At 75.7% G+C, this 56690-nt stretch carries 53 protein-coding genes, 2 tRNA genes and 1 other RNA gene (2 of these 56 only partly in view); 19 read left to right on the forward strand and 37 right to left on the reverse strand.

Features of this window, described 5'->3' with window-relative positions; genetic code table 11:
- Positions 1-660: the 5' portion of a sensor histidine kinase gene (locus tag ACI789_RS04150; protein ID WP_457006860.1), read on the reverse strand. Its footprint begins 531 nt before the window's first position; only the first 660 of its 1191 coding nucleotides appear in the window; it begins with the start codon at positions 658-660; the stop codon falls past the left edge of the window.
- Positions 661-845: 185 nt separating this feature from the next.
- Between ACI789_RS04150 and ACI789_RS04155 the strand changes: the two genes are divergently transcribed.
- Positions 846-1544 carry a hypothetical protein gene (locus tag ACI789_RS04155; protein WP_457006861.1) on the forward strand — a complete coding sequence of 233 codons (699 nt, stop codon included), beginning with the start codon at positions 846-848 and terminating at the stop codon, positions 1542-1544.
- A 219-nt stretch (positions 1545-1763) separates the two neighbouring features.
- On the opposite strand, the gene ACI789_RS04160 is transcribed toward ACI789_RS04155, so the two are convergent.
- Entirely contained in the window at positions 1764-3581 is a 1818-nt protein-coding gene (locus ACI789_RS04160) for an ABC-F family ATP-binding cassette domain-containing protein (protein ID WP_457006862.1), read from the reverse strand.
- Positions 3582-3777: 196 nt separating this feature from the next.
- On the opposite strand from ACI789_RS04160, the gene ACI789_RS04165 reads away from it, so the two are divergent.
- Positions 3778-4572, forward strand: a complete 795-nt coding sequence (locus tag ACI789_RS04165) for a hypothetical protein (protein ID WP_457006863.1) — start codon at positions 3778-3780, stop codon at positions 4570-4572.
- On the opposite strand, the gene ACI789_RS04170 is transcribed toward ACI789_RS04165, so the two are convergent.
- The 5 genes from ACI789_RS04170 to ACI789_RS04190 all read right to left on the reverse strand — a co-directional run bounded on the left by ACI789_RS04170 (position 4556) and on the right by ACI789_RS04190 (position 9925).
- Positions 4556-5506 (reverse strand): transglutaminase family protein, encoded by a 951-nt coding sequence (locus ACI789_RS04170; protein ID WP_457006864.1) that lies wholly within the window; start codon positions 5504-5506, stop codon positions 4556-4558. The genes ACI789_RS04165 and ACI789_RS04170 overlap by 17 nt on opposite strands.
- Positions 5503-6453, reverse strand: coding sequence for an alpha-E domain-containing protein (locus tag ACI789_RS04175; protein ID WP_457006865.1), 951 nt, complete (start codon positions 6451-6453; stop codon positions 5503-5505). Before ACI789_RS04175 ends, ACI789_RS04170 begins: the two co-directional genes overlap by 4 nt.
- Positions 6447-8072, reverse strand: a complete 1626-nt coding sequence (locus ACI789_RS04180) for a circularly permuted type 2 ATP-grasp protein (protein WP_457006866.1) — start codon at positions 8070-8072, stop codon at positions 6447-6449. Before ACI789_RS04180 ends, ACI789_RS04175 begins: the two co-directional genes overlap by 7 nt.
- Before the next feature lie 69 nt (positions 8073-8141).
- Positions 8142-8906 (reverse strand): class I SAM-dependent methyltransferase, encoded by a 765-nt coding sequence (locus ACI789_RS04185; protein ID WP_457006867.1) that lies wholly within the window; start codon positions 8904-8906, stop codon positions 8142-8144.
- The gene (locus ACI789_RS04190) at positions 8903-9925 is read right to left on the reverse strand and encodes a methylenetetrahydrofolate reductase C-terminal domain-containing protein (protein ID WP_457006868.1); all 1023 of its coding nucleotides are present in this window, start codon (positions 9923-9925) and stop codon (positions 8903-8905) included. Before ACI789_RS04190 ends, ACI789_RS04185 begins: the two co-directional genes overlap by 4 nt.
- Before the next feature lie 297 nt (positions 9926-10222).
- Between ACI789_RS04190 and ACI789_RS04195 the strand changes: the two genes are divergently transcribed.
- The 3 genes from ACI789_RS04195 (at position 10223) to ACI789_RS04205 (ending at position 13222) form a co-directional block, all read left to right on the forward strand.
- Positions 10223-11212 (forward strand): pirin family protein, encoded by a 990-nt coding sequence (locus ACI789_RS04195; RefSeq protein ID WP_457006869.1) that lies wholly within the window; start codon positions 10223-10225, stop codon positions 11210-11212.
- Between the two features lie 92 nt (positions 11213-11304).
- Positions 11305-12216, forward strand: a complete 912-nt coding sequence (locus tag ACI789_RS04200; RefSeq protein ID WP_457006870.1) for a DUF5996 family protein — start codon at positions 11305-11307, stop codon at positions 12214-12216.
- Positions 12217-12253: 37 nt separating this feature from the next.
- Positions 12254-13222 (forward strand): pirin family protein, encoded by a 969-nt coding sequence (locus tag ACI789_RS04205; RefSeq protein WP_457006871.1) that lies wholly within the window; start codon positions 12254-12256, stop codon positions 13220-13222.
- On the opposite strand, the gene ACI789_RS04210 is transcribed toward ACI789_RS04205, so the two are convergent.
- Positions 13219-13404, reverse strand: coding sequence for a hypothetical protein (locus ACI789_RS04210; RefSeq protein WP_457006872.1), 186 nt, complete (start codon positions 13402-13404; stop codon positions 13219-13221). The genes ACI789_RS04205 and ACI789_RS04210 overlap by 4 nt on opposite strands.
- Positions 13405-13472: 68 nt before the next feature.
- On the opposite strand from ACI789_RS04210, the gene ACI789_RS04215 reads away from it, so the two are divergent.
- Entirely contained in the window at positions 13473-13907 is a 435-nt protein-coding gene (locus tag ACI789_RS04215) for a PPOX class F420-dependent oxidoreductase (RefSeq protein ID WP_457006873.1), read from the forward strand.
- 55 nt (positions 13908-13962) lie between these two features.
- On the opposite strand, the gene ACI789_RS04220 is transcribed toward ACI789_RS04215, so the two are convergent.
- From ACI789_RS04220 to ACI789_RS04230, 3 genes are all read right to left on the reverse strand, one after another.
- Complete coding sequence (locus ACI789_RS04220) at positions 13963-14730, reverse strand: VOC family protein (RefSeq protein ID WP_457006874.1); 768 nt, start codon at positions 14728-14730, stop codon at positions 13963-13965.
- A gap of 76 nt (positions 14731-14806) precedes the next feature.
- Complete coding sequence (locus ACI789_RS04225) at positions 14807-16846, reverse strand: TPM domain-containing protein (RefSeq protein WP_457006875.1); 2040 nt, start codon at positions 16844-16846, stop codon at positions 14807-14809.
- A gap of 85 nt (positions 16847-16931) precedes the next feature.
- Entirely contained in the window at positions 16932-18971 is a 2040-nt protein-coding gene (locus ACI789_RS04230) for a TPM domain-containing protein (protein WP_457006876.1), read from the reverse strand.
- 111 nt (positions 18972-19082) lie between these two features.
- Between ACI789_RS04230 and ACI789_RS04235 the strand changes: the two genes are divergently transcribed.
- Positions 19083-19442, forward strand: a complete 360-nt coding sequence (locus ACI789_RS04235) for a Rieske (2Fe-2S) protein (RefSeq protein ID WP_457006877.1) — start codon at positions 19083-19085, stop codon at positions 19440-19442.
- Positions 19443-19492: 50 nt separating this feature from the next.
- Here the strand turns inward: ACI789_RS04235 and ACI789_RS04240 are convergent, their stop codons facing one another.
- The 6 genes from ACI789_RS04240 to ACI789_RS04265 all read right to left on the reverse strand — a co-directional run bounded on the left by ACI789_RS04240 (position 19493) and on the right by ACI789_RS04265 (position 26422).
- Entirely contained in the window at positions 19493-21184 is a 1692-nt protein-coding gene (locus ACI789_RS04240; RefSeq protein WP_457006878.1) for an ABC transporter ATP-binding protein, read from the reverse strand.
- Entirely contained in the window at positions 21181-22245 is a 1065-nt protein-coding gene (locus ACI789_RS04245; protein WP_457006879.1) for an ABC transporter permease, read from the reverse strand. Before ACI789_RS04245 ends, ACI789_RS04240 begins: the two co-directional genes overlap by 4 nt.
- A complete protein-coding gene (locus tag ACI789_RS04250) occupies positions 22245-23348 on the reverse strand; it encodes an ABC transporter permease (RefSeq protein WP_457006880.1) in 1104 nt (367 codons plus the stop codon). The genes ACI789_RS04245 and ACI789_RS04250 overlap by 1 nt, the downstream gene beginning before the upstream one ends.
- 109 nt (positions 23349-23457) lie before the next feature.
- Positions 23458-25101 carry an ABC transporter substrate-binding protein gene (locus ACI789_RS04255; RefSeq protein ID WP_457006881.1) on the reverse strand — a complete coding sequence of 548 codons (1644 nt, stop codon included), beginning with the start codon at positions 25099-25101 and terminating at the stop codon, positions 23458-23460.
- Positions 25102-25453: 352 nt separating this feature from the next.
- Positions 25454-26053, reverse strand: coding sequence for a recombination mediator RecR (recR, locus tag ACI789_RS04260; protein WP_456920499.1), 600 nt, complete (start codon positions 26051-26053; stop codon positions 25454-25456).
- Between the two features lie 33 nt (positions 26054-26086).
- Positions 26087-26422, reverse strand: a complete 336-nt coding sequence (locus ACI789_RS04265; RefSeq protein WP_457006882.1) for a YbaB/EbfC family nucleoid-associated protein — start codon at positions 26420-26422, stop codon at positions 26087-26089.
- A 139-nt stretch (positions 26423-26561) separates the two neighbouring features.
- On the opposite strand from ACI789_RS04265, the gene ACI789_RS04270 reads away from it, so the two are divergent.
- Both ACI789_RS04270 and ACI789_RS04275 read left to right on the forward strand, forming a co-directional pair.
- Positions 26562-26939: a metalloregulator ArsR/SmtB family transcription factor gene (locus ACI789_RS04270; protein ID WP_457006883.1), complete on the forward strand. Its 378-nt coding sequence runs from the start codon at positions 26562-26564 to the stop codon at positions 26937-26939.
- On the forward strand, positions 26936-27418 hold the full coding sequence (locus ACI789_RS04275; RefSeq protein WP_457006884.1) for an SRPBCC family protein: 483 nt from the start codon (positions 26936-26938) through the stop codon (positions 27416-27418). The genes ACI789_RS04270 and ACI789_RS04275 overlap by 4 nt, the downstream gene beginning before the upstream one ends.
- Before the next feature lie 54 nt (positions 27419-27472).
- On the opposite strand, the gene ACI789_RS04280 is transcribed toward ACI789_RS04275, so the two are convergent.
- Together ACI789_RS04280 and ffs are read right to left on the reverse strand one after the other, a co-directional pair.
- Positions 27473-29803: a DNA polymerase III subunit gamma and tau gene (locus tag ACI789_RS04280; RefSeq protein WP_457006885.1), complete on the reverse strand. Its 2331-nt coding sequence runs from the start codon at positions 29801-29803 to the stop codon at positions 27473-27475.
- Between the two features lie 75 nt (positions 29804-29878).
- Positions 29879-29974: signal recognition particle sRNA small type (ffs, locus tag ACI789_RS04285), an RNA gene on the reverse strand.
- Positions 29975-30172: 198 nt separating this feature from the next.
- Here ffs and ACI789_RS04290 point away from each other — a divergent pair.
- A complete protein-coding gene (locus tag ACI789_RS04290) occupies positions 30173-31114 on the forward strand; it encodes a DMT family transporter (protein ID WP_457006886.1) in 942 nt (313 codons plus the stop codon).
- 65 nt (positions 31115-31179) lie between these two features.
- Here the strand turns inward: ACI789_RS04290 and ACI789_RS04295 are convergent.
- A tRNA-Ser gene (locus ACI789_RS04295) sits at positions 31180-31267 on the reverse strand.
- Between the two features lie 157 nt (positions 31268-31424).
- Between ACI789_RS04295 and ACI789_RS04300 the strand changes: the two genes are divergently transcribed.
- Positions 31425-31772 (forward strand): hypothetical protein, encoded by a 348-nt coding sequence (locus tag ACI789_RS04300; protein WP_456920493.1) that lies wholly within the window; start codon positions 31425-31427, stop codon positions 31770-31772.
- Positions 31773-31808: 36 nt separating this feature from the next.
- Positions 31809-33425: a serine/threonine-protein kinase gene (locus tag ACI789_RS04305; RefSeq protein ID WP_457006887.1), complete on the forward strand. Its 1617-nt coding sequence runs from the start codon at positions 31809-31811 to the stop codon at positions 33423-33425.
- A gap of 51 nt (positions 33426-33476) precedes the next feature.
- Here the strand turns inward: ACI789_RS04305 and ACI789_RS04310 are convergent.
- From ACI789_RS04310 to ACI789_RS04330, 5 genes are all read right to left on the reverse strand, one after another.
- Positions 33477-33564, reverse strand: a tRNA-Ser gene (locus tag ACI789_RS04310).
- Positions 33565-33574: 10 nt separating this feature from the next.
- Positions 33575-34039, reverse strand: coding sequence for a nucleoside deaminase (locus ACI789_RS04315; protein ID WP_457006888.1), 465 nt, complete (start codon positions 34037-34039; stop codon positions 33575-33577).
- Positions 34040-34190: 151 nt separating this feature from the next.
- Positions 34191-34850, reverse strand: coding sequence for an HAD-IA family hydrolase (locus ACI789_RS04320; RefSeq protein ID WP_456920748.1), 660 nt, complete (start codon positions 34848-34850; stop codon positions 34191-34193).
- Positions 34847-35341: a tRNA adenosine deaminase-associated protein gene (locus ACI789_RS04325; RefSeq protein ID WP_456920749.1), complete on the reverse strand. Its 495-nt coding sequence runs from the start codon at positions 35339-35341 to the stop codon at positions 34847-34849. Before ACI789_RS04325 ends, ACI789_RS04320 begins: the two co-directional genes overlap by 4 nt.
- Positions 35338-36000: an O-methyltransferase gene (locus ACI789_RS04330; protein WP_456920750.1), complete on the reverse strand. Its 663-nt coding sequence runs from the start codon at positions 35998-36000 to the stop codon at positions 35338-35340. The genes ACI789_RS04325 and ACI789_RS04330 overlap by 4 nt, the downstream gene beginning before the upstream one ends.
- 43 nt (positions 36001-36043) lie before the next feature.
- Here ACI789_RS04330 and ACI789_RS04335 point away from each other — a divergent pair, with 43 nt between their 5' ends.
- The 5 genes from ACI789_RS04335 to ACI789_RS04355 all read left to right on the forward strand — a co-directional run bounded on the left by ACI789_RS04335 (position 36044) and on the right by ACI789_RS04355 (position 40609).
- Positions 36044-36484, forward strand: coding sequence for a PaaI family thioesterase (locus tag ACI789_RS04335; RefSeq protein ID WP_457006889.1), 441 nt, complete (start codon positions 36044-36046; stop codon positions 36482-36484).
- Positions 36481-37404: a prephenate dehydrogenase/arogenate dehydrogenase family protein gene (locus ACI789_RS04340; protein WP_457006890.1), complete on the forward strand. Its 924-nt coding sequence runs from the start codon at positions 36481-36483 to the stop codon at positions 37402-37404. The genes ACI789_RS04335 and ACI789_RS04340 overlap by 4 nt, the downstream gene beginning before the upstream one ends.
- Positions 37405-37443: 39 nt before the next feature.
- Entirely contained in the window at positions 37444-37677 is a 234-nt protein-coding gene (locus ACI789_RS04345) for a DUF2630 family protein (protein ID WP_456920755.1), read from the forward strand.
- A gap of 199 nt (positions 37678-37876) precedes the next feature.
- Positions 37877-38854 carry a UDP-glucuronic acid decarboxylase family protein gene (locus ACI789_RS04350; RefSeq protein ID WP_457006891.1) on the forward strand — a complete coding sequence of 326 codons (978 nt, stop codon included), beginning with the start codon at positions 37877-37879 and terminating at the stop codon, positions 38852-38854.
- A gap of 111 nt (positions 38855-38965) precedes the next feature.
- A complete protein-coding gene (locus tag ACI789_RS04355) occupies positions 38966-40609 on the forward strand; it encodes a VWA domain-containing protein (RefSeq protein WP_457006892.1) in 1644 nt (547 codons plus the stop codon).
- Positions 40610-40853: 244 nt separating this feature from the next.
- Here ACI789_RS04355 and ACI789_RS04360 read toward each other — a convergent pair whose 3' ends face one another.
- The 9 genes from ACI789_RS04360 to ACI789_RS04400 form a co-directional block, all read right to left on the reverse strand.
- Complete coding sequence (locus ACI789_RS04360; RefSeq protein WP_457006893.1) at positions 40854-41846, reverse strand: glycosyltransferase family 9 protein; 993 nt, start codon at positions 41844-41846, stop codon at positions 40854-40856.
- Between the two features lie 8 nt (positions 41847-41854).
- Entirely contained in the window at positions 41855-43225 is a 1371-nt protein-coding gene (rfaE2, locus tag ACI789_RS04365) for a D-glycero-beta-D-manno-heptose 1-phosphate adenylyltransferase (RefSeq protein ID WP_457006894.1), read from the reverse strand.
- Entirely contained in the window at positions 43222-43887 is a 666-nt protein-coding gene (locus ACI789_RS04370; RefSeq protein WP_456920761.1) for a D-sedoheptulose-7-phosphate isomerase, read from the reverse strand. The genes rfaE2 and ACI789_RS04370 overlap by 4 nt, the downstream gene beginning before the upstream one ends.
- Positions 43884-45125 carry a glycosyltransferase gene (locus tag ACI789_RS04375; protein ID WP_457006895.1) on the reverse strand — a complete coding sequence of 414 codons (1242 nt, stop codon included), beginning with the start codon at positions 45123-45125 and terminating at the stop codon, positions 43884-43886. Before ACI789_RS04375 ends, ACI789_RS04370 begins: the two co-directional genes overlap by 4 nt.
- The gene (locus ACI789_RS04380; RefSeq protein WP_457006896.1) at positions 45122-46102 is read right to left on the reverse strand and encodes a glycosyltransferase; all 981 of its coding nucleotides are present in this window, start codon (positions 46100-46102) and stop codon (positions 45122-45124) included. The genes ACI789_RS04375 and ACI789_RS04380 overlap by 4 nt, the downstream gene beginning before the upstream one ends.
- On the reverse strand, positions 46099-47130 hold the full coding sequence (locus ACI789_RS04385) for a glycosyltransferase family 9 protein (protein WP_457006897.1): 1032 nt from the start codon (positions 47128-47130) through the stop codon (positions 46099-46101). The genes ACI789_RS04380 and ACI789_RS04385 overlap by 4 nt, the downstream gene beginning before the upstream one ends.
- A complete protein-coding gene (locus ACI789_RS04390) occupies positions 47127-48626 on the reverse strand; it encodes an HAD-IIIA family hydrolase (RefSeq protein WP_457006898.1) in 1500 nt (499 codons plus the stop codon). The genes ACI789_RS04385 and ACI789_RS04390 overlap by 4 nt, the downstream gene beginning before the upstream one ends.
- Positions 48627-48757: 131 nt before the next feature.
- Positions 48758-49273 (reverse strand): MarR family winged helix-turn-helix transcriptional regulator, encoded by a 516-nt coding sequence (locus ACI789_RS04395; protein WP_457006899.1) that lies wholly within the window; start codon positions 49271-49273, stop codon positions 48758-48760.
- Positions 49274-49298: 25 nt separating this feature from the next.
- Positions 49299-49943, reverse strand: a complete 645-nt coding sequence (locus ACI789_RS04400; protein WP_457006900.1) for a hypothetical protein — start codon at positions 49941-49943, stop codon at positions 49299-49301.
- A gap of 273 nt (positions 49944-50216) precedes the next feature.
- Between ACI789_RS04400 and ACI789_RS04405 the strand changes: the two genes are divergently transcribed.
- Both ACI789_RS04405 and ACI789_RS04410 read left to right on the forward strand, forming a co-directional pair.
- A complete protein-coding gene (locus ACI789_RS04405; RefSeq protein WP_457006901.1) occupies positions 50217-51524 on the forward strand; it encodes an alpha-hydroxy-acid oxidizing protein in 1308 nt (435 codons plus the stop codon).
- A 223-nt stretch (positions 51525-51747) separates the two neighbouring features.
- Positions 51748-53229, forward strand: coding sequence for a CHASE3 domain-containing protein (locus ACI789_RS04410; protein WP_457006902.1), 1482 nt, complete (start codon positions 51748-51750; stop codon positions 53227-53229).
- Positions 53230-53287: 58 nt separating this feature from the next.
- Here the strand turns inward: ACI789_RS04410 and ACI789_RS04415 are convergent, their stop codons facing one another.
- The 3 genes from ACI789_RS04415 to ACI789_RS04425 all read right to left on the reverse strand — a co-directional run.
- Complete coding sequence (locus ACI789_RS04415; RefSeq protein ID WP_457006903.1) at positions 53288-54574, reverse strand: glycosyltransferase family 4 protein; 1287 nt, start codon at positions 54572-54574, stop codon at positions 53288-53290.
- Entirely contained in the window at positions 54534-55667 is a 1134-nt protein-coding gene (locus tag ACI789_RS04420) for a glycoside hydrolase family 5 protein (RefSeq protein WP_457006904.1), read from the reverse strand. The genes ACI789_RS04415 and ACI789_RS04420 overlap by 41 nt, the downstream gene beginning before the upstream one ends.
- A gap of 220 nt (positions 55668-55887) precedes the next feature.
- Positions 55888-56690: the 3' portion of a hypothetical protein gene (locus ACI789_RS04425; RefSeq protein WP_457006906.1), read on the reverse strand. 643 nt of this gene lie beyond the right edge of the window; only the last 803 of its 1446 coding nucleotides appear in the window; its start codon lies off the right edge, out of view — the gene reads right to left on this strand; its stop codon occupies positions 55888-55890.

Below are 56690 nucleotides of genomic sequence, written 5' to 3' on the forward strand. Positions count from 1 at the left end.
CAGCACCTCCTGCGCCTCGGGGTGGTCGGGCAGCAGCCGGCGCAGCCCGCCCATCTGGAGCACCATCACGCTCACCGCGTGGGCGACCGAGTCGTGCACCTCGCGGGCGATGCGGGCGCGCTCGGCGGTGGTGGCCGCCGCGGCGACCGTCTCCTGCTGCTCGGCCAGCCGGGCGGCGAGCACCTGCAGCTCGTGCGCGCGCCGCCGGGACTGGGCCACCAGCGCGCCGACGGACGCCGCCGCCCCCAGCACGAGCAGGTAGAAGACCGACTCCCACGGGTTGGGCGCGAACACCGACCCGAGCCCGGTCGCCAGGACGACGGCCGACCCCGCCGCCGCGACGGCCCGGCGCGACGGGAGGACGGCCACCGCGTGGCCGACCAGCAGCCCCATGCCGACCAGCTGGGAGCCGCCCGGCCCGGGTGCGCCGCCCAGGAGGTTCAGCAGGACGGTGAGGGCACCCAGGACCGGGGCGACCGCCGGCCACCGGGGACAGACGGCGAGCAGCGCGCCGACCAGGATGCCCGGTGCAGCCAGCGCGAACTGGTTGCGGTCGAAGCCCTCGACGAACCACTCGAACACCGACAGCGCCCCCAGCAGGGCGCCCACGGCCGGCCAGAACAGACGGCGGGCGCGCGGGTGGACCGACCAACGGGGCATGCGCTGCACGCTAGGGGCCGTCGGGTGCCGCGGGGATCCCCCGCGCGGCCGAACGCGGGTGTGCCGGGGTCCGCCTTCCGACGGAGGCAGGTCGGCGCGCCACGGCGGACGCGCAGGTCAGGGCCGGGTTCCTAGCTTTCTCGCCGACACCGCACCGAGGCGGTGCACCGACCTGACGAGGAACGATGACCACCGACGTCCGCACCACCCCCGCCCCCACGACCCCCGCCGAGACCCGCAGCGCCGGCTCGCTGCTGCTGCCCATCGCCGGCGGCGCGCTGGTCGTCGGCTCGCTGCTCTACACCGCCGGCATGGTGACCTCACCGCCGCAGGACTCCATGGCCGACGCCGACTACATCGCCGCGCTGGCCCGCGACGAGGGCCGGACCGCCCTCTCGGCGATGCTGCTCCACTACGGCAACCTGGTGATGGCCCTGGCGTGGCTGGCCGCACCCGCCCTGGTCCGCGGCGTCCGCGGCCGGATCGCCACCGTCGTCGGCGCGCTGCTGTCGGCGCTCGGCCTGGTCACCGTCGCCGGCCTGGTGCTGTCCGACTTCTGGACCGGCGGCGTCGGCCGGCTGCTCGATGCCGACACGGCGCTCGGGGTGTTCACCCACGTGTCGAGCTCGGCGGGCATGGCGGTGGTCGGCACGGTCACCCTGTTCGGCCTGCTCGGGCCGCTGGTCGTCTACGTCGGCCTGGCCCGCGCCGGCGTGACCGGCTGGTGGCTGCTCGCGCCGGCGGTCGCCAGCCTCGCCGCTTCGGCCGCGGTGCCCTTCTCGCCGCTGGCCCACGGGGCGTTCGCGCTCGTCGGCGCCGTCCCGGTGGTCGTCGTCGGCCTGCGGATGATCGCCCGCCGCCGCGCCGAGCAGTCCGCCGCCTGACCCCCGGCACCTGCACTCCCGGAGGACCTCGTGCTCTGCCTGCCGTCGGTGCGCAGAGCACGAGGTCCTCGGCGTCCCGCGCCCCGGCCGGACACCTCCCTCCCGGGAGGTTGTGCTCTGCCCACCTCCGTGGGCAGAGCACGAGGATTCCTTCGTGCTCTGCCCAGCGGGGTGGGCAGAGCACGACTGTGCGGGGAGAGGGACATGCCCGGCCGGCGGTCAGCCCTCGGCGACCTCGGCGGCCTCCAGCCAGTCGAGCTCCACCTGCTCCTTCTCGGCCAGCACCGCCCGCAGCCGCTCGTCGAGCTCCAGGACCCGCGCGTGGTCGGTCGCGGCGGCGGCGAGCTCGCCGTGCAGCCGCTCCTCCTCGGCGGTCAGCTTCTCCAGCCGCCGCTCCAGGCGGGCGGCCTCCTTGCGCGCCGCCCGCACCTCACCGGCCGAGCGGGTCGGCGCGGCGTCGGCGGCCACGGGCGCGATCGGCGCCGTCCGGGCGCCCGCGGCGGGCAGCTGCGCCTCCCCCGCCGCCCGGCGGGCCAGGTACTCCTCGACCCCGCCGGGCAGCGCGGCCAGGGAGCCGTCGCCCATGAGGGCCACCACCGAGTCGCACACCCGGTCGACGAAGTACCGGTCGTGGCTGACCACCAGCACGGTGCCGGCGAAGCCGTCGAGCAGGTCCTCGAGCGCGGTGAGCGTGTCGATGTCGAGGTCGTTGGTGGGCTCGTCGAGCAGCAGCACGTTCGGCTCGCCCATGAGCAGCCGCAGCAGCTGCAGCCGCCGCCGCTCGCCGCCGGAGAGGTCACCCACCGGCGTCCACTGCCGGGACGCCGGGAACCCGAAGCGCTCGGCCAGCGAGGACGCGGAGATCTCCTGGTTCCCGATGCGGGCGATCCGGGCGACCTCCTGCACCGCCTCCAGCACCCGCAGCCGGCCGTCGAGCTCGGTGACGTGCTGGGACAGGTAGGCCGGGGCGACCGTCTGGCCGCGCACCACCCGGCCGCGGTCGGGCTCGGTCTCGCCGACCAGCAGCCGCAGCAGCGAGGTCTTGCCCGCGCCGTTGACGCCGACCACGCCGATCCGGTCGCCCGGGCCGACGTGCCAGGTCAGGTGGTCGAACAGGGTGCGCGGACCGTCGTCGGTCGGCACCGCGTAGTCGACGTCCTCCACGTCGTAGACGGTCCTGCCGAGCCGGCGCGTGGCGAACCCCTTGAGCGCCATCGACTCGCGCGGCGGCGGGACGTCCTCGATCAGCGCCTCGGCCGCCTCGATGCGGAACCGCGGCTTGCTGGTGCGCGCCGGCGCGCCGCGGCGCAGCCAGGCCAGCTCCTTGCGCACCAGGTTCTGCCGGCGCTCCTCGGTGACCGCCGCGATCCGCGCCCGCTCGGCCCGGGCCAGCGTGTACGCCGCGTAGCCGCCGTCGTAGGCGTGCACCTTCCCGTCGGCGACCTCCCAGGTCTGGGTGCAGACCTCGTCGAGGAACCACCGGTCGTGGGTGACGACGACCAGCGCACCGACCCGGCTCTTCACGTACTCGGCCAGCCAGGCCACGCCTTCGACGTCGAGGTGGTTGGTCGGCTCGTCGAGCACCAGCAGGTCCAGGGGCCGGATCAGCTGGGCGGCCAGCGCCACCCGCCGGCGCTCGCCGCCGGACATCGGGGCGACCGGCGAGTCCAGGCCCAGCCGGTCGAGCTCCAGCCCGGTGAGCACGCTGCGCACGGCCGGGTCGGCGGCCCACTCGTGCTCGGCGGCGAACAGGTCCGCCGGCAGGACGACGTCGCGCACGGTGGCGCCCGGCGGCAGGGTGCCGGACTGGTCGAGCACGCCGAGGGCGAGGTCGGCGCGGCGGGTGACCCGGCCGGCGTCGGGCTCCTCCCGGCCGGTGAGGACGCCGAGCAGCGTGGACTTGCCGCTGCCGTTGCGCCCCACCACGCCGATCCGCTCGCCGGCGGCGATGCCGAGGGAGACGTCGTCGAGCAGGACGGTCGTGCCGTGGGCCTTCTGCACCCGCTCGAGGTTGACCAGGTTGACGGGTGCGCTCATGGGAGCCCCAGTATCCGCCCGCTCCGGGCGAGGTTCCCGACCGCCCCGGGACAGCGGCCCCTGGCTCCCGGGACGCCGCCGGCCGGAGGCTCGCTGCGCCCAGCTCCGGGCGGCGCAAGTCCCCCGCAAGGGGCTCGCAAGCAGCCCGGCCGAGAGTCGGGCCCCTCGATCCCGCAGCACCCCCAGGAGGTAGACGATGACCGCGGCGGTTGTTCTCGCCGGAGGGACCGCGCACCCGGTCCGCGGTGCGCAGCAGGCGGCCCGGGCGACGCTGGTCGCCGTCCGCCGGGCGTCCCGGGACGCGGCGGCCGCTCCGGCCTCGGTCTGGTGGGCCCGGTTGGCGGAGCGGGGCCCGGCCTCGGTCGAGCACGCGCTGGTCGCGGTGCGCTCCGAGCGGTTCCCCGACGGGACGCCGGTGGACCTCACCGCCCTGCACTCACGGGGACGGCGCCCGGCCGGCTGGCTGGTCGACCTGCGCTACCGGGTCGGCGACGGCGCGGTGGTGCGGGTGGAGCTGGGCGAGGCGCTCGCCGGCCGGTGCCCGCCGCTGTGGTTCGCGGAGGTCCACCACGCCGCCGGCGGGATGCCCGCGGTGTCGCTGCTGGCCTTCCGCGGCGGCGGGTTCCGCCCCGGGTCGCTGGTGGGGCCGCACCAGGTCGCCGCCCGTGGGCTGCGGATGGCCGACCGGGTCGGCGAGGTGCGCTGGTGGACCCGCTCCGGTGTCGTCGACACCGTCACCGTCGCCCCCGACGTCCGCCGGCGCGGCGTCGGGCAGGCGCTGGTCACCGTCGCCGAGGCGCTGCGGGCGCTGCGCGGCTGGGCGCCGCTGCGCTCCGACGGCCGGCTGACCGACGCCGGCGCGGCCTGGCTGGACGGCGTCCCCGCGCACTGGGCGCCGCGGCTGGGCCCGCGCACCGAGCGGCTGCCCGACGAGGCGGACCCCGACCGGCCCACCGGCGTCGCCGCCTGCTGCGTCAGGCCAGGCGGGTGACCTCGACGGTGACGGTGTGCCCCTCGCTGCCCGGGCCGGAGAAGATGCCCTTGAACGGCGGGACGTCACCGTAGTCGCGGCCCCGGCCCAGGGTCACGTGGCGGGTGCCCACCTCGGTGGCGTTGGTCGGGTCGAAGGCGCACCAGCCGCCGTCCCACCACTCCACCCAGGCGTGGCTCTCGCCGGTGACCGTGTGCCCCACCCCGGCCTCCCGCTTGGGGTGCAGGTAGCCGGAGACGTACCGCGCCGGGAGCCCGAGGGCGCGCAGCAGCCCGACGGTGACGTGCGAGATGTCCTGGCACACGCCCTTGCCGGAGTCCCACGCCTGCATGGCGTTGGTCTTCACGTTGGTCGCACCGGACAGGTACGCCATCCGGTCGCGCACCAGCCGGCACACCGCGGCCCCGGCCTCGTGCGGCGGGACGTCGCCCACCGCCGCACGGACCTCGGCGACGACGTCGTCGTCCATCGCGGTGAGCGCGGTGGGGGCGAGCAGCTCGCCGAAGCGGTCGAGCACCTGGCGGTCGCGCAGCTCGGCCCAGCCGACGTGCTGGTGCTGCTCCGGCTCCGGGCCGGCCTCGACGATCGACGTCCCGGTGACCACCAGCTCGGTGTGCGGGGTGTGCAGGTCGAAGGCGGTGACCGTGGCGCCCCAGTAGTCGCGGTAGGCGAACGCGGTGGCGGCCGGCTCGATCTCGACCCGGGAGCGCAGCGTCGTCTGCCGGCTGCTGTTCTCCGGGGTCAGCCGCGCCTCGTTGTACGAGGAGCGGACCGGGCCGGCGTAGCGGAACCGGGTGCGGTGCACCACCTGCAGCCGCCACCGGTCGCCCGGAGGCCGGGGACCGGACCGCTGCACCTGGGTCTGCCCGCCCTGCGACTGGGTCTGCCCGCCGAGTGACTGGGTCTGCCCGGCCGGGCTCTGCGACTGGCTCACGCCACCCCCTCCGGAACCCACACCTGCGGCGCCTGCTCGGTGAAGAAGCGGTTGGTGATCGCCGCGCTGGCCAGGGAGCAGGTGCGCTGCAGCTCCTCCAGCCGGGTGGGCAGCTGGGCGAGCAGGTCGGGGGTGGCCATGAACTCGAGCATGGTCCGCGCCCGGCCGACGATCCGGTGCGCCTCGCCGGCGACGCCGATGCGGGTGGCGTCGCGCAGCGGGGATCGCTCCAGCTCGGCCAGGCAGGCCTCGGCCTGCTCCAGCGAGGCGAACACCGACCGCGGGAACAGCCGGTCGAGCAGGAGGAACTCCGAGGCGCGACTGGAGTCGACCACGCCGCGGTAGGTGCGCAGGTAGGGCTCGTAGGCGCCGGTGGAGCGCAGCACCAGCGTCCAGGACGGCGCGGCGTCCCCGGCCAGCACCCGGGTGGAGATGATCCGCGCGGTCATGTCCACCCGCTCCAGCGACCGGCCCAGGACGAGGAACAGCCAGCTCTCGTCCCGGCTCATCGTGGAGTCGGCCAGCCCGAACACCATCGCCGAGCGCTCCCGGACGAACCGGAACAGCGAGTGCGGGCCGTACCGGCGGGCCATCGTCCGCTGCTGGGGCAGCGCGTTGTGCGTGACGTTGAGCGACTCCCAGATCTCCGCGGAGAGCACCTCGCGGGCGCCGCGGGCGTTCTCGCGGGCCGCCGACAGCGCGCCGACGATCGAGCTCGGGCTGCCCCGCTCAAAGGCGAGGGTGGCCAGCACCCGCTCGGTGTCGGCCTCCTCCTCGGGCACCGGGGAGCCCATGAGCGACAGGAGGTTGGCGCAGGCGCGGCGCTCGTCGATCCACGGGTCCTCGACCAGCCGCTGGGTGTGCACGTCGAGGATGCGGGCGGTGTCGTCGGCGCGCTCCACGTAGCGGCCGATCCAGAACAGCGACTCAGCGATCCGGCTCAGCACGACGCCTCCCCGGGGGCAGAGATGGCCATCTCTGCCCCTGATTGCTGCTGTTGCTGGGACTGGTCGACGAGCAGCTCGCTCGCCGGGCCGGGGTCGGGCGCCGCGGACTCGCCGGCCAGGTCGGCGGCGGTGAACTCGATGCGGGTGAGGTCCGCGGACGGCTCCTCCTCGGGCTCGGTGGCCGGGCGGGGCGGACTGAGCACCCAGGTGTCCTTCGACCCGCCGCCCTGGCTGGAGTTGACCACCAGCTCGCCCTCCGGCAGCGCCACCCGGGTCAGCCCGCCGGGCAGCACCCACACCCGGTCGCCGTCGTTGACCGCGAACGGCCGCAGGTCCACGTGCCGCGGCGCGATCCGCCCGCCGACCAGCGTGGGGCAGGTGGACAGCCCGATCGGCCGCTGCGCGATCCAGTCCCGCGGCCGGGCCCGCACCTTGACCGCCAGCTCCTCCAGGGTCCGCTCGTCGGCCCGCGGCCCGATCACGATCCCCTTGCCGCCCGAGCCGTCGACCGGCTTGAGCACCAGCTGGTCCAGCGAGTCCAGCACCCACTCGACGACGTCGGGCTCGTCCAGCCGGTGCGTCTCGGCGTTGGCCAGCAGCGGCTCCTCGGCCAGGTAGTAGCGGACCAGGTCGGGCACCCAGGTGTAGAGCAGCTTGTCGTCGGCCACGCCGTTGCCGACGGCGTTGGCGATGGTGACCCGGCCGGCGCGCGCGGCGTTGAGCAGGCCGGCGCAGCCGATCACCGAGTCGGGCCGGAAGTGCACCGGGTCGAGGAACTCGTCGTCGATGCGGCGGTAGATGACGTCGACGCGGCGCTGGCCGTCCGTCGTCCGCATGCTGACCTGGTTGCCGGCGCAGACCAGGTCGCGGCCCTCCACCAGCTCCACGCCCATCTGGCGGGCCAGCAGCGCGTGCTCGAAGTAGGCGGAGTTGTAGACGCCGGGGGTGAGGACGACGACCGTCGGGTCGGACACGTTGGGCGGCGCGGAGGCCTTGAGGGCGGCCAGCAGGCGGGTCGGGTAGTCGGCGACCGGCTGGATGCGGTGGTCGGCGAACAGCTCGGGCAGCACCTGGCTCATCGCTGCGCGGTTGGTGATCACGTAGCTGACCCCGGACGGCGAGCGCAGGTTGTCCTCGAGGACGCGGAAGTCGCCGGCCTCGTCGCGGACCAGGTCGATGCCGGCCACGTGGATGCGCACCCCGCCCGGCGGCTCGAGCCCGTGCGCCTGGCGGTGGAAGTGGGCGCTGGTCGTGACGACGCTGCGCGGCACGACGCCGTCGGCGAAGACCTGCCCGGCGCCGTAGACGTCGGCGAGGAAGGCCTCCAGCGCCAGCACCCGCTGGGCCACGCCCCGCTCGATGAGCGACCACTCCTCGGCCCCGATCACCCGCGGCACGATGTCGAGCGGGAAGGGCTGCTCCTCGCCGGCGTGGGCGAACGTGACCCCGGCGTCCCGGTAGGTCTGGGAGAGCAGGTCGGCGCGGGCCGACAGCTCCTCGCCGGCCATCGGCTGCAGGGAGGTGTGCAGCCCGGTGTAGGCCGGCCGCGGTGCGCCCACCTCGCCGAACATCTCGTCCCACTGCTCCCCGAGGGGGTAACCGTCGAAGAGGTCCGCCATGACGGGGAACCTAGTTCGGGCGTGTGTCCCGCGCGTTTCGACGCCGTGATCCGCGGACCGTGGCGTCCGCTACACCGCCTCGACGACCCCCAGCCAGGCGCGCAGCGCGCCCTGCGACAGCAGCCGGCCGACCCGGCGGGACTGCTCCTGCGCCTCCCGCCAGCGCGGGTCGTCCCCGTGCCGGCGGGCCACCTCGGCGTCCACGGCGTCGGCCCGCTCGGACCACTCCGGCGGACTGTCGCCGAGGTCGGCGTCCGCGGTCTCCAGCAGCCGCAGCCCCGCGGCGTCGAGTGCGTCGGCCAGCTCGCCGGGGTTCGGGAACTCGTTGCCCTCCGGCAGCGGTGGTGGCAGCGGGCGGTCGGCGACGAAGACCAGCAGCCCCGCCCGCCCGCCGGGGCGCAGCACCCGGCGCAGCTCGGCCAGCGCGCCGGCCTTGTCCGACGTCGTGCACAGCACCCCCAGGCACCAGGCGGCGTCGAACGCGGCATCCGGGAAGGGCAGCGCCTGGGCCACCGCGGCCACCGACGGCAGGCCGAACAGCCGGGAGGCGGCCCGCGCCGCCGCGGACATCGGCTCGGCGCAGACCGGGCGCACCCCGCGCTCGGCGGCCAGCCAGCCCGCGGGCCCGCCGACCCCGGCGCCGTCGTCCAGCACCCGGCTGCCGTCGGCGAGCGCGAGCCGGTCGGCCAGCCAGCGCAGCGCGCCCTCGCTGCCGCTGCCGCGGCACCCGGCCGGGACGGCGTGCTCCCGGCCCAGCGCCCGCACCGCCTCCTCGGTCCAGCCGGCGACGGTGCCGAACTCCGACTCCATCGCGGCGCTCTCGAGCTCGGTCATGCGGCGCTCTCCCTGATCGCGGTGGCCACCTCGGCCTTGACCCGGGCGCCGTCGTCCTCCCCGGCCGCCGAGGCCAGGCCGGAGAGGTTGACGCCGACGACGCCGGGGACGGCCAGCAACGCCCGCGCCTCCGCCACCGCGGCGGCGATGCCGGCCGCCCGCGGGTCGGGGGCGGCGAGGACGGACTCGACCGTCGCGTCGTCGACGCGCAGGCCGGGGAACCGCTGCAGCACCCGCGCCGAGCGCTCGTCGGTGTAGACGGCGACCGCGGCGACGAACGGCAGGGTCGCGCCGGCGGCCCGGGCGGAAGTGACGAACGCCGCCACCTCCGCCGGCGTGCGGACGTGGTTGAGCACGCACACCTGGGCCCCGGCCCGCTGCTTGACGGCCACCCGTCCGGGGCGGTCGGCGACCGGCGGGGCGGCCGGGGACTCCGGCACGGCCACCGGCAGACCGGCCGCGGCGGCCAGCGCGGCCAGCCGCGGTCCGTCGAGGTCGAAGACCTGGGTGGCGCCGGGCCGGACGCCGGGGCCGCGGGCGTCGCCGGTCACGCACAGGACCGCGTCGACACCGACCGCGGCCAGCCCGGCCAGTTCCTGCTCGAGCACCACGCGGTTGCGGTCGCGGCAGGCCAGCGTCGTCCACGGCCGGCCGCCGGCGTCGCGCACCTCCGCCGCGAGCAGGGTGGGCGGCAGGTCGGGGCGGTTGGCGTGCTCGCCGGCGAGCAGGCCGTCGGACACCGGCGCGAGGACGCCGACGACGCGGCGCAGCGCGACCGGGTCGAACGGCGGGACGGACAGGTCGGTGAGGACGACGGGGCCCCGGCGCGCCCTGTCGAGGAGGCTGCCCGGCGGGGGCGGCGCCGGCTCGGGGTGCACGGGGTCCCACGGGGGCGCCGGCTCGGCCACGAAGACGCAGCGGTGCTCGGCGACCTCGCAGCGCTCGTCGTCCCGGACGCCGCCGCACGGGCCGAAGACCATCCGCTTCGGGCACCCCGGCCGGCGGGCGTCGTCGTCCACGGTCGGAGCCTGACCGCCGCCGTCGCCGTCCAAACCCGGCCCCACGGCCGACCTCGCCGCCGTTCGGCCCTCGCCCCTCCCGTTCGGCCCTCGCCCTCTCCCGTTCGGCCCTCGCCCCCTCCCGTTGATCATGGGGTTGTTGCCGGGCGACACGCCGGGAGCCGGCGTGTCCTCGGGCAACGAGCCCATGATCAACGCCACGGAGGGCCACGGCGGGCCGCGGGGCAGGTGGGAAGACAACTGCCCCCTCCGGCGCTACAGTCGCCACTAGTTGAGCCCTCAACCAAGGAGGCCGGCATGCCTGCCGTGACCGTCGAGGACACCACCACCCTGCCCCGCGTCCCCGTGCCCGCGCCCCGCACGGTGCGCCGGCGGGTCCGCTCGGTGACGACTGCGCCGTCGGGCTTCGAGGGCGAGGGCTTCCCGGTGCGCCGCGCCTTCGCCGGGGTCGACCTGCGCGACCTGGACCCGTTCCTCCACATGGACCAGATGGGCGAGGTCGAGTACGCGCCGGGCGAGCCCAAGGGCACCTCCTGGCACCCGCACCGCGGCTTCGAGACCGTCACCTACATCATCGACGGCACCTTCGAGCACGCCGATTCCCACGGGGGCGGCGGCACGATCAGCAACGGCGACACCCAGTGGATGACCGCCGGCGGCGGCGTGCTGCACATCGAGCGGCCGCCGGAGCACCTGGTCGTCAGCGGCGGGCTGTTCCACGGCCTGCAGCTGTGGGTGAACCTGCCCCGCGCGCAGAAGTGGGTCGAGCCGCGTTACCAGGACCTGCGGGCCCACGAGTCGGTGCTGCTGGCAAGCCCCGACGCCGGTGCCCTCCTGCGGGTCATCGCCGGGGACGTCGGTGGCCACCGGGGGCCGGGGTCCACGTACACGCCCATGGCGATGGTGCACGCCACCGTCTCCCCCGGCGCCACCCTGGACCTGCCCTGGCGGCCGGACTTCAACGCGCTGGTGTACGTCCTCTCCGGCGCCGGCTCGGTGGGCATCGACCGGGCTCCGGTCCGCACCGGTCAGCTGGCCGTCCTCGGCCCCGGCGACACCGTCACCGTGCACGGCGCGGTGCACCAGGAGTCGCGGACCCCGGCGCTGGACGTCGTGGTCCTCGGCGGCGCGCCGATCCGCGAGCCGATCGCCATGTACGGGCCGTTCGTCATGAACACCCGCCAGGAGGTCGTGGACGCCTTCACCGACTTCCAGGCCGGCCGGCTCGGCACGATCCCCGCGCAGCGGGTCCCGCACGCGGGAGTGCGCGGGGAGACCGGCCAGTGACGACGCCCTGACCGACCGTCGGCGGCGGCTACCGCGCCGCCGCCGACGGCTGCATGCTGACCGTCACCGGTACCGCGAGGGAGGAGCCCTTCGTGTCCGTCTTCCCACCCATGCCACTGGCCGGCTGGTCCGACACCAAGGAGACCGTGCACCGGTTCCTGCAGGTGGTCGGCAAGCTCCGGCTGGCCAACGCGCCACGGCGCAACCACTGGTGGCACATCCCGTTCCACCTCACCGGCCGGGGTCTCACCACGCGGCCGATGGGCTTCGACCCGGTCTTCGCCGTCGACCTGGACCTGGTCGACCACCGGCTGGAGGTGAGCGTCGCCGACGGACGGCGGGCGTCGTTCCCGCTGCCGGGGCTGAGCGTGGCGGCCTTCTACCGCCGGCTGCTGGACACCCTGTCGGGGCTGGGCCTGCCCGCCACGGTGGACCTCCCGGTCCCGTACGACCTGGCCGACCGCACCCCGTTCGCCGAGGACGAGCACCACGCGGCCTACGACCGCGACCTCGTGACCCGCTACTGGCTGGTGCTGGGCCAGGTGGCGCAGGTGCTGGAGGAGTTCGCCGGGCGCAGCTACGCCAAGACCAGCCCGGTGCACCACTTCTGGCACACCTTCGACATCGCGGTGACCCGGTTCTCCGACCGGCGGGTGGAGCAGCCGGCGGACGTCGACCCCGTCACCCGCGAGGCCTACTCCCACGAGGTGATCAGCGCCGGCTTCTGGTTCGGCGACGACAACGTGCCCGAGCCGGCCTTCTACTCCTACACCGCGCCCGAGCCGGCCGGACTGGTCGAGGAGCCGCTGCGGCCGGCCGCGGCGCGGTGGATCGACAGCCGCGGCGCGCACCTGGCGCTGCTGCCCTACGAGGACGTGCGGACCGCGGCCGACCCTCGGGCCGTCGTCCTGGAGTTCCTGGAGAGCGCCTACCTCGCCGGCGCGCGGCGGGCCGGCTGGGACCTCGACGCGCTGCGCTGCCCGACCGCGCCGGAACCCTCGTGACCCCGCCGATCCCACCCGCAGTCCGGAGGTCCGCACCATGAGCAACCTGGACCGTCGTCCGCCCGCCCGTGAGCTGGGCGGACTGGCCGACACCCCCGCCGGCCCGGTGCTGGACCTGCTGCCCGGCAAGGAGGTGCAGCTCGGGGAGAGCACCCGCGTCCGCCGGCTGCTGCCCACGCTGGGCCGCCGGCTGGTCGGCGCCTGGGCGTTCGTCGACCACTACGGCCCGGACGACGTCAGCTCCTCGCCGGGCATGCAGGTGGCGCCGCACCCGCACACCGGCCTGCAGACCGTCTCGTGGCTGCTCGAGGGCGAGGTCCACCACCGCGACTCGCTGGGCAGCGACGCCCGCATCCACCCCGGCGAGCTGGCGCTGATGACCGCCGGCCACGGCATCGCGCACTCCGAGCAGTCCCCGGCCCCGCACCCCCGGTTCCTGCACGGCGCCCAGCTGTGGGTGGCGCTGCCCGACGCCGCCCGCGAGGTGGCACCGGCCTTCGACCACCACACCGCGCTGCCCGGGTTCACCTCCGACGGGGCCTCCGCGACCGTGCTCATGGGTTCGCTCGGCGGGGCCACCTCCCCCGGCACCGCCTACACCCCGCTGGTCGGCGCCGACCTCGACCTCACCGCCGGCGCCGACGTCGAGCTGCCGCTCGAGCCGGACTTCGAGTACGCGGTGCTGGCCAACTCCGGCTCCGTCGAGGTCGAGGGCGCACCCCTGGGGCACGGGGCGATGCTCTACCTCGGCACCGGGCGGCGCACGGTGCGGCTGCGGGCGGCCGAGGCGGCCCGGCTCCTGCTGCTCGGCGGTGAGCCGTTCGAGGAGCGCATCGTCATGTGGTGGAACTTCGTCGGCCGGAGCGGCGAGGAGGTCACCGAGTACGCGCAGCGGTGGAACGAGGAGGACGAGCGGTTCGGCGTGGTCGTCGGCTACGACGGCGACCGGCTGCCGGCCCCGCCGCTGCCGCCGGTGCCGCTCAAGGCGCGCGGCCGCGAACGCTAGGAGGGCCCCAGCGGCGGGATGACCCGCTCGGCGGCGAGCCGGTCGATCAGCTCCAGGAAGCGGTCCTCGGTGTCCAGGCAGTCGGCGAAGCCGGCCTGGCGCAGCTCGACCGTGGAGCTGACGTTGTCGGAGCCGGACCGGGAGATGACCTCGCCGAACTCCCAGCGCACCTCCGCGGGCACCGGTCCCACACCGGGACAGGGGTCTCCCGCCCGGGCACAACCGGCGGCGGGACGGTGTTGGTGCGGGCATGGCCGAGACCGTGGACCCCCGCCTGCTGGACTTCCTCGCCGAGCACCGGTGGGGGGTGCTGGCCACCGTCAAGCGCGACGGCCGGCCGCAGCTGTCCAACGTCGGCTACGCCTACGACCCCGAGGCCCGGCTGTTCCGGGTGTCGGTGACCGACGACCGCGCCAAGACCCGCAACCTGCGGGCCGACCCGCGGGTCACCCTGCACGTGTCGTCGCAGGACTTCTGGTCGTGGGCTGCCGTCGAGGGCGCCGCGGAGCTGACGCCGGTCGCCACCGATCCGGACGACGCCACGGTCGACGAGCTGGTCGCCTACTACCGCGGCATCTCCGGCGAGCACGAGGACTGGGCCGAGTACCGCGCGGCCATGGTGGCCGACCGCCGGCTGGTGGTCCGCTTCCGCCCCGAGCACACCTACGGCCAGCTGCGCGCCTGACGGCCCCGACCCGGTGGCGGGCGCGCCCTCCGCGCACCCGCCACCGAGGTCTTCGTCAGCTCTCCGGCGACGCCTGCATCACCGAGAAGGGCGCACCCCAGGGGTCCTCGAGCACGGCGAAGCGGCCGAACTCGGTGTCCGTCGCGGCCATGGTGACCTTGCCGCCCGCGGCCTCGACGGCCGCGACGGCGTCATCGGTGGAGGCCACCGAGAAGCACGTCGTCCAGCCCTTGGGCGAGCCCGGCTGGTGGCCGCCCAGGCCGCCCAGCGGGTCCCCGCCGGCGGCGAAGGTCGTGTAGTCCATCTCGCCGTCCATGGGGACCGCGTCGAAGGTGAACCCGAAGACGGCGGAGTAGAACCGCCGTGCCGCGTCCGGGTCGTCCACCGCCACCTCGTTCCACACCAGGGACCCGGGCTCGTTGTAGATCCGGCAGCCGGTGTGGGTGCCGGACTGCCACAGGCCGAACCCGTTGCCCTGCGGGTCGACCGCGATGGTCATCGTGCCCATCGGCCCGACCTCCATCGGCTCGACGACCACCGTGCCGCCGGCCTCGCGGATGCGGGCGGCCGTCGCCTGGGAGTCGTCGGTGGCGAAGTACGTCGTCCAGCTCGGCGAGTCGCCGGGGTTCATCAGCGGGCCCATGCCGGCGGCCGGCTGCCCGTTCCGGTGGGCGTTCAGGTAGCCGCCGTACTCCGGGTCCCCGCCCTCGTACTCCCAGCCGAACAACCGGCCGTAGAAGTCCTTGGCGGCGTCGATGTCCGAGGCGCCGTAGTCGACCCAGCATGGGGTGCCGGCCGGCCAGGGGGTGTTCCGAGTGGGCATGTGTCCTCCTCGTCCGTGGGGGAGGACACCGTTCCACCCGGGTCCGACAGTTCCCAGACCCCGGCGAGCGCTTCCCTCAGAATTCACCGCCGCCGAAGTCGCCACCGAAGTCGCCACCGCCGAAGTCCCCGGCCGCCCAGTCCCCGCCGCCGAGGTCGCCGCCGTCGTGGTCACCGAAGATCAGGCCGCCGAGCAGCAGACCGCCCAGCCCCGCGCCGAGCGGGCTGATGCCCCCGCCGCGCCGGTAGCCGCCGCCACCCCAGCCACCCCCGTAGCCGCCCCAGTTGCCGCCGTGTCCCCCGTAGCCGGCGTACCCGGTCTGCTGCGACCACCGCCGGACGTCGGCCTCGGCCTCGGCCAGCGCCTGCTGGGCGAGCCGGTCGGCGGTCTGCGCCGACCGGAGCGCGGACGCGGGGTCCTGACCACCCTGCCGCTCCGCCGAGGCCAGGTACCGCTCGGCCTCCGCCAGCCGGGTGCGGGCCGTGCTGCCGACCGCGCCGCGGCGGGTGCCGATGAAGTCCCCGGCCGCGGCCACCGCCGAGCGGGCGGTGAGCAGCGCCTGGTCGAGCGCCTCCGCGGCGCGGCGGGCGCGGGTCCGCTCGTCGCGGGCGGTCTGCAGCGCCTGCTCGAGGGCGATGTCGGCCTCCTCCAGCCGGCGCAGCGCGGCGAGCGGGTCCGGCAGCGCGCCGTCCGCGCGGGAGAGCGCGCCCTCGGCGGAGGCCAGCGCGGCCTCGGCGCGGGCCACCTGCGGGCGCAGGTCGCTGCGGCTGCCGGCGGCGAGCATCGCCCGGGCCTCGGCGAGGTCCTCCTCGATGTCGGCCCGAGCGGCCGGCACCCGCTGCTCGGCGGCGGCGAGGTCGCCGGCGAGCCGGGCGATCGCGTCGAGCAGCGTGCCGCTCTGCCCCACCGCGTTCTCCGCGCCGCGCAGCCGCCCCACCGAGCGGCCGGCCTGACCGGACTCCTGGTCCTGCCGGGCCAGCTCGACCTCCCGGGTGGCGGCCGCCAGCCGCACCCCGGCCTCCGCGACGTTCTCCGCCACCGACGCCACGGCCGACGCGGCGTAGCGGCCCTGCAGGTCGGCCAGTCGCCGCTCCTCCTCGGGCAGCCGCTGCTGCAGCTGCTCGATCCGGCGGCCGAGCTCCTCGGCGGCCTGCCCGGCGGTGCGCTCGCGCTCGCGGAGCTCCTCGAGCGCCGCGGCCTGCTCGCGCAGCCGCTGCCCCGCCGCGTCGGTGAGCGACAGGAGCTCGGTCAGCATGCGGCGCTGGGTCGGCTCGTCCTCGGGGATCTCGTCGTCGAGCTCCTGCCGGATGGTGAACGCCCGGGCCAGCTCGGCCCGCGAGCGGTCCAGGGCCTCGGCCAGCCCCGGCACGGCGTCCTCGCCGAAGTGCGTCCGGGCGTAGTCGAGGTCCACCTGTGCCCCGCGCACCTGCTCGTCGAGCTCCAGCAGGGCGGTGCTGCCCCGGTAGTTGAGCTGCTCGGTGGGGACGCCGGCGTGCGGGTCGCGCTGCGGCAGCCGCGTCGGCGCCGCGGCGAGCTCCCGCTGCGGAGCCCGCCGCCGACGGCGAGAGAAGAGGTACAGCCCGCCGCCGACGAGCAGCAGGCCGAGCACGACGGCCAGGGTCAGCGCCCCGGAACCGCTCGAACCGCCCGAGGACGCCGGGGTCGAGGTGCCCCCGCCGGCCAGCCCGTCGGCGAGCGCGGTGACCGCGCCGGCCCAGTCCCCCTGGGACAGCCGCGGCTCGACGTCGTCGTCCAGCACGGCCTGCAGCTGCGCCGCGTCGATGGAGTCGCCGTAGTGCACGCCGTACCGCCGGTCGTCGACGGCCACGGCCAGCAGGACGTCGTCGGCGCCCAGCCCGGACCGCTGCGCGGTCTCGCGGGCCCACGTGGCGCGGTCGACGCCGTCGAAGCTGTCGACGAACACCGCGAACAGCCGGGTGCCGGTCTCCTGCTCCAGGTCGTCCACGGCGCTCTCGACGGCTGCCGCGTCCCCGCCCAGGACGCCCGCCTCGTCGCTGACCTGCTCGGCGAGCCCGGTCGGCGGTGAGGCCAGCGCCGGCGACCCGGCGAGCAACAGGGCGGTGAGGAGAGCCATGACGATCGTCAGGCGGCGCACGTGGGACCTCCGGTGTACTGGGACGCCCGTCAGGACGTCCGGACTCTAGGCACGGACGGCGGTTCCCCGCGGTTCCCGGACGGGGTCAGAAGCGCCCGCCGCCCCCGCGCCGGCCGCCACCGGACCGCCGTCCCCCGCCGCTGGACCGGCGGGTCCCGCCCCCGGAGCGGCGGCCGCCCCCGCCGAAGCCGCTGCTGCGGTAGCCGCCACGCGACCCGCCGCCCCCGCCGAAGCCGCCCCCGCCGCCGCCGCCGCCGAAGAGGATGCCGCCGAGCACCAGGCTGCCCAGGTCCACGCCGCCCCCCACGGGACGCCCGCCCCCGAAGCCGCCCGGCGAGTACCCGCCGAAGCCCCCGCCGCCGCTGCCCCACGAGGAGACGTCGCCCTGCGCGGCGGCGAGTGCCTGCTGGGCCAGCGCGCTCGCCTGCTGCGCCTCCCGGAGCGCGCCGACGGGGTCGCTCTGCCCCGAGGCGACGGCGGCGTCGAGGTGCCGCTGGGCCTCGGCCAGCCGGGTGCGCGCCTCCGGCCCGACCGCGCCGCGGCGGGTGCTGATGAAGTCGCTCGCCGCGGTGATCCCCGAGCGCGCCGCGAGCAGCGCCTGGTCGAGGGCGGCCGCGGCCCGCCGGGCCTGCGCCTGGGCGTCGCGCGCCGTCCGCAGCGCCTCCTCCAGCGCGGCGTCGGCCTCCTCCAGCCCGCGGAGGGCGGCCAGCGGGTCGGGTCGGCCGTCCGGCGGCGACAGCGCGGTCCCGACCGCCGTCAGCGCCGCCTCCGCGCGGGCGATCTGCGGCTCCAGGCCGGTGCGCTCCCCGGCGGTGACCAGCGCCCGCGCCTCGGCCAGGTCCTCCTCGGTCTCGGTCCGGGCCGCGGCCACCCGCGCGGCGGCGGCGTCGAGGTCGGCGGCCAGCCGCCCGATCGCGTCGAGCAGGGTCTGCGTCTGCGCGACGGCGTCCTCGGCGGCACGGACGTCGCTCACCGCGGCGCCGGGCTGCCCGGCGGCCAGGTCCGCGCGGGCCTCCGCGACCTCGGCCGACGCGGCGGTCAGCCGGTCCTGCGCCTGCGCCAGGTTGTCCGCGACCGGGGCCAGTGCCGCCGCGGCGTACCGCTGCTGCAGGTCCCGCAGCCGCTGCTCGTCGGCGGGCAGCCGCCCGCGCAGCTCGGCGATCCGCGGCTCGAGGGCGTCGAGCACCTGCGGCGCGGTGCGCTCCAGGTCGCGCAGCTGCGCGAAGGCCTCGGCCTGGGCGTCCAGCCGGGCGTCGGCGGCCTCGACCAGGGCCAGGATCTCGGTCAGCAGCCGCCGCTTCGCCGGCTCGTCCGTGCCGGTCCCCCGCCCACCCACCTCGTCGTCCAGCTGCTGCCGCAGGGTGAACGCCCGCGCCAGCTCGGCCCGGGACTGCGCCAGCGCCTCGTCGAAGCCGGTCACCGCCTCGGGGCCGTACTGGGTGCGGGCGAAGTCCAGGTCGAGCTGCGAGGCCTGCACCTGCTCGTCGAGCTCCAGGAGCGCGGTGCTCGCGCGGAACTGCAGCTGCTCGGTGGGGACGCCGGCGTGCGGGTCCGCCGGGCCGGGGCCCGGTGCCGCCGTCCGGCGCTTCCGGCGGGAGCGGGCCACCAGCAGCGCGCCGCCGCCCACGACGACCACCCCGCCGGCGACCAGCAGCCCCGTGGGGACCCCGCCGCCGGACCCGCCCAGGCCGTCGGCGAGCGCGACGACCGCACCGGTCCAGTCCCCGTCGGACAGCGCCGGCTCGACGTCGGTGGCCAGCAGGTCGTCGATCTCGTCGTCCGACAGCCGGAAGCCCTCGTCCACCGACAGGCCGTACGCGCGGTCGTCCACGGCGACGGCGAACAGCACGTCGGTGCTGCCCAGCTGGGACGCGACCGCGGCGTCGTCGGCCCACTGCTGCCCGGAGGCGCCGTCGAAGGAGTCGACGAAGGCGACCCACAGCTGGGTGCCGTCCTCGGCCCGCAGCCGGTCCAGCGCGTCCTCGACCCGCGACTCGTCGCCGTCGAGCGCGCCGACCTGGTCGACGACCGGCTGGTCGAGCCGGAACGGGGGGACGGCGAGCGCCGGGCCGCCCGCGAGCAGCAGCAGCGTCAGCACCCCCAGGACGACGACGAGCCGCCGCACGGGCACCTCCGGGGGACGACGACGAGCGGGCTCCGCGACCCTATCGACGCGGCAGGGGTCCGGGCGCGCCCGACGGGGTAGCAGCAGGTGCCCCGAGACCGTGGAGGACCGATGAGCACCGAGCCCGACCGCATCCCCGCCGCCGACCTGCCGCCGGGGACCGTGCGCCGCGTGGGCGACTGGGCGGTGGGCAACCACGGCGGGGACTACTTCGCCGTCTCGCGGCACTGCCGGCACCAGCTCGCCGACCTGTCGAAGGGGTCCGTCGACGCCGACGGGTGCCTGGTCTGCCCCTGGCACCAGAGCCGCTACGACGTCCGCACCGGGGAGATGGTGTCCGGCCCGCGCGGCTTCCTCGGCTACCACGGGCCCACGCCGGGCTACACGCAGTTCGTCCGGGCCTACGGCCGCGTGCTGCGGCTGCGCGTGCGCCGGGCGCTGCGCCGCGGCGAGGACGTCGTCGTGGAGTGAGCGGAGTGGGAGGGCGCGGAGAACGCGCCCCTCCCACTCCGCTCGCACGCTCACGCCAGCTGCTCCCAGAGCGCCCGGCGGCGGGCCTGCTCCTCGGGGTCGGGCACCGGCAGCGAGGCCAGCAGCCGCTGGGTGTAGGCGTGCTGAGGCGCGCCGAGCACCTCCGCGCCCGTGCCCTCCTCGACCAGCCGGCCGCGGTAGAGCACCGCGATCCGGTCGGCGAGCAGGTCCACGACGGCGAGGTCGTGGCTGATGAACAGGCAGGCGAAGCCCAGCTCCCGTTGGAGCTCGGCGAACAGCTCCAGCACCCGCGCCTGCACCGAGACGTCGAGCGCCGAGGTCGGCTCGTCGGCGATGAGCAGCTCGGGGTCGAGGGCGAGCGACCGGGCCAGGCTGGCCCGCTGCCGCTGCCCGCCGGAGAGCTCGTGGGGGAAGCGGTCGCCGAAGGTCTTCGGCAGCTGCACCGCCTCCAGCAGCTCGTCGACCCGGCCGCGGGCGGCGCGCGGGTCGTCGGCCCGGCCGTTGACCACCAGCGGCTCGGCGACCGCCTCGGCGATGGTGAGCAGCGGGTTGAAGCTCGAGGCGGGGTCCTGGAAGACGAAGCCGATCCGCCGGCGCACCGGCCGGAACGCCTTCTCCTTCACGCCCCGCATCTCGGTGCCCAGCACCTGCAGCGAGCCGTCGGTGACCTTGGTGAGCCCGGCGATGGCCCGCCCGATCGTCGTCTTGCCGCTGCCGCTCTCCCCCACCAGCCCGAGCACCTCGCCGGGGCGGATGGCGAAGCTGACGCCGTCCACGGCGACGAAGTCGGGCTTGCGCAGCCGCCCGGGGTAGACGATCCGCAGGTCGCGGGCCTCCACCACCGGCGTCGCGGCGGCCCAGCCCGCCGGCCGTCCGGCGGCCCGCTCCTCGGCCCGCGCCCGGCCCTCCCCGAGACGGGGCACCGAGCCCAGCAGCTGCCGGGTGTAGGGCTCCCGGGGCGCGGTGAACAGCGTGCGGACGTCGGCCTGCTCGACGATCCGGCCCTGGTACATGACCGCGACCCGGTCGGCGAGGTCGGCGACGACGCCCATGTTGTGCGTGATCAGCACGATCGCGGCGCCGAACTCGTCGCGGCAGCGGCGCAGCAGGTCGAGGATCTCCGCCTGCACGGTCACGTCCAGAGCCGTCGTCGGCTCGTCGGCGATGATCACGCCGGGGTCGAGCACGAGCGCCTGCGCGATGACGATGCGCTGCTTCTGGCCGCCGGAGAACTGGTGCGGGTAGTGGTCCACCCGCTCCTCGGGGTCGGGGATGCCGACCCGCCGGAGCACCTCGATCGCCTTCTCGCGGGCCTCCTTGCGGCTGTACCGCCCGTGCGCCCGCAGCCCCTCGGCGATCTGCCAGCCCACCGGGTACACCGGGTTGAGCGCGGTCGAGGGCTCCTGGAACACCATCGCGGCGTCCCGGCCGCGCACGTCGCCCAGCTGCCGCGGCGACAGCGTGACGACGTCGCGCTGCTCGGCGCCGTCCTTGCTGCGCAGCAGGACCGCCCCGCGGGTCCGCGCGGTCTCCGGCAGCAGGCCCAGGATGCTGCGCGCGGTCACGGTCTTGCCGCTGCCGCTCTCGCCGACGACGGCCAGCACCTCACCGGCGGCCACCGACAGGCTGACGTCGTGGACGGCGGTGATCGGACCGGCGTCGGTGGCGAAGGAGACCGACAGGTTCTCGATGCCGACGACGTCCTCGCGGGCGCTGGTCACAGCGTGTTCCCTCCCATCGTCTCGAGCCCGGACAGACCGGCGGGCCCGGCGCCCAGCGGACCACCGGGCACGACCGGGGTCTCGGCCGCGTCGCCGGCCTCGACCGCCCGCCGGCTGCGCAGCCGCGGGTCGGCCAGGTCGTTGAGGCTCTCGCCGACCAGCGTCAGGCCGAGGACGACGAGCACGATCCCCAGACCGGGGAAGATCGACGTCCACCAGATGCCGCTGGTCACGTCGGACAGCGACTTGTTCAGGTCGAAGCCCCACTCCGCCGCGGCGGTGGGCTCGATGCCGAAGCCGAGGAAGCCCAGCCCGGCGAGGGTCAGGATCGCCTCGGAGGCGTTGAGCGTGAGGATCAGCGGCAGCGTGCGGGTGGCGTTGCGCAGCACGTGCCGGCTCATGATCCGCCAGTGGCCGGCGCCGACCACCCGGGCGGACTCGACGAACGCCTCGCCCTTGATCCGCACCGTCTCCGCGCGCACCACCCGGAAGTACTGCGGGATGAACACCACCGTGATCGAGATCGCCGCGGCCAGGATGCCGCCGAGCAGGCTGGACTGACCGCCGCTGATGACGATCGCCATGATGATCGCCAGCAGCAGCGACGGGAACGCGTAGATCGCGTCGCAGACGACGACCAGCACGCGGTCCAGCCAGCCGCCGAAGTAGCCCGAGACCAGGCCCAGCAGCACGCCGGCGAACAGCGAGAAGAGGATCGCGACGACGATGACCATGAGCGCGGTCCGCGACCCGTAGACGACGCGGGAGAGGACGTCGTAGCCGCCGACGGTGGTGCCCAGCCAGTGCTCGGCCGACGGCGGCTGCTGCGCGCCGAACGGGCCGTCGGCGTCGCGCAGCTGGTTGTAGCCGTACGGCGCGAGCAGCGGCGCGAACACCGCGGTCAGCAGGAACACGCCCATCAGGACCAGCCCGGCGACGAGCATGCCGCGCTGCAGCCCGACGCTCTGCCGCAGCTGGTGGACGACCGGCAGCCGGCGCCAGCCGCGGCGGGCGGGGTCGGTGCCGGGGGTCTCCTCGACGGGAGCGACGGTGGTGGCCATCAGTACCTCACCCGGGGGTCGATGAGCGCGGCGATCACGTCGACGATGAAGTTGGTGACGGCGACGATCACGGCGAGCAGCGCGACGATGCCCTGCACCGCCACGAAGTCGCGGGCCTGCAGGTACTCGGCCAGCTGGAAGCCCAGGCCCTTCCACTCGAAGGTGGTCTCGGTGAGCACGGCACCGCCGAGGAGGAGGGCGATCTGCAGGCCGATGACGGTGATGATCGGGATGAGCGCCGGCCGGTAGGCGTGCTTGCGCAGCAGCCGCCGCTCGGCGACGCCGCGGGAGCGGGCCGCCTCGACGTAGCCGGAGCCGAACGTGCCGATCACGTTGGTGCGCACCAGCCGGAGGAACACCCCGGCGGTCAGCAGGCCGAGCGCGATGGCGGGCAGCACCGCGTGCTCGAGCACGTCGAGCACCACGTCGGGGTCGCCGGTCCGGATCGCGTCGATCAGGTAGATCCCGGTCGGGTTGTCGAGGAACTGCAGCTGGATCTCCGCGCCGGTCGAGGCCCGGCCGGCGACGGGCAGCCAGCCCAGGCCGCTGGCGAAGACCAGCTTGAGGACCAGGCCGGCGAAGAAGACCGGCGTGGCGTAGCAGAGGATCGCGAAGACCCGCAGGACGGCGTCGGGCCACCTGTCCCGGGAGTAGGCGGCCAGCCGGCCGAACGGGATGCCGACCACGAAGGCCACGAGCAGCGCGTAGCAGGCCAGCTCGAGGGTCGCCGTCCCGAAGGTGGTGAGCACCTCGACCACGGGGCGCCGGTCGGACAGCGTCGTCCCGAAGTCGCCGGTGAAGACGTTGCCCAGGTACTCCAGGTACTGGACCAGGAGCGGGCGGTCGTAGCCGGCCTCGTGCACGCGCTGGGCGAGCTCGGCGGCGGTGAGCCGGCCGCCGAGGGCCGCGGTGATCGGGTCACCGGTGGACCGCATGAGGAAGAAGACCGTCGTCACCAGGATGAAGACGGTGGGGAAGATCAGCAGGAAGCGGACCAGCAGGTAGCTGCCCAGGCCGCCTCCGCCGCGTCGGCGTCGTCGCCCCGAGGGCGCGTCCTCCCGGACCGGGTCGCCGGCGGCCAGCTCCGTCGCTGCTGTGGTCATGGATGTCACTTCCGTCGGTGCGGCTCCCCCGCACACGGGAGGCCCCGGGCGACCGCGCCGTGTGGCGGGGTCACCCGGGGCCGGTGTCGCCAGTGTCCCTCGGGTGGGGTCAGCCCTTGCTCAGGGCCCCGTAGCGGAACTTGAAGGACGCGTCGAGCGTGTCCGCCGCGCCGTCCACACCGGTGCGGACGACGGCCACCTGGGCACCCTGCAGGTAGGGCACCGTCGAGAGGTCCTGCGCCTCGAGCTGCTGGATCTGCTCGATGAGGCCGGTGCGCTGCGCCGGGTCCGGCGTCGTCACCTGCTGCAGGATCAGGTCGTTGACCTGCTGGTTCTCGTAGTGGTTGCCCAGGAAGTTCTCCGTGAGGAAGAACGGCGTGAGGTAGTTGTCGGCGTCGGAGTAGTCCGGGAACCAGCCGAGCTGGTACGCCGGGTAGACGTCGGCCACGCGGTCCTCGGAGTACTGCACCCACTCGGTGGTCTGCAGGTCGACCTGGAACAGGCCGGTGGACTCCAGCTGGTCCTTGATCAGGGCGTACTCGTCACCCGAGGACGGGCCGTAGTGGTCGTTGGAGTACTGCAGGGACAGCTGCACGGGGGTCTGCACGCCGGCGGCCTGCAGCACCTGGGCGGCCTTGTCGGGGTCGGCCGCGCCGTTGCCGTCGCCGTAGAGGTCCTTCAGCGGCGTGGTGGCGCCGGTCAGGCCCTCGGGGACGAAGGAGTACAGCGGGGTGTAGGTGCCCTTGTAGACCTGGTCGGCGATCTCCTGCCGGTCGAGCAGGTGGGCCACCGCCTGGCGGACGGCGAGCGCCTTGGCCGGGTCGGCGTCGGGCTGGGTGGCGCCGAAGGGCTGGGTGTTGAAGTTGAAGACGATGTAGCGGATCTCGCCACCCGGGCCGTCGACGACCTCGACCTCGTCGTTGCCGCGCAGGTCGTCGATGTCGGTCGCCGACAGGCTGCGGAAGGCGACGTCGATGTTGCCCTCCTCGATGTCCAGCTTCAGGTTCGAGGAGTCGGCGTAGTACTTGACGTTGACCTGCGAGGTCTTCGGCGCCCCGAGGAGGCCCTGGTAGTCGGGGTTGGCCTCGTAGGAGATCAGGTTGTTCTGGTCGTAGTTGGTGATCACGTACGGCCCCGCGAAGGCGTTGCCGTCGACGATCTCCTGGTCCGGGGTCAGCGCGGTCGCCGAGAAGACGTCCTCGTCGACGATGGGGCCGGCCGGGCTCGAGAGGATCTGCGGGAACGTCTGGTCGTTGCCGTTCTCCAGGTTGAACACGACCGTCGTGTCGTCGGGCGCGTCGACGCCGGCGAGGTTGGCCAGCAGCGCGGCCGGGCCGTTCGGGTCGTTGATGGCGACCATCCGGTCGAAGGTGAACTTCACGTCCGACGAGGTGAGGTCGTTGCCGTTGGCCCACTTCAGGCCGGGCTTGAGGGTCACCGTGTACTGCGTGGGCGAGGTGAACTCGGCGGACTCGGCGATGTCGGGCTCGACGTCCGGGCTGCCGTAGTTGGTGTTCATGAGGAACGGGAACACCTGGTTCATGACGGCGAAGGAGCCGTTGTCGTACGAACCCGCGGGGTCGATCGTGGTGATCTTGTCGCTGGTGCCGATCGTCAGCGCCTCGCCGCTGCCGCCGCCGGAGCCGCCGCCGTCGCCGTCACCGCCGCCGCACGCCGTCAGGGCCAGCGCGGTCACCGCGAGGCCTGCCGTGGCGGCGCGCACACGCCGCCGGCCGGTCAGAACGGAACTCATCCGCCTACCTTCGTTCTTCCTGGGAACCCTCACGGACGCCGGACATGTTCCAGGTCACAGCGGGGTACGGGTGTTGGTTACTCATGCGTAGCACAGCGTTCGCCCAGCCCGAAGGCCCGGCCAGCACTGTTATCCGCTCGTGACTGCCGGCGCCAGGACGCGCACGCCGGCCCCGTCCAGGGGCTCGCCGTGGCCCCGTCCCGGGTCCCGCCCTGAGCGTGCGAAGGGTGGGGAGGACGGGGTCCTTCTTCGGTGAGGAGGACGGGGTCCTCTCAGGCGTTGCCCATGGCGCGACTCCGCGCCACGGTCCGCTCCTCACTCGTTCCTCGCTGCGGTGCTCCCGCGGCTGTCGTCACGCGTCGATGCGGCGGCGGCCCTCGAACGCCCGGCCCAGCGTGACCTCGTCGGCGTACTCCAGGTCCCCACCCACGGGCAGGCCGCTGGCCAGCCGGGAGACCGCCAACCCCATCGGCGCGACCAGCCGCGCCAGGTACGCGGCGGTCGCCTCGCCTTCGAGGTTGGGGTCGGTGGCGATGATCAGCTCGGTCACCGTGCCGTTCATCAGCCGGGTCATCAGCTCCTTGACCCGCAGGTCGTCGGGCCCGACACCCTCGATCGGGCTGATCGCGCCGCCGAGCACGTGGTAGCGCCCGCGGAACTCCCGGGTGCGCTCGATCGCGACGACGTCCTTGGGCTCCTCGACCACGCAGATGACGTCGTCACTGCGCCGCGGGTCGCGGCAGATGCGGCACTGCTCGCCCTCGGCGACGTTGTAGCAGGTCACGCAGAAGCGGACCTCGGCCTGCACCCGCTGGAGCGCGGCGACCAGCCGGCCGACGTCGGCGGACTCGGCGGCCAGCAGGTGGAACGCGATGCGCTGCGCGCTCTTCGGCCCGACGCCGGGCAGCCGGCCGAGCTCGTCGATGAGGTCCTGGACGGCCCCCTCGTACACGGTGTTCCTCTCGTCGGGTCAGGGCGGCGCGGCTCAGAGGCCGGGTAGCCCCAGGCCGCCGCCCAGGCCGCCGGCGAGCGGACCCATGCGGCTGGCGGTGAGTTCGTTGGCCTGGCGCGAGGCGTCGCGGACGGCGGCGACGACGAGGTCCTGCAGGGTCTCGACGTCGTCGGGGTCGACCGCCTCGGGGGCGATGGTGACCGCGCTGAGCTCACCCTGGCCGGTCATGGTCGCGGTGACCAGGCCGCCACCGGCCGAGCCGGTCACCGTCTCCTGGGCCAGTTGCTCCTGCGCGGCAGCCAACTGCTGCTGCATCTGCTGCGCCTGCTCGAGCAGGCGTGCCATGTCGGGCTGGCCTCCGGGGAACATGACCCGAGCGTAGGCCGCGGGTACGACGCCCGCCGGGACGACGGGCCGACCACCTTCTTCAACCAAGAGGTTGACAACGCGGCCGGACGAGGCCACCGTGTCCTCAACCGAACGGTTGACGAAGAGAGGAGGAACCGACGTGGCCGCCGATCCCCTGTCCCGGGTCTTCGCGGCCCTGGCCGACCCCACCCGGCGCGACATGGTCGCCCGTCTCGCGGTGGCCGACGCGACCGTCGGTGAGCTCGCCGAGCCCTACGACGTGAGCGTGCAGGCGGTGTCCAAGCACCTGCGGGTGCTCGAGGACGCCGGCCTGGTCAGCCGCAGCAGGGACGCCCAGCGCCGCCCGGTCCACCTGGAAGCCGAGGTCTTCGACCTCATGACGAAGTGGATCGAGCGCTACCGGCGCCAGGCCGAGGAGCGCTACCGCCGTCTGGACGACGTCCTCCGGAACATGCCGGACGAGCCGTCGTCGCCCACCACACGCACTGCACGACCCGAGGGAGGAACCCCGTCATGACCACCACCACGCACGAGACCCAGATCGCCCTCGACCCCGAGGTGCCGCTGGTCCGGATCACCCGGGAGTTCGACGCCCCGCCGGCCAAGGTGTTCCGCGCGCACACCGATCCCGACCTGCTGGTGCAGTGGCTCGGTCCGCGCGGCCTGGAGATGTCGATCGACCACTACGACTGCCGCACCGGCGGTTCCTACCGCTACGTGCACCGGCAGGACGGCGAGGAGTACGCCTTCCACGGCAGCTTCCACGAGGTGCGGCCGGACCAGCTGATCGTGCAGACGTTCACCTTCGAGGGCATGCCGGACGGCGTGGCGCTGGAGAAGCTGGTCCTCGAGGACCTCGGCGACGGGCGCACCCGGCTGACCACGACCTCGCTGGTCGACTCCTTCGCCGACCGCGACGCGTTCGTGGCCAGCGGCATGGAGGTCGGCGTCGTCGAGGGCTACGAGCGCCTCGACGAGGTCCTCGCCCGCAGCTGAGGGAGGAGCCCCGCCCCCGCCGCCGGTCTGGGTCGGCGGGGGCCGGGGGTGTCCTCACTCGATGGGGCGGGCGCCGAGCTGTGCGCGCAGCAGGGCCAGGGCCGCCTGCTCGGGGTCGACCGCCGGCGCGGGCTCCCGGTCGCCGGAGCCCTCCGCCGCCCGCTCGGCCATGAGCTCGCGGGCCTCGGCGGCCTCCGCGGCGCGCGCCGCCTCACGGGCCACCTCCGGCGAGGCCGCCGGCCCGGTGCTGCGGACCGCTCCCTCGACGACGACCTGCACCTTCCAGCGCACCCCGAGCAGCTCCTGCAGCGCCTGCCGGACGACGTCCTTGTTGAGGTCGTCGCCCAGCATCTTGGCCAGCGCCGGCGAGGTCGCCGCCAGGGTCAGCACGCCGCCGGCGAGGTCCTGCACCTGCGCGCTCTTGAGCAGGGCCTCGGTGGTGCGCTTGTGGCCGCGCACCACCTTGAGCAGCTCCGGCCACACTCGGCGGACGTCGCTGGTGGTCAGCTCGCCGTCACCGGCGGTCGTCGAGGCCGGGGCGGGGTCGGCCGAGACCACCGGCGTCGGCTCGGCCCCGCGCGGCGCGGGCGAGGAGCTGGCCGCTGCCCGGGGTGCCGCGGGCGCGGCCGGGCGCGGCTGCTCGGTGCGCACCGCCGCGGGCGGCGCCGCGGGACGGGCCGGGCCGGCCCACCCGTCCTCGTCGTCGGTCGGCTCCGGGGGCAGCGGGATGTCGGGGTCCGCCGCGGCGACCCGTGGCCGGCGGGGCTCCTCCGCGGGCGCCGGCTGCGCGGCGGGCGCCGGCGGGGTCGCGGGCGCCGGACGCGACGGCGCGCCGGACCCCGGCGGGGTGGTCACGGGCCAGTCGTCGGCGGCCGGAGCCGGGCGGGAGGCCGGCGCGCCGGACCCGGGCGGGGTCGTCGCGGGCCAGTCGTCGGCAGCCGGTGACCGGGCCGGCTCGGCGCGGGGCGGCTCCGGGACGGCGGCGGGCGCGGGAGTGGCCGGGGCGGGAGCGGCGGGCGCAGGAGCGGACGGTGCGGGAACGGCGGTGTCCGGGCCTGCGGCGGCGGCCGGCGCCGGAGCGGATGGGGCCGCCTGGGACCTGCGCACGAACTCCCGGCGGGGACCGGCCGGCTGCTCGGGCGCTGCGGGAGCGGGTTCCGCCGGTTCCCGACGGGTCTCGCGCACCGGCGCGTCGGCGACCGGCCGCCCGGCGTGCTCGCCGGCGATCGACAGCCGCCGCTCGAGGCGTTCCAGCCGCTGGAGGGTGGCCGCCGCCGAGTCGTCGGTCGCGGGCAGCAGCATCCGGGCGCACACCAGCTCGAGCAGCAGCCGCGGCGCCGTCGTCCCGCGCATCTCGGTCAGGCCCTCGTGCACGGTGTCGGCCATCCGCGACAGGGTCGCCGCGCCCAGGGCCTGCGCCTGCGAGCTCATCAGGTCCAGCCGGTCGGGCGGGCAGTCGAGCAGGCCGTTGCCCCCGGCGTCCGGGACGGCGTCGAGCACGATCAGGTCGCGCAGCCGGTCGAGCAGGTCGGTGGCGAACCGGCGGGGGTCGTGCCCGGCCTCGACCACCCGGTCGACGGCGCGGAACACGGCGGGCGCGTCGTGGGCGGCCAGCGCGTCGATCGTCTCGTCGAGCAGCGCGTCGTCGGTGACCCCGAGCAGGCCGACCGCGCTCTTGTAGGTGACCCCCTCCGGCCCGGCGCCGGCCAGCAACTGGTCGAGGATGGACAGCGAGTCGCGGACCGAGCCGCCGCCGGCCCGCACCACCAGCGGGAACACCGTCGCCTCGACCTGGACGCCCTCGGCGGCGCAGGTCCGCTCCAGCAGGCCGCGCAGCGTCGTCGGCGGCACCAGCCGGAACGGGTAGTGGTGGGTGCGCGAGCGGATGGTGGGCAGCACCTTGTCCGGCTCGGTGGTCGCGAAGACGAAGACGAGGAACTCCGGCGGCTCCTCGACGACCTTGAGCAGGGCGTTGAAGCCCTGCGTGGTCACCATGTGCGCCTCGTCGACGATGTAGACCTTGTAGCGGCTGTTGACCGGGGCGAAGAAGGCGCGCTCGCGGAGGTCGCGGGCGTCGTCCACACCGCCGTGGCTGGCCGCGTCGATCTCGATGACGTCCAGCGAGCCCGGCCCGTCCGGCGCCAGGGCCACGCACGAGGCGCACACCCCGCAGGGCGTGGACGTCGGCCCCCGCTCGCAGTTAAGCGAGCGGGCGAGGATCCGCGCCGAGGAGGTCTTGCCGCACCCGCGCGGGCCGCTGAAGAGGTACGCGTGGTTGATCCGCCCGCCGTCGACGGCGTTGACGAGCGGGGCCGTCACGTGCTCCTGGCCGACCACCTCGGCGAAGGTCGCCGGGCGGTACTTCCGGTAGAGCGCCAGAGCCACGCGACGAGGTTACGTGGCAGGTCGGACGACACCGTGGACCTCCGCCGCGCCCTGCGTCACGCCCGGGCCCAGGAACGCGAGGACCCCCCGCGCACCCGCCAGAGCCTGCTTATCCTTGCTGCCTTCCGGCCCTGGGGAGGTTCACAGGATGACGCCACGCGGGGGGTCGGCCTCCACTGTAGAGGAAACCGGTCGGCCGATCGTGGGTGCCCTCGCTACGCTCCCGGCCATGACGCACGCGCTCGTCCTGCCCCCGCCGCGCTCCTGACCCGGAGCACCGCGGGCTGCTGACCGCCCGGCGCGACCGCGCCCGGCCCCTGCGCCGTGCTCCGGACCGAACTCCCCGATCCGGATCCGACCAGGAGCGTCATGCCCACCCCCACTCCCCGCGCGTCCGCCGCGCGCGGTTTCCCCCTCGTCGTGGCCGCCGCCCTCTGCTGGGGCACCTCGGGCGTCAGCGGCCGCATCGTCGCCGACCGCACCGACCTCGGCCCGCTGGACATCGCCTGGCACCGCATGGCCGTCGGTGCCGCCGTCCTGCTCGTCGCCCACCTGCTCACCCGCCGGCGCCGCCCGGTCGCCGTCCCGCTGACCCGGCCGGTCGCCGTCCGGCTGGCGCTGGTCGCGGCGGGGCTGGCCGCCTACCAGCTGGCCTACTTCGCCGCCGTCGCGTCGGCGGGGGTGAGCATCGCCACGCTGGTCGCGCTCGGCCTGGCCCCGCTGCTCATCGCCGTCGGCGCGGCGCTGCTCGGCCACGGCCGGCCCGACCGCGCCACGGTGCTCGCGCTGGCCGCCGCGCTGACCGGGCTGGGCCTGCTGGTCGGCCTGACCGCCGGGGCCTCGACCGGGACGGCGGTGCTGCTCGGCGCCCTGCTGGCGGTCGGGTCGGCGCTGGGCTACGCGGTGGTCACCCTCGCCAGCGGGGGCCTGCCGGCCGGCGTCCCGGTGACCCTGGCCGGGTTCGTCGGCGGGGCGCTGCTGCTCACCCCGGTGGCACTGGCCGGGGGGCTGCACCTCACGGCGGAGCCGGTGGCCCTGGCCACGCTGCTCTACCTGGGCGCGGTGCCGAGCGCGGCGGCCTACGCGCTGTTCTTCCGCGGGCTGCGGACCGTGCCCGGCGCGGTCGCGGCGATCGTCACCCTGCTCGAGCCGGTCACCGCGACGGTGCTGGCCACCGCGTTCCTGGGCGAACGACTGCCGCTCGGCGCGCTCGCCGGCGGCGTGCTGGTCCTCGGCGCGGTCGCGGGCCTCTACCTGCGGCGGCTCGGCGTCCGCGCCCGGCCGGACGTCGTCCCCGAGCCGGCCGCCTGAGGAAGACCTGCCTGCCCCCACCGCTCGCGAGCTCGCGGCGGGCCCCGGCAGGCAGGCCTTCCCGGTGGCGGAGGATGGGAGATTCGAACTCCCGAGGGGTTGCCCCCAACCCGCTTTCCAAGCGAGCGCCATAGGCCACTAGGCGAATCCTCCAACTGCGCGCCCCAGGATACCGGGCGGCCGGGAGGAGGTGCGCCGCGGCACCCGAGCGGCGCGGGACGGGCGGGGGTGTTTCCCGTCGGCAGGGTAGGGAAGGCTGGTCGGAACCAGCCGCTCCCCCGGCACGCAGCACCACGAGGAGGCACTCCCCATGACCGAGCCCGACCAGCCCCGGCCCGAGGTCGTGGACGCCATCGTCGCGGTGCTCAAGGGCGCCGACCCCTCGGGGCTGCCGCCGTCGGCCACCAAGGCCGAGAAGGACACCGCCAAGGACCGCTACCTGTCGGAGTTCGCCGCCGAGCGGAGCAAGCGGGACCGGCAGACCCGCGCCTGGGAGCTGCTGCTCACCCGCAGCTACGACGAACCGCCCACCTGGGAGCGGCTGTTCGACGACCTCTCCCCCGACGCCGCCCGCGAGCTCGGGGAGCTGTACGACGCGCTGCCCGCGGGAGCCCAGGAGGAGTACGCCCGGCGCTACGGCGTCCCCTCCGGGGTCTGACCGGCGCCACCCACCCCCGCGGGACGGGGACCGGAGATGACCGCACCCGACGACCTCGTCGCCGGCCGCTACCGCCTGGTGTCACGGATCGGCGGTGGCGGCATGGGCGCGGTGTGGCTGGCCCACGACGACCGGCTGGGGCGGCACGTCGCGCTCAAGCAGGTCCTGCCGCCCAGCGGGGCCGACCAGGCCGCGGTGGAGCAACAGCACCAGCGCGCGCTGCGCGAGGGCCGCATCGCCGCCCGGCTGAGCCACCCGCACGCCATCCGCGTCTTCGACGTCGCGGAGGTGGACGGGTCGCCGTGGCTGGTCATGGAGTACCTGCCCTCGCGCAGCCTCGCGGAGGTGCTGCACGAGGACGGCGTCCTGCCGGTGGACGTGGTCGCCCAGATCGGTGCCCAGATCGCCGACGCGCTGGCCGCCACGCACGCGGCCGGGGTCGTCCACCGCGACGTGAAGCCGGCCAACGTCCTCATCGGCTCGGGCCCGGACGTCGACGGCCTGGTGAAGATCACCGACTTCGGCATCTCCCACGCCCGCGGCGACGTCACGCTGACCCAGACCGGCCAGATCACCGGCACGCCGGCGTTCCTCGCCCCCGAGGTCGCGCAGGGTGTGGAGATGACGCCGGCCTCGGACGTCTTCTCCCTCGGCGCGACGCTCTTCACCTGCCTGGAGGGCCAGCCCCCGTTCGGGATGGACGACAACGCCCTGCGGCTGCTGCACCGCGTCGCGGCCGGCCGGCCGGAGTCCCCGCGGCGGGCCGGTTCGATGACCGGGCCGCTCCTGCGGATGCTCGCGACCGACCCGGCGCAGCGCCCGACGATGGAACAGGTGCGCGACGAGCTCGCCCAGCTCGCCGTCGGGCCGGACGGCGACCCGACGACGGTCCTGCTGGCCCGCACGAAGCTGCGCTCGTCCACCAACCGGGCCCGGACCGCCGAACTCCCTCCGGCGGCCGCCACCCCCACGCCTCGCCGGCCGCCACCCCCGCGCCGCGCGCCGACGTCCGCGCCGGCCCGGCACCCGCAGCCGCCACCGGCTCCACCGCCCGCCGCACCGCGGCCCGCCGGTCCACCGCCCGCCGCGCCGCCGGCGTCCCGGAGCCGGGCGCGCCGGCGGAGAGCCCCGCTGGTCGCCGTCCTGCTGGTCGCCGTCCTGCTCGGCGGGGGCGCCGCGCTCTGGTTCACCACGCGGAACGACCCCGGCGGGACGGGCGCGCAGCCCGCTCCGGCGTCGTCCTCCCCGGCCGGTGGAGACGGTGCCGCGGCACCGGACACGGCCGGCCCCGCGGAGGACGGCGCGCCGGTGGACGAGGACGCGACCGCGGTCGCCGAGGACACCCTGGACGAGTACTACGGCCACCTCCCCGACGACCCGGAGGCGGCGTACGCCATGACCGGGCCGACGCTGCGCGCCGCGGCCGACCGCGCCTACTACGAGGACTTCTGGGCGCCGTGGTCGGAGGTGGAGCTCGAGGACGTGCGCGACGCCGAGTCCGGGGACGACGGCACGGTCACGGCGACCACCGAGGTGCGCTTCACCCGCACCGACGGGCGCGAGGAGGTCGAGCGGCACGAGGTCCGGCTCGTGCCGGCCGACGACGGCGGGTGGCTGGTCGACCTCGACCGGTACGTCGACACCGTCGGCTGAGGACCCCGGAACGACGAAGCCGCCCCCGGGATCCCGGGGGCGGCTTCGCACTGGCGGTGGCGGTGGGATTTGAACCCACGGAGGCTTGCACCTCACACGCTTTCGAGGCGTGCTCCTTCGGCCGCTCGGACACGCCACCGCCGAAGAGACTACAGGTCCCGTTTCCGGCGGAAGAACGCGCGTAGCAGCGCGGCGGACTCCTCGGCGCGGACACCGCCGGTGACCTGCGGGCGGTGGTTGAGCCGGCGGTCGCGGACGACGTCCCACAGCGACCCGACCGCGCCGGCCTTCGGGTCGTCGGCACCGTAGACGACCCGGTCCACCCGGGCCAGCACGCTGGCGCCGGCGCACATGGTGCAGGGCTCGAGGGTGACGACGAGCGTCGTCCCGGTCAGCCGCCAGCCGTCGCCGTGCACCTGCGCGGCCGCGCGGAGGGCGAGCACCTCGGCGTGCGCGGTGGGGTCGCCGCGCTTCTCCCGCTCGTTGGCCGCCTCGGCGAGGACGGCGCCGTCCGGGCCGAGGACGACGGCACCGATCGGCGTGTCGCCCCACTCCACCGCGGCGGCGGCGAGCTCGAGCGCGCGCCCCATGGCGGAGTCGACGTCCGGGGTCACCGGGTCGTCTCCGGGGAGGTCGTGCTCTGCCCACCACCGTGGGCAGAGCACGACCGATCGGCCGCCCCCGTGCTCTCCGGGAGCTCGTGCTCTGCCCGCCAGGGTGGGCAGAGCACGACTGCGCGGGGAGACAGGTGTGCCGGCGGAGGGGTCACGGGCCTGCCACCGACAGGAGGTCGAGTCCGACGAGGTCCGACAGCTCGGCCAGCGCGGCGGTCGGGTCCACGACCTTGACGGTGTGCATCCCCATCGCCCGGGCGGGCTTGAGGTTGATGCCGAGGTCGTCGAGGTAGGCGCAGTCGGCCGGCTCGATCGCCCGGCCGACGGCCTCGGACAACCGGGCCAGCGCGCGGCGGTAGATCTCCGGCTCGGGCTTGCGCACGCCCTCCAGCGAGGACTCGACCACCGCGTCGAACAGTGCCAGCAGCTCCCCGAGCCGCCCGGTGCGCTCCATGGGCGCGACGTTGTTGGACAGCAGCGCCAGGGGCAGCCCCGCGTCCCGCAGCCGGGTCACGGCGGCGACCATCGCCGGGCGCAGCTCCCCGGCCAGCGCGGCGAGCACCCGGCGCGCGTCGAGGCGGTGCCCGGCGGCCAGCGCCTCGGCCTCGAAGGCGTCGATGAAGCCGGCGGCGTCGAGCTCGCTGCGCTCGTACCGCGCCCAGGCGTTGGTGTCGGGGTCGATGGTGTTCAGCCGCCGGATCAGCCCCTCCGGCAGCCCCGCCTCGGCCTCGTAGGCGGCGAACGCCGGCATCGGGCTCTCGGTGAGCACCCCGCCGAGGTCGAAGACGACGGCGGAGACCCTCCCGCTCACGGCGTCACCGCCGCGGCGAGCTCGTCGGCGAAGCCGAGCCGCGCGGCGATGGCGGCGACCATCTCGTCGGCCCACAGGTCGTCGGCGGTGACGATCGGCCGCAGCTGCTCGGCGGGGAGCCCGTCGTCGGCGAAGACGTCCAGGTCACCGCCGGGCCAGCCGGTCTCGTCGTCGTCGAAGGCGCCGTCGGCGTCGACGGCGATCCCGTAGCGCTCCACCACCTCGGCGGCGAGCACCCACTCCTGCATGGTCGCGTCGGAGATCAGCGCCCGCACCATGCCGCCCGGCCCGTGCCGGAGGACGACGAAGTACAGCCGAGAGTCGACGACGACCACGAACGGCCCCGGCCACTCGTCGGCGCCCGGCTCGCCGAGGGCCCGCTCCAGCACCGGCAGCTCGTCGGCCGCGTCGGAGGCCAGCAGCTCCACCTGCCAGCGCCCGGTCGGGCGGCTGACCCGCACCGCCCAGCTCGACCTCGGTTCGTCGCTCATCGCTTGCGCAGCATGGTCAGCCCGTCGGAGAGGGGCAGCAGCACGGTCTCCCAGCGCGGGTCGCCGGCCAGCGCGGCGTTGAGCTCGGCGATCGCCCGCTCGTTGTCCGTCTGCGGGTCGAGCACCCGGCCGCCCGCCAGGGTGTTGTCCAGCAGCACGACCCCGTTGTCGGTCAGCCGCGGGTGCAGCTCGTCGACGTAGGCGGCGTAGCCGGTCTTGTCCGCGTCGACGAAGGCCAGGTCGAACGTCGGCTCGGCCGGCAGCGCGCGCAGCGACTCGTGCGCGTCGCCCAGCCGCAGCTCGATCCGGTCGGCGAGCCCCGCCCGCGCCCAGTACCTCCGCGCGATCGCCGTCCACTCCTCGCTGCGGTCCAGGCAGAGCAGCGAGCCGTCGGCGGGCAGCCCGCGGGCGATGCACAGCGCGGAGAAGCCGGTGAACGTGCCGATCTCGATCGCCCGGCGGACGCCGAGGGCGCCGGTGAGCAGCTGCATGAACGTGCCCTGCTCGGCGGCGATCTGGAAGGTCGGCGGCACCTCGCCCCGGTCGGCCAGGGTGGCGGTCTCGGCCAGCAGGTCGGCGGCGACGTCGTCGGGCGGCTCGGAGCTGGCGCGGACGTAGTCGCTGAGCTCTGCGGTGAGCAGGAACGACCGCGGGGTCATGGCGCGTGACGGCGGAGGAGCGCGGGGGTCATAGCCTCTGATCATGGCCGATCCCGCGCCCGACGACGGTGCCGACGTCGACCCCGCGCTCTTCGCCCGGCTGGCGGCCGACCCGCTGGCCGGGCACCTGGGGATCGCGCTCGAGCAGGTGCGCCCCGGCTACGCCCGCGCCGCGATGACCGTCGGTCCCGAGCTGCTCAACGCCGTCGGCACCGCGCACGGCGGCGCGACCATGGCGCTGCTCGACGTCGTCCACGCGGCGGTGAGCAACAGCCACGGGACGGTCGCCGTCGCGCAGGACGTGCACACCGAGTTCCTCGCGCCCGGCCGGCCGGGTGACCGGCTGGTGGCCGAGGGCATCGAGGTGCACCGCAGCAGCCGCACCGCGGTCTACCGCATCGACGCCCGCGCGCAGGACGGCCGGCTGGTCGCGACCGCGCTGGCGCGGGTGTTCCGCACCGAGCGCCCCTGGGGGTCCGCGTGACCTCCTCGTTCCCCGTACCGACGATGCCGGCGCCGCCGGTCGGCGTCGTGGGCCTCGGCCAGCTCGGCGGCTCGCTGGCCGCGGCCCTCGTCGCGGCGGGCCGCCCCGTCACCGGGTGGGACGTCGACCCCGCCGCCCGCGAGGCCGCCGCGGCCCGGGGGGTGCGGATCGACCGGGAGATGGCCGGGGTCGTCGTCCTCGCCGTCCCGCTGCCGGCCATGGCCCGGGCCCTCGAGGGGCTCGCCGTCGCGCCCGACGCGACGGTCACCGACCTGGGCTCGGTGAAGGTGCCGGTGCTGGACGAGCTGGGCGCGGCCCTCGGGAGCCGGTACGTCGGCGGCCACCCGATGTGCGGCACCGAGCGGTCAGGGCACGCCGCCACCGACCCGGGCCTGTTCGCCGGCGCCCGCTGGGCGGTCTGCCTGGAGCCGGGCACCGAGCTGCCGCGGTGGCTGCGGGTGGCCGAGGTCGCGCTCGCCGTCGGCGCCGAGGTGGTGCCGGTGACCGCCGCGGAGCACGACGACGCGGTGGCCGCGATCAGCCACGTCCCGCACCTGCTCGCCGCGGCGCTCGCCGCCGCGGCCGGGGAGGCCGGCCCGCTGGCCCTGTCCCTGGCCGCCGGCAGCTTCCGCGACGGCACCCGGGTGATCGCCAGCGACCCGGGGTTCGTCACGGCGATGGTCGAGAGCAACGCCGGCCCGACCGCGGCCGCGCTGGCCCGGGTGCAGGCCCAGCTGGCCCGCCCGTGGCCCGAGCTGGTCGCCGCCGGGCACGCCGTGCGCGCGGGGGCGCCGGCCGGACGGCGCGGCGCCCGCGTGCCGCTGGACCGGACGGCGCTGCTGGCGCTCGGCCGCGCCGGCGGCGCCGTGACCGGGCGGCTGGCCGCGTTCCTGGAGGGCTGGACGCCGGACGTCGGCTGACGCCCGTTTCGCCCGCCGCGCGGCGGGCAGGGAGGCGACATGGACGACAGCGAGATCCGCAGCCGCATCGAGGCGCTGGTCGAGGAGGAGCACCGCCTGCGCGACAGCGGTGAGCACACCGACGAGGACCGCGCCCGGCTCCGCCAGATCGAGGAGGACCGCGACCAGCTGTGGGACCTGCTCCGCCAGCGGGACGCCAAGCGCCAGTACGGGCAGGACCCCGACGAGGCCCAGCCCCGCCCCGAGCAGCAGGTCGAGGGCTACCTGCAGTAGAAGGACCCCGTCCTCCTCACCCCTCGCACGCTCGGGGTGAGCCTCTGGACGGGGCCGGGGCGGGGGCACTGCAGGGGGCCGAGCGGGGCCTTCCAGGGCCGGGCCAGAACACTTAGAAGTCGAAGTGTGTGCCGCTGATCTTGCGGGTATGCCGCGCCTCGGCGCGCTCGGTCACGCGCCCGAGGCGAGGGGAGCAGGCATGGTGCACGCGGCGCGGACGATCCGGCGGGCAGTGGTCACCGGCGGGGCCGGGTTCCTCGGCTCCCACCTGTGCGAGCAGTTGCTCGAGCGGGACGTCGAGGTCGTCTGCCTCGACAACTTCCTCACCGGCTCCCCGGAGAACGTCGTCCACCTCATGGAGCACCCGGGCTTCCGGCTGGTCCGGTGCGACGTGACCGACTACGTGCACGTCCCCGGCCCGGTCGACCTGGTGCTGCACTTCGCCTCGCCGGCCAGCCCGCTGGACTACCTGAAGATGCCCATCGAGACGCTCAAGGTGGGCAGCCTCGGCACCCTGCACACCCTGGGCCTGGCCCACGACAAGGGCGCCCGGTACGTCCTCGCCTCCACCTCCGAGGTGTACGGCGACCCGCTGCAGCACCCCCAGGACGAGGACTACTGGGGCAACGTCAACCCGGTCGGCCCGCGCGGGGTGTACGACGAGGCCAAGCGGTTCAGCGAGGCCCTGACCACCGCGTACCGGACGTCGAAGGGCACCGACACCGGCATCGTCCGGATCTTCAACACCTACGGCCCGCGGATGCGCCCGGACGACGGCCGCGCCATCCCCGCGTTCGTCGGGCAGGCGCTGTCCGGCCGCCCGCTGACCGTCGCCGGGGACGGCTCGCAGACGCGGTCGATCTGCTACGTCGACGACACGGTGCGCGGCATCCTCGCGATGGCGTTCTCCGCCGAGGCGGGTCCGGTGAACATCGGCAACCCCGACGAGCTGTCGATGCTCCGGCTGGCCGAGTGGATCCGCGAGCTGACGGGGTCCTCCTCGCCGATCGAGTTCATCGACCTGCCCGTGGACGACCCCAAGGTGCGCCGGCCCGACACCACCCGCGCCGAGCAGTTGCTGGGCTGGCGGCCGACGGTGCCGTCGGAGGAGGGGCTGCGCCGGACGGTGGCGTGGTTCGCCGAGCAGCAGACGCCGGCGGTGGCCGCCGCGGGGTGACGCCGGTCGCCCGACGCCCCTCCGTCACCGGACGCATCTAATCTGTGAGCAGGGGCGGTCGCGGGGGTCGCCGTCGACGAGACCCTGACCGACCGACGGGGGAACTGCACGATGGGCCGCCACGCCGACACGTCCGCCGGCCGACGGGGCGTCGCCGTCACCCCGCAACTGCTCATCGCCGCGGCCGTGGCGCTCGTGGTGCTGGTCGCCGGCGGCATCACCTGGTGGGTCGTCAGCGCCGGTGACGCCGACTGCGACGCGACCGCCGTCGTCCGGGTGGCCGTGGCCCCGGAGCTGGCCTCCGTCGCCGACCGCGTCCTGGCCGACGCCGAGGGCGTGGCGGACGGCGACTGCGCGGGCGCCCAGGTGACCGCGCAGGAACCGGTGCAGACCCTCGGGGACCTCAGCGCGCTGGAACCGGCCGACCTGCCGCACGTCTGGGTGCCCGACTCGTCGCTGTGGCCGGCCCGGGCGGGCGAGGTCCCGCTGGAGACGGCGGGCTCGATGGCCACCTCCCCGGTCGTGCTGGCGACCAGCCGGGCCGCGGTCGCGGAGCTGGGCTGGGACGACTCGCCGCCCGGGTGGGGCGAGGCGCTGGCCAGCGACCAGGGCCTCGCCGTGCCGGACCTGGCCACCAGTGCCGAGGGGCTGGCCGCGCTGGGCGCCGTCCGGACCGCGCTGGGTGGCGGCGAGGACGCCGACAACGCCGTCGTCCAGGCCGTGCTGGCCGCCGAGCGCGGCCCGTCGGTCTCGCCGGCCGACGCGCTGGAGGCCGCGGGGGCGGACGACGCCGACGCGCCGCTGGTGCCGGTCAGCGAGCAGGAGGTGTACGCCACCAACACCAGCGCCGAGGACCCCTCGCTGGTCGCGGTGTACCCCCGCGAGGGCTCGCCGTCGCTGGACTACCCGGTCGTGCGGGTCGGCTCGGCCTCGGGTGCCGACGCGACGGCGGTGGCCGCGGTGGTGTCGGCGCTGACCTCCGACGCGGCGCGCACCGCCGTCCGGGAGGCCGGGTTCCGGGATGCCGACGGTGCCGCTCCCCCGCAGGCCGGCGAGGCGACCGGCACCCGCGAGGAGGCACCCGAGGCGCTGCTGCTCGACCCCGGGCAGGTGCAGTCGCTGCTGGCGCAGCTGGCCGAGCTGGCCGCGCCGTCGCGGATCCTCACCGTGTTCGACGTCTCCACGTCGATGGAGGCCCCGGCCGGCGACGGCACCCGCGCCACGCTGGCCCGGGACGCCGCGCAGAGCACCCTGGCGCTGGTGCCGGGCCATTTCGCGCTCGGCCTGTGGGTCTTCGCCAACGAGCTGGAGGGCGACCAGGACTGGTCGGAGCTCGTGCCCACGCGCGCCCTCGACGCCGAGGTCGACGGCGACACCCAGCGCGACCTGCTCGACGAGCAGCTCGACACCATCCCCGACCGGCTCAGCCCCGGCGGCACCGGCCTGTACGACACGACGCTGGCCGCCGTCCGCGCGGCGCGGGCCGACTTCGACCCGACCGCGGTGAACAGCGTGCTGATGGTCACCGACGGCACCAACGACGACGACGGGGTCGAGCTCGACGCGCTGCTGGAGACGCTGCGCGACGAGGCGGACGAGGACCGGCCGATCAAGGTGATCGGCGTCGCCCTCGGCCCGGACGCCGACCTCGACGCGCTGCAGGAGATCGCCGAGGCCACGGGCGGCGAGGCGTACTCCGCCGTCGACCCGGCCGACCTGCAGACGGTGCTGTTCGACGCGCTGCGCCAGCGCTGAGCCGTGACAGCGCGGTCCTCCGCACCGCGCCGGGTCGTGGCCGGCGCCGCGGGGGTGCGCACCGTTCCGGGAATGTCGTGCTCTGCGTGCCCCCGGTACGCAGAGCACGAGACAGCCGCGGCAACGGGACATCCCCGACACAGTCGTGCTCTGCATGCCCCCGGTACGCAGAGCACGACCTTGCGGGGAGGTGCTCGTGCTCTGCCCAGCAGCGTCGGCAGAACGCGAGCGTCCGGCGACCAGGTCAGAGCCGGACGGGCAGGTCGTCGCCGGTCCGGGCGAGCAGGTCGTCGAGGGCGTCGGTCACCTCGGCGACCGTGATCGCCTCCAGCGCGGGGTCGAGCTCGGTACCCCACGGGTCGCCGGTTCCGTCGCCGTGCCAGAGGACGACGTGCAGCGCCCCTCCGTCCGCGCCCCGCGGCGGCGGGCCCCACAGCGCCGGGGACACCGGCCCGAACAGCACCACCGAGGGGCGCCGGTAGGCGGTCGCCAGGTGCGCCATCCCGGTGTCGCCGCTTAGCACGACGCGGGCGCCGGCGACGAGCGCGGCCAGCTCCAGCGTCGACGTCCGCCCGGCCAGCACCGCGTCCTCGCCCAGGCCGGCCGCCGAGGCGACCGCGCGGGCCAGCGGGACCTCGGCCGGGCCGCCGGTGAGCCGCACGTCCAGGCCGGCCGCGGCCAGGTGCCGGGCGACCGCGGCGAAGCGGTCGGGCGGCCAGCGCCGTCCGGGGAAGGCGGCGCCGGGGTGCACCAGGGCGACCCCCTCGGGTGCCGGCGACAGCACGGCGGGGACCGTGAGGTCCAGCGCGTCCGGGTCGGCGGCCACGCCCAGGCCCTCGGACACCAGCCGGCACCAGCGGCGGACCTCGTGCTCGTCGGGGTACCAGGTCGGGCCCGGGTAGCCGGGGCTGGCGAAGGTGAGCAGCCGGTCCGGGTGCAGGTCGGCGACGACGACGTGCGAGGCCGGGCCCTTGCCGTGCAGGTCGACGGCGAGCTCCGGCGGGGGGCCCGCCCAGTCCAGCGGCTCGAGCTCGCGGGCGGGAAGCACCTGGTCGACCGCGTCGACCAGGCCGGCGAGCGGCGCGAGCGCGGTCGTCGTCGCGAGCACCAGGCGGTGCCCGGGCACGGCCGCCCGCACCGCCCGGATCGCCGGGACGCCGGTGAGCAGGTCGCCCAGCCCCAGCGGCCGCAGCACGACCGCCACCGGCCGCCCGTCGGTGAGGGCAGAGATGGCCATCTCTGCCGCTAGACGCGGGAGCGCTCGACGAGGGCGGTCGTGGAGTGCCCGTCGAGGTAGGGCAGCACGACGGCCTGGCCGCCCCAGCGCCGCAGCACCGCCGCCTCGGGCAGGTCGGCGCCGGCGTAGTCGCCGCCCTTGGCCCACACGTCGGGGCGCAGCCGGTCGATCACCTCGGCGGGGGTGTCCTCGTCGAACACCACGACGGCGTCGACGAACTCCAGCGCCTCCAGCACCCGCGCGCGGTCGGCCGCGGTCACCAGCGGGCGGGAGGGTCCCTTCAGCCGGCGCACCGACTCGTCGGAGTTGATGCACACCACCAGGCAGTCCCCCAGGCCGCGGGCGGCGCGGAGCGTGGCGACGTGGCCGGGGTGCAGCAGGTCGAAGCAGCCGCCGGTGGCCACCACCGTCCCGCCGGCCGCCCGCACGCGGGCGAGGACGCCGTCGACGCCGGGCCTGAGCGGCACGTCGGACTCGGGCGCCGCGTCCCACGCCGAGGCCCCGCCGCGCGCCACGAACGCCCCGGCCGCGGCCACCGCGGCGGCCACCGCCTCGCCGGTCACCGCCCCGTCGGCCAGGGCGAGCGCCGCGGCCGCGGCGAAGGAGTCCCCGGCGCCGCACGGGTCGCCACCGGTCACCGGCACCGCCGGCACCACCATCGGCGCGCCCTCGCCGTAGGACAGCAGCGCGCCGCGGGCGCCCAGGGTCACCGCGACCGCGCCGACCCCCCAGTGCCGGATCAGCGCCTCGGCGCGGGCACCGACCGCGGCCAGCCCGTCGCCGTCGGCCGGCACGCCCACGGTGGCGGCCACGCGGGCGGCCTCGGCGCCGTTCGGGGTCACCAGGCGGACCGACGGCACGGGGTCGGCGCCGCGCGGGTGGGGGTCCCACACGACCGGGCCGCCGGCCTCGGCCAGGGCGGCCCGGATGTCGGCAGCCGCCGTCGTCCCCCGGCCGTAGTCGGCCACCAGGACCGCCGCGGCGTCGCGGAGCACCTGTGCGGCCTCGGCCGGTAGCGGGCCGAGGCCGGCCACCGGGGAGCCGCTGTCGATCCGCACCACCGAGTGGTCGCCGACGCGGACCCGCCGCTTCACCGCCGTCCCGCCCGTCGCCGGGATCTCGACCAGCCGCACCCGGCCGGCCAGCAGTGTCCGCAGGCGGTCGGCGCCCTCGTCGGACGCCATCGGGGTCACCAGCACGACCTCACGGGAGGTGGCGGCCGCCGCGATCACCGCGGCCAGGGCCGCGCCGCCGGGGCGCTCGCGGCTCTGGACGTCCTCCACGACCGGCACCGGCGCGTCCGGGGTGAGCCGGGACGCCGTGCCGACCAGGTCGACGTCCAGCAGGGCGTCCCCGACGACGACGAGCGGACCGTTCACTGAACGACCCCGAGGCGGGTCTCCGGCACCCGCGCCGGCTCGGCCAGCACCGCGGCGTCGAAGGACGCGCAGACCAGGTGCAGGGCGACCAGGTGGCACTCCTGCACGGTCGCCGTCCACGGGGAGTCGATGCAGACCGCGTCGTCGGCGGCCGCCGCCAGCGGGTTCGGCGCCGGGCCGGTCATCGCCAGCACGGTGATGCCGCACTCGCGCGCCCGGCGGGCCGCGGCGACCGCGTTCGGCGACCGGCCCGACGTCGACAGCAGGACCAGCACGTCACCGGCCCGGCCGTGGGCCTCGACCTGGCGGGCGAACAGCTCCTCGCCCGGGTAGTCGTTGACGATGGCGGTCAGAGACGAGGTCTCCGCGGTCAGGCAGATCGCCGAGAACGGCGGCCGGTCGGCGCGGTAGCGGCCCACCAGCTCCGCGGTGAGGTGCTGCGCCTGCGCCGCGCTGCCCCCGTTGCCGGCGGCCAGCAGCCGGCCCCTCGACTCCCCGCACAGCACGTCGGCGATCAGCCGCCCCCAGCGGTCCAGGGCGTCGAGCTGCCCGGTCAGCGACCCCAGCGCGGCGCTCAGCGAGGCCACGTGGTCGGCGCCGGTGAGGTGGGTGCAGGTGTCCGGGGACACGACCTCGCTCGCGGAGTGGGGAGCAACAGTCATCGGGCGACCTCCACGGCGCTCGTCTGGGTCTTCTCGGTCCGGCCGGGGCCGTCGAGGACCTGCCGGTACACGGTCTCGGTGTCGGCGACCACGCGGGCCCACCGGTAGCGGGTGCGGGCCCGGCGCACCCCGGCCGCGCCGTAAGCGGCCCGCCGGGCGTCGTCGGCCAGCAGCGCGGCGAGCACCGCGCCGAGCCGCTCGGGGTCCCGCGGCGGGACCAGGTCACCGGTGACGCCGTCGGCGACGGAGTCCTGCAGCCCGCCCACGGCAGTGGCCACCACCGGGCGGCCGCAGGCCATGGCCTCCAGCGGCGTGATGCCGAACGGCTCGTACCAGGGCACGGCCAGGACGACGTCGGCCGAGCGGATCCACGCCGGGACGTCGGCCCGCGCCACCGCGCCGGTGAACACCAGCCGGTCGGCGACGCCCGCCGTCTCTGCCACCGCGCGCAGCCGGCGCACCTCGGGGTCGGCGTCCAGCGCGTCGGCCGGCGGCCCGCCGACCACGACGAGCTCGGCGTCCGGTACCGCGGCCAGCGCGCGGACCGCGTCGTCCTGCCCCTTGCGCTCGACCAGCCGGCCGAGCACCAGCAGCCGCTGCCGGCCGGGCGTGCGCGGGGCGACCGGGCCCTTCGGCGTGAACACGGCGGTGTCCACCCCGCACGGCACGATCGAGGCGCGGTCGCGGTCGAGCCCCAGCCGGCGCAGCTCGAACACCTCGTCGGTGCAGGTGGCGACGACGTGGCTGACATTGCGGCACAGCGCCCGCTCGAGCTCGACCCGCTGCGGCGGTGAGGTGTCGGCGGCGCCCTGGTGGCGGCGCTTGACCGAGCCGAGGGCGTGGAAGGTCTGCACGACGGGGATCCCCGCCCGCCCCGGGCCCGCCGCCGCGACCGCGGCCAGCCCGCTCATCCAGAAGTGCGCGTGCACCAGGTCCGGCGGTGCCGCGGCCCAGGCGCGGCGCAGCACCGACGCGAACTCGGGCATGTGCCGCAGCAGGTCGTCCTTGGGCAGCACCCGCGCCGGCCCCGCGGTCACGTGCGCGACGTCGTAGCCGTCGGCGGTGCGCACGCGGTCGGGCTGGTCGGGGTCCTCGCGGCGGGTGTGCACGGTGACCTCGTGCCCGCGCGCGGCGAGCCCGGCGGCCAGGGCCGCGACGTGCACGTTCTGCCCGCCGGCGTCCACGCCGCCGATCGCGGCCAGTGGGCTGGCGTGTTCGCTGACGAGATCCAGCTTCACCGCGTCACCTCCGCCAAGAGCCGGTCCCAGTCGGTCAGGAAGCGCTGGAGCCCGTATCGCTCCAGCGCCGCCGCGCGGGCGGCCTTGCCGGCCAGCCGGGCGGCGTCGTCGTCGTGCAGGAACGTGCGCACCGCACTCCAGAGACGCTCGGGGTCCGTGGACAGCACGCCCGCCTCGGCCGGCACCGCCTCCACCGCCTCGGTCGTGGCCAGGCCGACCACCGGCATGCCCAGGTGCATCGCCTCCAGCAGCGACAGCCCGAGGGAGGTCCAGCGGACCGGGTGCACGTACACCCGGCGGCGGGCCAGCTCGGCGTGCATGGCGGCCTGGGGCGGGTCGTCGTGCAGCGCGACCCGGCCGGGGTCGAGGCCGTAGCGCTCGTGCAGGCCGGACAGCCCCATGCCGAAGACGTCGACCGGCGCGACCGCGGCGAGCCCCGGCAGCAGGTCCGCGCCGACCGTGCGGCCGCGGCGCACCGGCTCGTTGGTGACGACGGCGGCGCGGGCCAGCTCCCCGGTCCATCGCTCGCCGGGGTCGACGATGCCGTGCTCGATCACCGTCGTCGGCGCGCGGCCGTTGTCGTAGAAGAGCCGGTTGAAGTGGGTGACGTGGGCGATCGGGATGTCCGACCGGTCGGCCAGCGGGTGCCGGGTGTGCGGGACCGGTCCGTCGTCGGGCTCCAGGCCCGGCGCGTTGTGCTCGAGGAAGACCGCGGGCAGGTCCCGGCCCGGCTCGCGGCCCAGCCACTCGCGCGCCAGCTCCAGGTCGCGCACCCGCTGCAGGACGACGACGTCGACGTCCTCGTCGCGCAGCTGCTCGGGCGTCACCTCGCGGGCGGCGGCCGGCCAGTCCCAGGTGCGGGCGCGGCCCAGCCCGTCGGGACCGCGATCGGGGGTCACCGGCAGCAGGTAGTCGTGCCGGCCCTGGACGAACGCCGTCGTCCACGAGCCGTGCACGTGCCAGAGCAGGACCCTCACGCGCTCACCACCTTCTCGACAGCCGCGACGACGTCGGCCGCGGTCACGGACGTCAGGCAGGGGTGGCCGGGCACCGGGCACTCGCGGGCCCGGGTGCCGCGGCAGGGGGCCTCCTGGTCGCCGAGCAGCACGGTGGGCACGCCGTAGGGCGCCCAGCGGGCGGCGGGCACGACCGGGGAGAACAGCGAGACGACCGGCGTGCCGACGGCGGCGGCCAGGTGCGCGGGGCCGGTGTTGCCGACGACGACCGCGGCGGCGCCGTCGAGCAGCGCCGCCATCTCCACCAGGCTCGTCGCCCCGCCGAGGTCGACCCCGCGGGTGCCGGCGACGGCGGCGGTGAGCTCGCGCTCCCCCGGCCCCCCGGTCACCAGCACCCGGTGCCCGGCGGTGGCCAGCGCCTCGACCGCCTCGGCGCAGCGCTGCGCGGGCCAGGCGCGGGCAGGGACGCTCGCCCCGGGGTGCAGCACGATGTAGCCGGGCTCGGGACCGCCGGGTCCCCAATGGCCGGGCTCGTGCGCGACCGGGGGCAGGGGCCGGCGCACCTCCAGCCGGCCGTCGTCGCCGGGCGGCAGCTCGAACCCGGCGGCGCGGGCGAGGGACAGGGCCCGTTCCGGCTCGGGCAGGTCGTCGTCCACCCGGTGGCGGACGTCGAGCAGCGAGCCGGGGTAGTCGACGCTGATCGCGGAGATCCGCGGCACGCCGGCCGTGCGGAGCACCAGCGCCAGGGGCAGGGGCGACTGGTGGAAGGACGTGGAGACCACCGCCTCGTCGGGCGCGAGGGCGCGCACGCGGTCGGTGAGCGCGGCCAGGTCGGCGGGGTCGACCGGCGGCGGGTCGCCCAGGATCCAGGGGCAGGCCCAGGTCCACACCTCGTCGACGCCGGGCAGCAGCCGCGCGGCCTCGGCGCCGGCGGGCCCGGCGAGGAAGACGACGCGGTCGGCACCGGCGGCCACGGCGCGTACCAGCGGGCCCTGCACCAGCACGTCGCCGGCCGAGTCCAGCCGGGCGACGAGCACCGTGCGGTTCACCACTCCCCCGCCAGGACGTCGTCGACCGCCGCGGTCAGGGTGTCCGCGCGGCGCGGGGCGGCGGCGACCTCGGCCTTCCGCGTCACCGGGGTGGGGACGAGGATCGCCGAGGCCCCGGTGGCGGCCGCGGCCTCGACGTCGGCGCCGATGTCGCCGATCACCACGCAGCGGGCCGGGTCGACGTCGAGCTCGGCGCAGGCGGCCTTGACCATGCCCGGCGCCGGCTTGCGGCACGTGCAGCCGTCGTCCGGCCCGTGCGGGCAGACCTGGATCGTGTCGAACGGGCCGAGCAGGTCGTCCAGCCGGGCCATGCAGGCGTCCACCTGGTCGCGGGTGATCAGCCCGCGGGCGACGCCGGACTGGTTGCTCACCACCCCGACGCGCACGCCGCGGGCGCGCAGCGCGTCGACCGCCGCCCTCGCGCCCGGCACCGGCCGCACCAGCTCCGGGTCGCCGTTGTAGGGGTAGTCGCGCACCAGCGTGCCGTCGCGGTCGAAGAGCACCAGGTCGGGCAGCCCCCTCCACGGCCGCACCCGGCGGTGCTGCACCAGCCCGCGCAGGAAGTGCCCCGTGGCCAGCGCGGGGATGAGCGCGCTGGTGGCCAGCATCGTGGTCACCTCGGCCCGGTCCCGCGGGCCGGGGGCGATGCGGGCCCAGGCGAACTCGGCGGTCCCGGCGGCCCAGACCAGCGCCGCCGCGACGGCGGCCCGCGGGCGGCGGGCGGCGGCCAGGCCGAGCGCGGCCACCCCGGCGGCGGTGACCGCCAGGTGCTGCGGACGACGGCCGAGCGGGGCGTCGGCGCGCTCGCGCCAGTCCCGCCCGTGCAGGCGGCGCATGAGGACGTCGTCGGCGTTGCCCGCCTGCACCCGCAGGCTCACCCAGCGGTCGACCGGCCGCACCGGGTGGGTGATCCAGCGCTGCCCGCGGGTGAGCCGGGCGCCGGTGTCCATGATCCGCAGGGCCAGGTCGGAGTCCTCGCGGAAGGCCCGCGGGAAGCGCTCGTCGAAGCCGCCGACGGCGGAGAGGGCGCTGCGGCGGTAGGCCAGGTCGGCGGTGATCCAGGAGCTGGTGGCCAGGCCGGCGGTGCCGCGCTCCCAGTCGGTGGGCCGGCGCCCCTCGGGCAGGGGCACGCGGACCCGGCCCTGGCTGCCGGCGACGTCCGGGCCGAGGGCGCTGAGATCGGCGGCGAGCCGCTCGTACCAGTCGGGGTCGGGCACCACGTCGTCGTCGAGGAAGGCGATCCACTCGGTGCGGGCGGTGCGCCAGCCGAGGTTGCGGGCGCGGGCCGGACCGCCGCCTCCGGTGCGGACCACCCGGACCGGCGGCAGCCCCGGCCGCTCCGGCCGCAGCGGTGCACCGGACGGGCGGTCGTCGACCAGGACGAGCTCGGCGGGGCGGGGACCGGGGGCCTGCGCGAGGGCGTCGAGGAGCACGTCGAGCGACGGCCGGCCGACCGTCGGCACGACCACGGAGCACTCCTCGATCCCCACCTGCATGATCGCGTCCTGCCCGCCCCGGGGACGCGGGAAACACTACGGGCTTGAAGTGTCCCCCGGACGAGTGCGACCGGCCTCCCTGCAGGGTCCCGCCGCGAGCCTGCGAGTGGTGGGGGGCCGGGGGGTCCTTTTCAGCGGCGGGATCGCGCCGCCGAGGACACCCGGGCGAGTGCATCGGTGACGACGGCGGCGTCGTCACCCAGGAGAGTGAGCAGGTGCGCGACCAGCCCGTCATGGGTGGGCGTCGCCTCCTCGACCTTCGCCCGCCCGGCCGGCGTGAGGCGGGCGTGCAGCAGGCGCCGGTCCCCGGCCGTGCGCTCCCGGACGACGAGGCCGTCGGCCACCAGCCGGCTGACCGTGCTGGTCACCCCGGCGCGGGACAGCCCGATCGCGTCCGCGACCTCACCCATGGTGGCCCGCTCGTCGGGGGCGTCGGCGATCCGCCGCAACGCCTCGAAGCCGGTGAGGGACAGGTCGTGCTTGAGGTGGAGGGCGGAGTCGACGCGCCGCGTGATGCGGTCGTGCACCTGCACGATGCGCAACCAGGTCTCGGCCGGGCGCGGAGCCGCTCCGGGCAGGTGGGCGACATCGGGCGGGACGTCGTCGGGAGAGAGGTCCTGCGCGAGGGCGTCCTCGGGGCGCGGCACCCCTCCATGGTCACCGACGGAGCGCTCAGGCGCTCCCGGGAGGCGGCGGACCGCCCGGCGGCGAGGCCGGCGGCCGGGTGCCGCGGCGCCCGGAGCGGGCGGCCAGACCCGCCGCCGCGACCAGCACGGCGACCGACCCGGCCAGCACCGGCCACGCGACGCCGTCGTCCCCCGGGAGCGACGACCGCGCCGCCGCCTCCTGCGGAGCCGCGTCCACGGCGGCCGGCTCGACCTCGCCGGCGTCGAGCGGACCGCCGTCGGGGAGCGCGATCGGCGGGATCCCGGCGGCGGGTGGCGGGGCGATGGCGGCGCAGTCCTCGGCGGCCGGCCGGGTGAAGCTGTAACCCTCGAGCTCGTCGACGTAGGCGGTGCCCGAGCCGTCGAGGGCCGCGTACCGCAGCAGGGGGTCGATGGTCTCGCCCCAGTCGACGTCGCCGGTGCTCAGCACGACGACCGCGCCGGGAGCCACCTGCGCGACGGCCTCGCCGGCCGGCTGCCGGGTCGTGGCGAGGGTGACGGCGTAGGCGACGGTGCCCCCGGTGACCTCGATGACGACCCCGCCGGGCCGGCAGCTGGGGCCGTGCGTGACCCGCGCGTCGGGCCGGCTGGGGTCGTCGACGGCGGCCGCGGGGGACGCCACGGCGATGCCGGCACACGCGAGGACGGCCACCAGCCCGAGCGTCCGCACGGCGGCCGGGAGGAGCGAGGCGCTGCGTCCGGCCCGCGGACATGCCCGTGTGAGGACCGGCACGTGTACTTCCCCCTGGTGTTCCTGCACGCCGGCACATCCGTGATGCGCCGTGCGCAGCTCCCATGATGACCGGCGGGATGCCCCGTCGGAGTGGGCTTTGGGCCCGGTTGTGCGTGTCGCGGCGGCGTGTCGGGGAAAAGCCGGTCCGGGCCGGGACGGGGTTTGTGACGGGGCCCTCACTACGGTGACCGGGTGGACTCTGCGGCGGGGACCGGCCGGCGCCGGCAGGACGAGGTGTACCGCGCCGGGGTCTACGGGCGGCGGCCGCGGGTGCCCACCGCCGCGCGGGCCCTCCAGCGGCGGGCGCGCGAGCACCTGAGCGCCCGCGCCTACGGCTACGTGGCCGGGGGCGCGGGCGCCGAGGCCACGCAGCGGGCCAACCGGGCGGCCTTCGACCGGTGGGCGGTCGTCCCGCGGGTGCTGCGCGACGTGAGCGTCCGCGACACCTCGGTGGAGCTGTTCGGACGGCGGCTGCCCGCGCCGGTGCTGCTGGGCCCGGTCGGCGCCCTGGAGCTGGTGCACCGGGACGCCGACCTCGCGGTGGCGCGCGCCGCGGCCGGGCTGGGCGTGCCGATGGTGTTCTCCAACCAGGCGTCGGTGCCCATGGAGGAGTGCGCCGCGGTGATGGGGGCCGCGCCGCGCTGGTTCCAGCTGTACTGGTCGACGTCCGACGAGCTGGTCGAGAGCCTGGTCGGGCGGGCCGAGGCGAGTGGCTGCGAGGCGCTGGTCGTCACCCTCGACACCACGATGCTGGGCTGGCGGCCGCGCGACCTGGACCTGGGGCACCTGCCGTTCGCCCTCGGCAAGGGCATCGCGCAGTACACCTCCGACCCGGTGTTCCGGCGGCTGGTCGAGGAGCGCGCGGCGGCGCCCGCCCCCGCCGAGCCCGTGGCCGCGGCGCGGCGGGACCGGCAGCCGCGGCCGACGGTGGCCGCGGTGCGAGCGCTGGTCGGGATGGCGCGGGCGTGGCCGGGGCCGCTGCTGGACAACCTGCGCTCGCCGCTGCCACGGGCCGCCGTCGAGACGTTCCTGTCGATCTACTCCCGCCCGTCCATCACCTGGGCCGACCTGGCCTGGCTGCGCGGCCGCACCCGGCTGCCGATCCTGCTCAAGGGCGTGCTGCACCCGGACGACGCGCGGCGCGCGCTCGACGAGGGTGTGGACGGCGTCGTGGTGAGCACGCACGGCGGGCGCCAGGTGGACCGGTCGGTGGCGGCGCTCGACGCGCTGCCGGACGTGGTGGCGGCCGTCGGCGACCGGGCGCCGGTGCTCCTCGACAGCGGGGTGCGCACCGGGGCGGACGTGTTCACCGCGGTGGCGCTGGGCGCCCGCGCCGTCCTGCTGGGCCGGCAGTTCGCGTGGGGGCTGGCGCTGGCCGGCGAGGAGGGCGTGCGCCAGGTCGTGTCCGACGTGGTCGGCGAGTTCGACCTGACGATGGGGCTGACCGGGCACACGGCGGTCGGCCAGCTCTCGCCCGACGTGCTCCGCCGCGTCGGCTGACGCGCCGACGGGACGACACGCCGGACCGGACTTGACCCTCTCGTGTGACCGGAGTCACAGTGGGGTTCGGGCGGGGGCGCCGGGAACGAGTGGCCACCCACTGCTGGGTGGACCGACCAACGCGGCCAGACCGTCAGGACCGGCCCCCCGCCCCTCACCCCCTCGGCCCTCAACTGTCGGTCAGGGGCTGACCTCCGGGGCTGCCCGGCCCCACCATGGACCGGTGCCCGCGGGAGCGCCGAAGAGGAACGGCCGCACCGGCCCGGGGAGGCTCCGTCTCCTGCCCCGGGTATCCACGCTGCGCGGCACGGTCCACCTGGTCGTCGTGGTGATGGTGGCGCTGCTGCTGGCCGGGGGTGCGGCGGCGGGCCTCACGCGCCTGTCGGTGCTCATGTCGGTGGACCGCCTCGAGAGCACGGTCGTGCCCGCCCGCCAGGCCGCCAGGGACCTCACGGTCGCCTTCGTGGACCAGGAGACCGGTGAGCGGGGCTTCCTGCTCACCGGCGACCCGTCCCTCCTGGAGCCCTACGACCGCGGTCGGGCCGACGCCGAGTCCCTCCAGCGCCGGCTGACCGCGCTGCTGCGGGACGACGCCCCCGGCCTCGACCTGCTGCAGCAGGTCACCGCGGCGGCCCAGGCCTGGGACACGCAGGTCGCCCAGCCGGGGATCGCCGCCCGGTCACGGGGCCCCCTCCCGGAGGGGCTCCAGCGCGACCTCGGCGCCAGCGACAAGGCCCTGTTCGACACCCTGCGGGACCGGCTCGACGCGCTCGTGGCCCGGACCTCGCAGCTCACCCGGATGCAGCTCGACCACATCGCCGCCGCGGAGGCGGTGGCCAACGGCGTCGCCCTCGGCACCCTCGCCGTCGCGGTGGCCGTGGCCCTGCTCACCGTCCCGCTGCTCCGCCACCGGCTGACCCGCCCGCTGGAGCGCCTGCTGGCCGACGTCCAGGCCGTGGCCGCCGGCGACCACGAACGCCCGATCGCCGGGCAGGGGGCACGGGAACTCGTGACGATCGCCGCGTCGGTGGAGACGATGCGGCAGAGCGTGCTCCGGCACTCCCGCGAGCGGCTGGCCGCGCTGCGTCAGCTCACGCTGCGCGAGGAGCACGACCGGATGGCCACCGACCTGCACGACCTCACCATCCAGCGGGTGTTCGCCCTCGGCCTGCGGCTGAGCTCGGCCGCCCGGCGGCACCCCGAGCTGGCCCCGGTCCTCGAGCCGCTGGTCGAGGAGACCGACGAGGTCATCCGCGAGCTGCGGACGGTGATCTTCGACCTCGGACGGACGCCGGACGGGGACCAGGCGCTGCGCCGCTCGGTCCTCGACGTCACCGAGGCCGGCGTGCGCATCCTGGGGTTCAGCCCCGCAGTGGAGTTCGACGGCCCGGTGGACACGGTGACCGCGGACGAGGTCGTCGACGGGCTGACCGCCGTCCTGCGGGAGGCGCTCAGCAACGTCGCCCGGCACGCCGCGGCGAGCACGGTCGCGGTCACCGTCGCCGTGGACGACGGCTGGGTCGCCCTGACCGTCGCCGACGACGGGCGCGGCATCCCGGACGGCGCCCCGCGCGGCAACGGCCTGGCGAACCTGCGCACCAGGGCCGAGCGGCTCGGGGGCAAGGCGACGGTGGACGCCCGCACGGACGGCCCCGGGACCGTCGTCCGGTGGGAGGTGCCGCTGCCGGGAGTCCCCTCTGCCTGACGCCGGCGGGGGTCTCGGCGCGGGCGCTCAGTCCTCGGCGACGTCGTAGGGGCCACCGTCATCCTGTTGCTCGGCTGTCCTGGACGACCGCGGGCCGGGGAGCCAGCGGCTCGCGCTCCCCGTCGCCGTCTGCCCCGATGAGGGTGGCGTAGGCGGACAGGTAGATGTCCTTCTGCGCGGACCAGCCGAACTCGCGGCACCGTTCCCTGGCCGTGGCGACCAGGGACTGTCGCCGGTCCGGGTCCCCGTGCAGGCGGACGAGCGCCTCGGCGAGGCTCTCCGGCGAACCCGGCTCGAAGTACTCGACGGCGTCGTCCCCGAAGTACCGGGCCGTCGACCGCAACCGGCTGGCCACCACCGGGATGTCGAGGAGCATGTACTCGTACATCTTGTTGGTGTGCACGAGGTTCGAGTACGGCGACGACTTCTGGGCGACGATCCCCACGTCTGCCGCGCAGAGCTCCGCCACCAGTTGCGGCATGTCGAGCCAGCCGAGGTACTGCACGTCGGCCTGCAGTTCCTGGCTCTCGATGAGCTGCTGGAGTTCGGCCACGTAGTCCCCCGTCCCCGTGATGCGCAGGCGCAGGTTCGGGATGCGGTCCTTGGCCAGTGCCACCGCGCGGACCATCGTGTCGTGGCCGTACCGCTCGTCGATCAAGCCGTGGCACACGGCGGTGAACCACGCGGGGTCGGGTCGGACGTCGCTGCGATGCTCGAGCAGGTGGCGGGCCTCCGGGCCGTTCAACACCACGACGATCTTGTCGGGGTCCGCTCCCCGGCTCACGTACCTCTCCTTGAGGTCCTCCGTCACCGTGAAGACCAGGTCCGCGTACCGGATCGCCGCCCGCTCGACCAACCGGAGGACTCCTGCCAGCCGGACCGACCCGTACTTGGTCTCGCCGAGTTCTGGGGTGGGTTCCTTGAGGAAGACCACGAGCTTGGCCCCGAGGAGGCGTGGGACGAACGCCGTGAAGGCCAGGAGGTCGGGCATGGAGTTGGCCTGCACCACCCGGAACGGCCGCTGCAGGTGGAGCCGGGCCACCGTGACCGTCGCCGCCAGGAAGAAGGCCAGGTAGTCCCACAGGTAGCTCAAGGGGCCACCGCGCCGGCGCGTCAGCGGCAGCCGATGGAGGGTCACACCGCTGTCGATCTCGACGGCCGGGGTGCCGGGCTCTCGCAGGCAGACGATGTCGACGTCGAAACCGGCGTCCCGTAGTGCTTCGGCCTCCCGCCGGAGGGACAACTCGTAGTACTCGCGTTGACGTACGAGGCAGATGCGCTGGGCCGACCTCCTCGTCGACCTCCTAGTACCCGAGCTCTGCCGCATCGGCCACCTCCGTGTCATAGGACCGTCCGTAGTCCTGGCGCCAGTAATGGTGTGCGGTGTAACGGAAGTTGTCGGCGGGATCGACGATCCAGCCCTGCAGGTGCTGGTCGGTCCACTCGCCGAGGTGGGACCAGCCGTAGCCGGGAACCATGACCGTCTTCGCGTCACCGGTCTCGCGGATCGCGGACAGCGCCTCCTGCGAGACCGCCTCCCACAGCCGCGCGGCCGACGTCCCGTCGGCCGACGGGAGGTCGGTCGGCTCGTTCATGAGGTCGTAGGCGACCACACCCGGATCGTCGGCGAAGGCCTCGCTGAGCCGCCGCCACAGGTCGACGAAGTCCGCCCGGCTCACCTGGGGGCTGCCGATGGCCCGGCGGACCCCACGGCCGTCGTCGTCCAGGTGGTAGGCGCCGAAGTTGTGGACGTCGAGGACCACGCCCACCCCGGCGTCGCGCGCGCGCTGGACGGCCGCCCGCAGTCGATCGAGCTCAGCTGCGTCCAGCTCGGCGCCGAGCACCGGCTGGATCCGCTCCCACCGGAAGGGCAGGCGGACGGTGGCCATCCCCTGCTGAGCCAGGTAGTGGAACGTCTCCTCGTCGGCGTACTGGTAGTCGCGGTCGTAGACGCCGGGGTTCTCGTTCGAGAACTCCGTGACCTCGTCCCCGCCGCCTGGTGCGCCGAACTCGCCACCACTGACGTTGACACCCACCAGCTCGTCGCCCGTCCGGGCCACCTGAGCCAGCAGCCGACCTGCCGGACGCGCCGCAGGCGGCGGTGCGCCCTCGCCCGTCCCGACGAACGGGCAGTAGTCGTAGTCGGCGTCCCACCAGTCACCCACCGACCAGGCGTCCACCCACAGGCCCGCTCGTTCGGCGGCCTGGAACCACTTCCGGGCCAGGTCGAGCCATCGGTCGTCCCCGTCGTTCGGGATGCCGATCTCCCCGATGTAGCCCTCGGCTCCGTTGTCCTCGAGCCACTGGGCGAAGTCCGTGAGCTCGGTCAGGACCCGGCGCTGCAACGGGTCGGCTGCGAGCGGGGTGTCACCGGCGGTGCCGACGGACGACAGGACACGGCGGACCGCCGGCACACCCCACACCAGCGTGGAGGCCATGACGGCCACGACGACCGAGAGGACGACGAGCGGCCGCCGCCAGGGGCTGCCCGTTCCTGCACGGCGAGCCGTTCCGCTCGTCGGGCCCGGAGGTGCCGGGCCTCGGTCGGCCGCCCGGTTGCGAGTTTCAGGGACCGGAGGCGTCATCCCACCACCACCCTCCGCTGCGGCGGAACGGTCGGGACCGTGGGACGTCCGACGCCGACCTGCAGCACGGGTCTCACGTCGCCACCTCGGCGTCGCGCTGAGCGGGTCCAGCCGAAGGCGCCCCAGCTCCCGACCCCGTCGTCACGGCACGCCGGTGGGCCACGTCGAGCGTCGCCGCGAGGGCGAGCAGGAGGATCAGCAGTTCTGCGCCACCCCGCAACGTGAGGTGCGGGTCGAACAACATCAGGACCGCGACCGCCCACGCCACCGTGGTGACGCTGATCCCGACGGCTCCGACCACGGGCTGCCGCACAGCGGCCAGACTCGTCCCTCTGCGCGCAGCCACCACGAGCACGAGGAGCACAGCCAGGAGGAGCGGTACGCCCCCCGTCCACAGTGCCCAGGTGTAGCCGCTCTCGATGTAGACCCAGTCGCCCCGGAAGACGAGATCTGGGACGCGACCGGCAGTCTGCACCCCGAACAACCAGTTGAAGTCGGTCCCGATGGGCGGCCAGAAGTACCGCTCGAGGTTCGCCAGACGCCCGTAGGGCCCGGTCCAGGAGTTTGGCAGGCCCGTCTGCGGGTCCGTGACGTCGAGGCGTGCGGCCAGAACCGGCTGGAGCACCTGCAGGCCGACTGCCGCGAAGGAGACGCCCACGAGTACGGCCTGCGGCACGGTGCCCGTCGCCACCGCGAACGCGATCCCGGCGACCACCAGCCCCACCAAGACGGATGCCTGACCGGAGGCGAGGGCGAACAAGCCCAGGACCGCTGCCGCTGCCCACAGCAGGCGGCCCCGGCCGGGCAGGCGTAGGGCGAGCGCCGCGGCGATCACCGTTGCGTAGATCATCACGTCGCCGTAGGCGATGGGGTTGC

The sequence above is a fragment of the Geodermatophilus sp. SYSU D00965 genome (genome assembly GCF_054050075.1).

Bases quoted from the DNA above. Each gene is read 5' to 3' on its own strand.
- ACI789_RS04360 (WP_457006893.1), bottom strand. From the start codon at position 41,846: ATGGCCATCTCTGCCCTCACCGACGGGCGGCCGGTGGCGGTCGTGCTG.
- ACI789_RS04390 (WP_457006898.1), bottom strand. From the start codon at position 48,626: ATGCAGGTGGGGATCGAGGAGTGCTCCGTGGTCGTGCCGACGGTCGGC.
- ACI789_RS04220 (WP_457006874.1), bottom strand. From the start codon at position 14,730: ATGCCCACTCGGAACACCCCCTGGCCGGCCGGCACCCCATGCTGGGTC.
- ACI789_RS04275 (WP_457006884.1), top strand. From the start codon at position 26,936: ATGACCACCACCACGCACGAGACCCAGATCGCCCTCGACCCCGAGGTG.
- ACI789_RS04155 (WP_457006861.1), top strand. From the start codon at position 846: ATGACCACCGACGTCCGCACCACCCCCGCCCCCACGACCCCCGCCGAG.
- ACI789_RS04290 (WP_457006886.1), top strand. From the start codon at position 30,173: ATGCCCACCCCCACTCCCCGCGCGTCCGCCGCGCGCGGTTTCCCCCTC.
- ACI789_RS04195 (WP_457006869.1), top strand. From the start codon at position 10,223: ATGCCTGCCGTGACCGTCGAGGACACCACCACCCTGCCCCGCGTCCCC.
- ACI789_RS04185 (WP_457006867.1), bottom strand. From the start codon at position 8,906: ATGACCGAGCTCGAGAGCGCCGCGATGGAGTCGGAGTTCGGCACCGTC.
- ACI789_RS04165 (WP_457006863.1), top strand. From the start codon at position 3,778: ATGACCGCGGCGGTTGTTCTCGCCGGAGGGACCGCGCACCCGGTCCGC.
- ACI789_RS04265 (WP_457006882.1), bottom strand. From the start codon at position 26,422: ATGTTCCCCGGAGGCCAGCCCGACATGGCACGCCTGCTCGAGCAGGCG.
- ACI789_RS04330 (WP_456920750.1), bottom strand. From the start codon at position 36,000: ATGACCCCGCGGTCGTTCCTGCTCACCGCAGAGCTCAGCGACTACGTC.
- ACI789_RS04305 (WP_457006887.1), top strand. From the start codon at position 31,809: ATGACCGCACCCGACGACCTCGTCGCCGGCCGCTACCGCCTGGTGTCA.
- ACI789_RS04215 (WP_457006873.1), top strand. From the start codon at position 13,473: ATGGCCGAGACCGTGGACCCCCGCCTGCTGGACTTCCTCGCCGAGCAC.
- ACI789_RS04415 (WP_457006903.1), bottom strand. From the start codon at position 54,574: ATGACACGGAGGTGGCCGATGCGGCAGAGCTCGGGTACTAGGAGGTCG.
- ACI789_RS04370 (WP_456920761.1), bottom strand. From the start codon at position 43,887: ATGACTGTTGCTCCCCACTCCGCGAGCGAGGTCGTGTCCCCGGACACC.
- ACI789_RS04300 (WP_456920493.1), top strand. From the start codon at position 31,425: ATGACCGAGCCCGACCAGCCCCGGCCCGAGGTCGTGGACGCCATCGTC.
- ACI789_RS04355 (WP_457006892.1), top strand. From the start codon at position 38,966: ATGGGCCGCCACGCCGACACGTCCGCCGGCCGACGGGGCGTCGCCGTC.
- ACI789_RS04345 (WP_456920755.1), top strand. From the start codon at position 37,444: ATGGACGACAGCGAGATCCGCAGCCGCATCGAGGCGCTGGTCGAGGAG.
- ACI789_RS04325 (WP_456920749.1), bottom strand. From the start codon at position 35,341: ATGAGCGACGAACCGAGGTCGAGCTGGGCGGTGCGGGTCAGCCGCCCG.
- ACI789_RS04160 (WP_457006862.1), bottom strand. From the start codon at position 3,581: ATGAGCGCACCCGTCAACCTGGTCAACCTCGAGCGGGTGCAGAAGGCC.
- ACI789_RS04235 (WP_457006877.1), top strand. From the start codon at position 19,083: ATGAGCACCGAGCCCGACCGCATCCCCGCCGCCGACCTGCCGCCGGGG.
- ACI789_RS04350 (WP_457006891.1), top strand. From the start codon at position 37,877: ATGGTGCACGCGGCGCGGACGATCCGGCGGGCAGTGGTCACCGGCGGG.
- ACI789_RS04245 (WP_457006879.1), bottom strand. From the start codon at position 22,245: ATGGCCACCACCGTCGCTCCCGTCGAGGAGACCCCCGGCACCGACCCC.
- ACI789_RS04205 (WP_457006871.1), top strand. From the start codon at position 12,254: ATGAGCAACCTGGACCGTCGTCCGCCCGCCCGTGAGCTGGGCGGACTG.
- ACI789_RS04180 (WP_457006866.1), bottom strand. From the start codon at position 8,072: ATGGCGGACCTCTTCGACGGTTACCCCCTCGGGGAGCAGTGGGACGAG.
- ACI789_RS04335 (WP_457006889.1), top strand. From the start codon at position 36,044: ATGGCCGATCCCGCGCCCGACGACGGTGCCGACGTCGACCCCGCGCTC.
- ACI789_RS04250 (WP_457006880.1), bottom strand. From the start codon at position 23,348: ATGACCACAGCAGCGACGGAGCTGGCCGCCGGCGACCCGGTCCGGGAG.
- ACI789_RS04420 (WP_457006904.1), bottom strand. From the start codon at position 55,667: ATGGCCTCCACGCTGGTGTGGGGTGTGCCGGCGGTCCGCCGTGTCCTG.
- ACI789_RS04255 (WP_457006881.1), bottom strand. From the start codon at position 25,101: ATGAGTTCCGTTCTGACCGGCCGGCGGCGTGTGCGCGCCGCCACGGCA.